The sequence below is a fragment of the Methylosinus sp. genome (assembly GCF_036560965.1).
Lineage (GTDB): Bacteria > Pseudomonadota > Alphaproteobacteria > Rhizobiales > Beijerinckiaceae > Methylosinus.
This window is the reverse complement of record NZ_DATBQF010000005.1, coordinates 110,382-153,371: the sequence shown is the minus strand read 5'-3', so window position 1 is coordinate 153,371 and position 42,990 is coordinate 110,382. Positions and strand designations below refer to the sequence as shown.

The 42,990-nt window shown below is 66.0% G+C and carries 40 protein-coding genes and 1 tRNA gene (1 of these 41 cut by a window edge); 26 read left to right on the top strand and 15 right to left on the bottom strand.

The window, feature by feature from the left end:
• From fae to VIF40_RS01370, 3 genes are all read right to left on the bottom strand, one after another.
• Positions 1–291 (bottom strand): formaldehyde-activating enzyme (fae, locus tag VIF40_RS01380; RefSeq protein ID WP_331935725.1); only part of this gene is annotated, 291 nt, incomplete at its 3' end.
• A 160-nt stretch (positions 292–451) separates the two neighbouring features.
• Positions 452–1,342, bottom strand: a complete 891-nt coding sequence (locus VIF40_RS01375) for an NAD(P)-dependent methylenetetrahydromethanopterin dehydrogenase (RefSeq protein WP_331935724.1) — start codon at positions 1,340–1,342, stop codon at positions 452–454.
• 260 nt (positions 1,343–1,602) lie between these two features.
• Complete coding sequence (locus tag VIF40_RS01370) at positions 1,603–1,851, bottom strand: hypothetical protein (protein ID WP_331935723.1); 249 nt, start codon at positions 1,849–1,851, stop codon at positions 1,603–1,605.
• 171 nt (positions 1,852–2,022) lie between these two features.
• Here VIF40_RS01370 and VIF40_RS01365 point away from each other — a divergent pair, with 171 nt between their 5' ends.
• Positions 2,023–2,424 (top strand): nuclear transport factor 2 family protein, encoded by a 402-nt coding sequence (locus tag VIF40_RS01365; RefSeq protein ID WP_331935722.1) that lies wholly within the window; start codon positions 2,023–2,025, stop codon positions 2,422–2,424.
• Positions 2,425–2,620: 196 nt separating this feature from the next.
• The gene (gene rpmB, locus VIF40_RS01360; protein ID WP_331935721.1) at positions 2,621–2,920 is read left to right on the top strand and encodes a 50S ribosomal protein L28; all 300 of its coding nucleotides are present in this window, start codon (positions 2,621–2,623) and stop codon (positions 2,918–2,920) included.
• 198 nt (positions 2,921–3,118) lie between these two features.
• Here rpmB and VIF40_RS01355 read toward each other — a convergent pair whose 3' ends face one another.
• Both VIF40_RS01355 and cobT read right to left on the bottom strand, forming a co-directional pair.
• Positions 3,119–3,268, bottom strand: coding sequence for a hypothetical protein (locus VIF40_RS01355; protein WP_331935720.1), 150 nt, complete (start codon positions 3,266–3,268; stop codon positions 3,119–3,121).
• Positions 3,269–3,509: 241 nt separating this feature from the next.
• Positions 3,510–5,423 carry a cobaltochelatase subunit CobT gene (gene cobT, locus VIF40_RS01350; protein WP_331935719.1) on the bottom strand — a complete coding sequence of 638 codons (1,914 nt, stop codon included), beginning with the start codon at positions 5,421–5,423 and terminating at the stop codon, positions 3,510–3,512.
• Between the two features lie 267 nt (positions 5,424–5,690).
• On the opposite strand from cobT, the gene VIF40_RS01345 reads away from it, so the two are divergent.
• Positions 5,691–8,174, top strand: a complete 2,484-nt coding sequence (locus tag VIF40_RS01345) for a putative bifunctional diguanylate cyclase/phosphodiesterase (protein ID WP_331935718.1) — start codon at positions 5,691–5,693, stop codon at positions 8,172–8,174.
• Between the two features lie 33 nt (positions 8,175–8,207).
• On the opposite strand, the gene VIF40_RS01340 is transcribed toward VIF40_RS01345, so the two are convergent.
• The 4 genes from VIF40_RS01340 to VIF40_RS01325 form a co-directional block, all read right to left on the bottom strand.
• Positions 8,208–8,292, bottom strand: a tRNA-Tyr gene (locus tag VIF40_RS01340).
• A gap of 149 nt (positions 8,293–8,441) precedes the next feature.
• On the bottom strand, positions 8,442–9,263 hold the full coding sequence (locus tag VIF40_RS01335; protein WP_331935717.1) for a transglutaminase family protein: 822 nt from the start codon (positions 9,261–9,263) through the stop codon (positions 8,442–8,444).
• 48 nt (positions 9,264–9,311) lie between these two features.
• Complete coding sequence (locus tag VIF40_RS01330) at positions 9,312–10,259, bottom strand: alpha-E domain-containing protein (protein ID WP_331935716.1); 948 nt, start codon at positions 10,257–10,259, stop codon at positions 9,312–9,314.
• An 87-nt stretch (positions 10,260–10,346) separates the two neighbouring features.
• Positions 10,347–11,762 carry a circularly permuted type 2 ATP-grasp protein gene (locus VIF40_RS01325; protein WP_414684732.1) on the bottom strand — a complete coding sequence of 472 codons (1,416 nt, stop codon included), beginning with the start codon at positions 11,760–11,762 and terminating at the stop codon, positions 10,347–10,349.
• Positions 11,763–12,612: 850 nt separating this feature from the next.
• Here VIF40_RS01325 and VIF40_RS01320 point away from each other — a divergent pair.
• The 22 genes from VIF40_RS01320 (at position 12,613) to VIF40_RS01215 (ending at position 34,757) form a co-directional block, all read left to right on the top strand.
• Entirely contained in the window at positions 12,613–14,901 is a 2,289-nt protein-coding gene (locus VIF40_RS01320) for a carbohydrate porin (RefSeq protein WP_331935714.1), read from the top strand.
• A 55-nt stretch (positions 14,902–14,956) separates the two neighbouring features.
• Entirely contained in the window at positions 14,957–15,973 is a 1,017-nt protein-coding gene (locus VIF40_RS01315; protein ID WP_331935713.1) for a HupU protein, read from the top strand.
• A complete protein-coding gene (locus VIF40_RS01310) occupies positions 15,970–17,412 on the top strand; it encodes a nickel-dependent hydrogenase large subunit (protein ID WP_331935712.1) in 1,443 nt (480 codons plus the stop codon). The genes VIF40_RS01315 and VIF40_RS01310 overlap by 4 nt, the downstream gene beginning before the upstream one ends.
• Positions 17,413–17,602: 190 nt before the next feature.
• Entirely contained in the window at positions 17,603–18,676 is a 1,074-nt protein-coding gene (locus VIF40_RS01305) for a hydrogenase small subunit (protein WP_331935711.1), read from the top strand.
• Positions 18,677–18,888: 212 nt separating this feature from the next.
• Entirely contained in the window at positions 18,889–20,679 is a 1,791-nt protein-coding gene (locus tag VIF40_RS01300) for a nickel-dependent hydrogenase large subunit (RefSeq protein ID WP_331935710.1), read from the top strand.
• Between the two features lie 13 nt (positions 20,680–20,692).
• Positions 20,693–21,418, top strand: coding sequence for a Ni/Fe-hydrogenase, b-type cytochrome subunit (cybH, locus tag VIF40_RS01295; RefSeq protein WP_331935709.1), 726 nt, complete (start codon positions 20,693–20,695; stop codon positions 21,416–21,418).
• A 43-nt stretch (positions 21,419–21,461) separates the two neighbouring features.
• Entirely contained in the window at positions 21,462–22,043 is a 582-nt protein-coding gene (locus tag VIF40_RS01290; protein ID WP_331935708.1) for a HyaD/HybD family hydrogenase maturation endopeptidase, read from the top strand.
• A complete protein-coding gene (locus VIF40_RS01285) occupies positions 22,040–22,261 on the top strand; it encodes a hypothetical protein (RefSeq protein WP_331935707.1) in 222 nt (73 codons plus the stop codon). Before VIF40_RS01290 ends, VIF40_RS01285 begins: the two co-directional genes overlap by 4 nt.
• Positions 22,262–22,273: 12 nt before the next feature.
• Entirely contained in the window at positions 22,274–22,567 is a 294-nt protein-coding gene (locus tag VIF40_RS01280) for a HypC/HybG/HupF family hydrogenase formation chaperone (RefSeq protein ID WP_331935706.1), read from the top strand.
• Positions 22,568–22,743: 176 nt separating this feature from the next.
• Positions 22,744–23,220, top strand: coding sequence for a hydrogenase accessory protein (locus tag VIF40_RS01275; protein ID WP_331935705.1), 477 nt, complete (start codon positions 22,744–22,746; stop codon positions 23,218–23,220).
• The gene (locus VIF40_RS01270) at positions 23,217–24,071 is read left to right on the top strand and encodes a hydrogenase expression/formation protein (RefSeq protein WP_331935704.1); all 855 of its coding nucleotides are present in this window, start codon (positions 23,217–23,219) and stop codon (positions 24,069–24,071) included. Before VIF40_RS01275 ends, VIF40_RS01270 begins: the two co-directional genes overlap by 4 nt.
• Positions 24,068–24,265, top strand: a complete 198-nt coding sequence (locus VIF40_RS01265; protein ID WP_331935703.1) for a rubredoxin — start codon at positions 24,068–24,070, stop codon at positions 24,263–24,265. The genes VIF40_RS01270 and VIF40_RS01265 overlap by 4 nt, the downstream gene beginning before the upstream one ends.
• A complete protein-coding gene (hybE, locus tag VIF40_RS01260) occupies positions 24,262–24,792 on the top strand; it encodes a [NiFe]-hydrogenase assembly chaperone HybE (RefSeq protein ID WP_331935702.1) in 531 nt (176 codons plus the stop codon). Before VIF40_RS01265 ends, hybE begins: the two co-directional genes overlap by 4 nt.
• Entirely contained in the window at positions 24,789–25,856 is a 1,068-nt protein-coding gene (locus VIF40_RS01255) for a nickel-dependent hydrogenase large subunit (RefSeq protein ID WP_331935701.1), read from the top strand. Before hybE ends, VIF40_RS01255 begins: the two co-directional genes overlap by 4 nt.
• On the top strand, positions 25,849–26,190 hold the full coding sequence (hypA, locus tag VIF40_RS01250) for a hydrogenase maturation nickel metallochaperone HypA (RefSeq protein WP_331935700.1): 342 nt from the start codon (positions 25,849–25,851) through the stop codon (positions 26,188–26,190). Before VIF40_RS01255 ends, hypA begins: the two co-directional genes overlap by 8 nt.
• On the top strand, positions 26,190–27,152 hold the full coding sequence (hypB, locus tag VIF40_RS01245) for a hydrogenase nickel incorporation protein HypB (protein ID WP_331935699.1): 963 nt from the start codon (positions 26,190–26,192) through the stop codon (positions 27,150–27,152). Before hypA ends, hypB begins: the two co-directional genes overlap by 1 nt.
• Positions 27,153–27,165: 13 nt before the next feature.
• On the top strand, positions 27,166–29,442 hold the full coding sequence (gene hypF / locus VIF40_RS01240) for a carbamoyltransferase HypF (protein ID WP_331935698.1): 2,277 nt from the start codon (positions 27,166–27,168) through the stop codon (positions 29,440–29,442).
• Between the two features lie 5 nt (positions 29,443–29,447).
• On the top strand, positions 29,448–29,678 hold the full coding sequence (locus VIF40_RS01235) for a HypC/HybG/HupF family hydrogenase formation chaperone (RefSeq protein WP_331935697.1): 231 nt from the start codon (positions 29,448–29,450) through the stop codon (positions 29,676–29,678).
• Complete coding sequence (gene hypD / locus VIF40_RS01230; RefSeq protein ID WP_331935696.1) at positions 29,675–30,817, top strand: hydrogenase formation protein HypD; 1,143 nt, start codon at positions 29,675–29,677, stop codon at positions 30,815–30,817. The genes VIF40_RS01235 and hypD overlap by 4 nt, the downstream gene beginning before the upstream one ends.
• Positions 30,814–31,863: a hydrogenase expression/formation protein HypE gene (gene hypE / locus VIF40_RS01225; RefSeq protein ID WP_331935695.1), complete on the top strand. Its 1,050-nt coding sequence runs from the start codon at positions 30,814–30,816 to the stop codon at positions 31,861–31,863. Before hypD ends, hypE begins: the two co-directional genes overlap by 4 nt.
• A gap of 13 nt (positions 31,864–31,876) precedes the next feature.
• Positions 31,877–33,379: a sigma-54 dependent transcriptional regulator gene (locus VIF40_RS01220; protein ID WP_331935694.1), complete on the top strand. Its 1,503-nt coding sequence runs from the start codon at positions 31,877–31,879 to the stop codon at positions 33,377–33,379.
• Complete coding sequence (locus tag VIF40_RS01215; RefSeq protein WP_331935693.1) at positions 33,366–34,757, top strand: sensor histidine kinase; 1,392 nt, start codon at positions 33,366–33,368, stop codon at positions 34,755–34,757. Before VIF40_RS01220 ends, VIF40_RS01215 begins: the two co-directional genes overlap by 14 nt.
• A gap of 60 nt (positions 34,758–34,817) precedes the next feature.
• On the opposite strand, the gene VIF40_RS01210 is transcribed toward VIF40_RS01215, so the two are convergent.
• Genes VIF40_RS01210 through VIF40_RS01200 form a run of 3 tightly spaced genes read right to left on the bottom strand, consistent with a single transcriptional unit; the run spans position 34,818 to position 40,767 of the window.
• Positions 34,818–37,937, bottom strand: coding sequence for an efflux RND transporter permease subunit (locus VIF40_RS01210; RefSeq protein ID WP_331935692.1), 3,120 nt, complete (start codon positions 37,935–37,937; stop codon positions 34,818–34,820).
• 15 nt (positions 37,938–37,952) lie between these two features.
• Entirely contained in the window at positions 37,953–39,134 is a 1,182-nt protein-coding gene (locus VIF40_RS01205; RefSeq protein ID WP_331935691.1) for an efflux RND transporter periplasmic adaptor subunit, read from the bottom strand.
• On the bottom strand, positions 39,124–40,767 hold the full coding sequence (locus tag VIF40_RS01200) for an efflux transporter outer membrane subunit (RefSeq protein WP_331935690.1): 1,644 nt from the start codon (positions 40,765–40,767) through the stop codon (positions 39,124–39,126). Before VIF40_RS01200 ends, VIF40_RS01205 begins: the two co-directional genes overlap by 11 nt.
• 170 nt (positions 40,768–40,937) lie before the next feature.
• Between VIF40_RS01200 and VIF40_RS01195 the strand changes: the two genes are divergently transcribed.
• Complete coding sequence (locus VIF40_RS01195; RefSeq protein WP_331935689.1) at positions 40,938–41,579, top strand: TetR/AcrR family transcriptional regulator; 642 nt, start codon at positions 40,938–40,940, stop codon at positions 41,577–41,579.
• 17 nt (positions 41,580–41,596) lie between these two features.
• Here VIF40_RS01195 and VIF40_RS01190 read toward each other — a convergent pair whose 3' ends face one another.
• The 3 genes from VIF40_RS01190 to VIF40_RS01180 all read right to left on the bottom strand — a co-directional run.
• Complete coding sequence (locus VIF40_RS01190; RefSeq protein WP_331935688.1) at positions 41,597–41,998, bottom strand: four-helix bundle copper-binding protein; 402 nt, start codon at positions 41,996–41,998, stop codon at positions 41,597–41,599.
• A 21-nt stretch (positions 41,999–42,019) separates the two neighbouring features.
• On the bottom strand, positions 42,020–42,226 hold the full coding sequence (locus VIF40_RS01185) for a DUF3008 family protein (protein WP_331935687.1): 207 nt from the start codon (positions 42,224–42,226) through the stop codon (positions 42,020–42,022).
• A gap of 138 nt (positions 42,227–42,364) precedes the next feature.
• Positions 42,365–42,990, bottom strand: partial view of a DMT family transporter gene (locus tag VIF40_RS01180; protein WP_331935686.1) — the 3' portion only. The gene runs 307 nt beyond the window's last position; 626 of the gene's 933 nt are visible here — the last part of the coding sequence; its start codon lies off the right edge, out of view; the stop codon is at positions 42,365–42,367.

The window sequence follows — 42,990 nt, the reverse complement described above, 5'->3', positions numbered from 1 at the left end:
ATCGGCGACGGCCTTGGCGACGCCGGCCTGGGCCGGTCCGAACATCTGAACGGCCTGCTTGGCGTTCTTGATGGTCACCTTGTTGAACAGGATCGTGTTCGGCTTGGCCAGCAGGTTCGGCGCAACGACGGCGAGCAGCGTCGTGAAGCCGTCCTTGTTGTTGACGAGCGCATTGGCGAAAGCGGTCTCGGCCGCGCTGCCGCGCGGTCCGATCAGCAGGTCGATGTGGGCGACTTCATTGCCTTCGCCGACGAGCGACTCGCCGATCATGAGCTTGTTGATGAGAGCCATTTTCTCTTCTTCCTTATCGACATGTCGCTTCGGATACTCCGAGCCGTTCTCGGGCGCCGCGCTGTCGAAGACGCGCCGCCGTATCAATCATTTTCGCGTGACAGCGGCAAGTCGGGAGGAAACCGTCCTGCGCTCTACTCAAAGAGAAGGCCGCGCCTGCTCAGAGAAGGCTGCGCGCCAGCGCGAAAGCGTGGCGGAAGTCCAGGCACAACGGCTTCTCGGAGGTGGTCATCTGCTTGAAGAGACCCGCTTCCGTGCCGTATTTGATGTCGCCGATCGCGAGCGCGCCGATGCCGAGCGCGCCGGAGGGAAGCTCCACGCCCTTGTCATGCAGCTTGACGCCTTCGACGCCGAGCGGCGGCACGGCGTTGACGTCGGCGGCGATGATCAGCGACTTGGCGGCCGCGAGATCGTCCTTGGAGAGCACCTGCACGCCGGCGCGCGCCGCGCAGAGCGCGATCTCGTGCTCGATCAGGAGTTCGCGGACCTGCTCCGGCTTGCTGCCGTCGGCCGGCTTCACCTTCACGCCGAAGCGCGTCTCGATCTCCTGCGCCTGGGCCGCCACGCGCTCGAGGCCGCTATAGCCGACGATCGTCACATCGGCGCCCTCGAGCGCCGCGATGACGGCGGAGGAGAAGCCCACGACGCCGGTCGCGCCATAGACGACGACCTTCGCGCCTTTCAGCTCGCGGCCCGTCTTGTCGCGCAGCACCTTCTCGACGAAGGCGACCATGGCGCCGGCCGTGGTGAAGGAGCCATAGGGATCGGCGAAGAGCGAAATTTCGAAAGGCTTCAGCAGCGCCTTTTGGGCGGCGTCCAGCATGTCGAGCGCGAGAATGGCGTCGCGGCCGGCGAAAAATATGCCGGTGCGCAGAGCGGCGGACGGCGCGCGGGAGAACATCGCGTCCTGCACCAGCGCGGCCACCTCATCCAGAGTGACATTCGTGTAGGGGACCGCCGCGTCGAAGCCCGCGTCGAGCGCCATGTTGACGTCGAACGGGCTCATATGCTTCAGCGTGCTCAACATATGAAGGATCGATTTGGCGGCCATGGGAAATTCCTAACCTTTCTGTCCGTTGTTCAGCAGTTCCGGCGCGCGAGCGCGCAGCGCCTGCGTGACGCCCAGATCGAGGAAGCTTTCGGATGAGGAAGCTTTCGGATGAGCGATACCGGACGGCGGGCGCGGGCGAAGCCCCAGTCTCGAATGGCGAGACGCATAGACCGCAGAACGGGACGAATGTCCAGCCTATTGTCCTTGGCGATGGACAGCGAGAGGCCGGATCGCCCGTTCCCGATTATCCGGCGAGGGGCTCAATAGCCGTAGGGCGACGGCGCGACGAAACCGGCGCCGGCCGGCGGATCGAAGCGATAGCCGTCGGCGCCCCAGACCGGGGCGGGGCGAGCCGGCGCGGCCGGCGCGGCATAGACGGGAGCGGCGGGCCGCGGCGCATAGGCCGGACGATAGCTCGACCGTTTCGCCTGAGCGGGGGCGGCGGCGATGAGCGCGCCGGCGAGGACGACGATCGCGACGCCGCCGATTTCGAAGCCCCCGATCGTCATGGACCCTACCCTCCATGGGCCGCCGATGCGGTCCCGCAGAAGGCAAATCGGGCGGCGCCCGGCGACGTCAAGGGTCGCGAGACGCATCGACTTCCGGCGCGGCCCGACTTTCGGCGCGGCCCCCGCATCTCTTATTGCCTTCGGCTCGACCTCGGCGCATTCTCCGCGCCCATGTCGGACGAGGCGTCTCTTCTCGCGGCCAACGCCGCCTATTATCGGGCCTTCGTCGCCGCCGATCTGGACGGGATGGCGGCGATCTGGGGCGATGAGGAAATCTGCTGCATCCATCCGGGATGGCCGCCGCTCTTCGGCCGCGAGCAAGTGCTCGCCTCCTTTCGCGACATTCTGCGCAACCCTATGCAGGACCCGGTTCTTCGCCGCAGCGAGCGCGCGCTGATCTGCGGCGCCGACGGACGCGTCGTCTGCATAGAGATGGTCGGCCAGGCGGCGCTGGTCGCCACCAATTGCTTCCGCCTCGTCGACGGCGCCTGGCGGCTGCTGCATCATCAGGCGAGCCCGCTGATGGTCCAGAGCGAGCCGCCCCCGCAGGCGTCGCCGCGCTCGCTGCACTGATCCGGTCGCCGCGCCGAACCGGGAAAGCGCGCGGGACACGACATCCCCTGTTGACCTTCTAGCGCCCGAGCCTCTATAAGAACGCCCAACCAAGGGCTCGCCTCCCGGGGCGTGGAGCCTTTGTGCGAATTTCATATCATACGGCCATCGAATGGCGCGGGCTCCCGCGCTCTGCGCCGATCGAAAGGAAAAGACCATGTCCCGCCGTTGCGAACTGACCGGCAAAGGCGTGCAGACGGGCAATCTCGTCAGCCACTCCAATCACAAGACGCGCACCCGCTTCCTGCCCAATCTGGTCAATGTGACGCTGGCCTCGGACGCGCTCGCGCGCTCCGTGCGGCTGCGCGTCTCGGCGGCGGCGCTCCGCACGGTCGAGCATCGCGGCGGGCTGGACGCCTTCCTCGTCAAGGCGCGCGACACGGAGCTCTCGGACGACGCCCGCTCGCTGAAGCGCGAGATCGTCAAGAAGCTCGCCGCCGCTGTCGCCGTCGCCTGAGACTCGATTTTAGGCAGATCGCTTTCGGCAGGTCGCTTTAGGCCGGTCGCTTCGGACTGCGAGTCTTCGGGCCCGCTCTCTTCCCGATAGAACGATAGACCCCGCGCTCGAAGCGAGCGCGGGGTCTTCCCCGTTACGGCCGCCCTTGCCGACGCGAGCCCCCCAGCCACACGCCAGCAATCGCTCTGGGCGGGCGTTTCAGCCCCAGATCGACAAAGCGACGCTGAGCAGGAGGGGAAGGGAGGCCAGCGAGAAGATCGCGGCGACGCAGAGAACCCTCTGGACGTCGAGCGGCTCGTGAGACGCCGCGGGCAATCCCGCATTTCGAACTTTGCCAAAGGAAATCATACGCAACTCCCTCGTCACTCCCGGACGGGCCGATTGCTCGGACGTCCGATCGTCACTTGAACGCGCATCCGACGGTCGCGCCGAAATATTAATGCAACAGCAGCCCTGAAGGTTCCCCGCCGACACGTTTTCGGCGTGGTTGAGCGCTGGTTGCGAAATTAACGCGGTTTAAACTTGTTCACCATTCCGGTGAATTACGAGAGGCCATTCGGGGCGTTTCCCCTCGCCCTCCGGGGACCCATCAGGGAGCGGCGGCGAGGACCCGCGGACGCGGCGCCGCGCGCTGCGGCGCAGGCGCGGCGTTCTCGCTGAACAGCTCGGCGAGCTTCTCCGTCATCGCGCCGCCCAATTCCTCCGCGTCGACGATCGTCACCGCGCGGCGATAATAGCGCGTCACATCATGGCCGATGCCGATGGCGATCAGCTCGACCGGCGATTTGGTCTCGATCTCCTGAATGACATGCCGCAAATGGCGCTCGAGATAATTGCCGGGATTGACCGAGAGTGTGGAGTCGTCCACCGGCGCGCCGTCGGAGATCATCATCAGAATGCGGCGCTGCTCCTGACGCGCCATCAGGCGGCGATGCGCCCAGTCGAGCGCCTCCCCGTCGATATTCTCCTTCAACAGGCCCTCGCGCATCATCAGGCCGAGATTGCGGCGCGCGCGCCGCCAGGGCGCGTCGGCGGCCTTGTAGATGATGTGGCGGATGTCGTTGAGGCGGCCGGGATTGGGCCGCTTGCCGTCAGCGATCCAGGTCTCGCGCGACTGGCCGCCCTTCCAGGCCTTGGTGGTGAAGCCCAAAATCTCCACCTTCACGCCGCAGCGCTCCAGCGTGCGGGCGAGAATATCGGCGCAGGTCGCCGCCACGGTGATCGGCCGGCCGCGCATGGAGCCGGAATTGTCGAGCAGCAGCGTGACCACCGTATCGCGGAAATTCGTGTCCTTCTCGCGCTTGAAGGAGAGCGGCTGCTGCGAATCGATGACGACGCGCGGCAGGCGCGCGGGATCGAGCATCCCCTCCTCGAGATCGAACTCCCAGGCGCGATTCTGCTGCGCCATCAGCCGGCGCTGCAAGCGGTTGGCGAGCCGGCCGACGACCGAGGAGAGATGCAGGAGCTGCTTGTCGAGATAGGAGCGCAGCCGGTCGAGCTCCTCGGCGTCGCAGAGCTCCTCGGCCTTCACCGTCTCGTCGAAACGGCTCGTATAGGCCCTGTATTCGCCGCCGGAGCGATCGGCCGAGGAGATTTGCGGCCGGCGCGTCTCCATCGCCTCGTCCACGTCGCCGGATTCGATCTCCTCCAGCATCTCGCTGTCGAGAATCTCCGCCGCCTCGCTCTCGCCCTTCTCCAGCGCATCCTCGGAGGCGGTGGCGGTGTCCATCTCGGAGGAGCCGGACTGTTTCTCCTCCTCGCTCTCCTCGCCCTCGGCCTCGTCGGGGTTTTGCGGCTGGTCCTCGCTCGGCTCCTCGGCGTCCTCCTCGCCGCCGGCGCTCTCGCCCTCGAGCTCGAGAGCCGCGAGCAGGCGATGCGCGAGCTGGGCGAAGCCGCGCTGATTCTCCAGCGCGCCGACGAGCTTGTCGAGATCGGCGCCGGCGCGCTCCTCGATCCAGGGCCGCCAGAGATCGACGACCTTCTGGCCATGGGGCGGCGGCGTGAGGCCGGTGAGGCGCTGGCGGGCGATGAGCGCCAGCGCGTCCTCGAGCGGCGCGTCCTCGCGCGACTCGATCTCGGCGAAGCGCGCGCGCTGATAGCGATCGTCGAGCATGGCGCCGATATTGGCGGCGACGCCGTCCATGCGGCGCGAGCCGATCGATTCGACGCGCGCCTGCTCGAGCGCGTCGAAGGCGGCGCGGGCGTCGGGAGACTGCGGCTGCACGCGGCGATGGATCGCCTCGTCATGGCAGCCGAGGCGCAGGGCGATCGCATCGGCATGGCCGCGCACGATGGCGGCGTCATGGGCGGTGAGCTTGCGCGGCGGCTCCGGCAGGCGCGCCTTGGCCTTGTCGTCGGCGCCGAGCAACGCGGCGCGCTCCGGCGAAAAGGTCACCTCCAGCTCCGCGCGCTTCGCCATGGCGCGCATCGCGCCGGCGACGGCGCGCTTGAACGGCTCCTGCGGAGCCTCCTTCGGCGTGGCTGCTTTGCGATTGGATGCCATGGGAAGTCCGTTCGATCGCTTCCGCCCGCCTCCGGGCGAACGCGCTTCTATAGCCTATTTCGAATCGACCATTATGAAAATCACGGCAAGCGAAATCGCTCGGCATTCGGCACAATCGTCAATTTTCCATTGTATATCAATCACCTCAGCTGATTTATGACGCGCCGATGACGCGGTTTCCATCTAAACTATTGAAATTTTTACTATTTTTTCAAAGCTTCCGATCAATTTCGCACGCGCCGAAGGCCAACGGAGTCGAGCCGAGCCATGCATGAGATCGCCTCCCAATATGGCGTCGTCACCGAATTTCGCGATGTGGACGACCTCTGCTTCAGATGGCAGGTCGAGGCTCCGGCGGGAGGCTTGCCGCCCTATGAGCAGATCGCGCTCGGCAGCCTCGGCCGGCTCGCCGACGATGTGGCGCTGGTCGGGCGCGACGACGATGGCGCCTTCGAGCTTCTCTATGGCGGCGGCGCCTTCGAGGCCTGGCTCGGCGCGTCGCTGCGCGGCCTGCGGCTCGACGGGCTCGAGCGCAATTACCGCGACGCCATCCGCGACGCGCTCGAAACGGCGCATGCGCGCGGAACGCCGGCGGCGACGATCGCGCGCAGCATTCGCGACGGGCTGGTGCGGACCAGCGAGGTCGTCGCCTTTCCGCTGTCGAGCCATTGGGGCGTCACGCTGTTCTTGGCCTTTGCGCGCGAGCGCGCCTCGAAGCACGATCTCGTCGACGCGATCTATCGCGCGACCGACGACGGGCTGGCGACGCTCGCCGCCGTCCATGCCGGCCGGCGCGTCGTCGATTTCGACATTGTGAGCCTCAACGCCAGCGCGAGCCGCCTCTTCGGCGGCGCGGAGCGTGATCTGCAATGGCGGCGCCTCAGCGAGATCGCCCCGGCCTGGATGATCAATGGCGCTTTCGAGCAGCTCGCGGCCATTTTCCATTCGGCGACCCACGACACATTCGAGGTCGCTCATCGCTCGGCCGAGGGCGCCGCGACACATTTGCGGCTGGCCGCCGCGCCAATGGGCGATCTCATCGGCTTGACGCTCACCGACGTCACGCCGCTCAAGGCGCGCGAGGCCTCGTTCCGACTGCTGTTCGAGAGCAATCCCATGCCCATGTGGGTGCATGATCCGCGGAGCCTGCGCATCGTCTCGGTCAATGACGCGGCGATCGCCCATTACGGCTATGAGCGCGAGCGCTTTCTCGGCTCGAGCTTGTTCGATCTCTATGCGGAGGAGGAATGGCCGGCGGTGGCGATCGCCCATGAGAATCCGGCGAGCCGACGTCCGACCGACCGCATCTGGGCGAATCGCACGGCGGACGGACGCGCCATAAAGGTGCAGAATTACGCGCGCGAGATCATTTTCGACGATCGTCCGGCGATATTGCTCGCCATCGTCGACGTCACCGAGCAGCGCGAGCAGGCGGCCCGCATCGCCCATCTCGCCCATCACGATCCGCTGACAGGATTGGCCAATCGCGTGCTGTTCCGCGCGCGGCTGACCGAAGGCCTCCAGCGTCTCGGCGGCGCCGAGGGTCGGCTCGCCGTGCTCTATCTCGATCTCGACGGCTTCAAGGATGTGAACGACGCCTTCGGCCATCCGATCGGCGACAGGCTGCTGATCGCCGTCGCCGAACGCCTGCGCGAGACTTTGCAGCCGGGGGACGTGGTGGCGCGCGTCGGCGGCGACGAATTCGCCATTGTCCAATTCGGCGCCGGCGCGCGGGAGGCGGACCGTCTCGCCGAGCGCATCGTGTCGGCGCTCGGCTTCGCCTATGAGATCGACGGCCATACGGTGGCGGTCGGCGCCAGCGTCGGCATATCGTCCGCGCCGGCCGACAGCGACGACGCCGACACGCTGCTCAAGAACGCCGACATCGCGCTCTATCGCGCCAAGGCGGACGGGCGCGGCCTGCATCGCTTCTTCGAGCCGGAGATGGCCGCCTCCATCCTCGTGCGGCGCTCGCTGGAGGCGGATCTGCGCCATGCGCTGCCCGCCGGCGAGTTCCAGATCTATTATCAGCCGCTCATCGACATAGAATCCAATCGCATCGTCGCCGCCGAGGCGCTGCTGCGCTGGTTCCATCCCCTGCGCGGCTCGGTTCCGCCCAATGATTTCATCCCACTGGCCGAGGAGACCGGCCTCATCATGCCGATCGGCGAATGGGTGCTGCGCGAGGCCTGCCGCGAGGCGGCCGGCTGGCCGGAGCCGATCGGCGTCTGCGTCAATCTCTCTCCCGCGCAATTTCGCTCGCGCGCGCTGGTCCAGTCGGTTCTGTCGGCGCTGGCGGCGAGCGGGCTCGCGCCGCAGCGGCTCGAGCTCGAGATCACCGAATCGGTGCTGCTCGCCGAAAATCACTCCAATCTCGCCGTGCTGCACCAATTGCGCAGTCTCGGCGTATGCATATCGATGGATGATTTCGGCACCGGCTATTCCAGCCTCAGCTATCTGCGCTCCTTCCCCTTCGACAAGATCAAGATCGACCGCTCCTTCGTGAAGGAGCTGCCGGAGAATCACGAATGCGGGGCGATCGTGCGCGCGGTGGCGGGGATCGGGCAATGCCTCGGCGTGGCGACCGTGGCCGAGGGCGTCGAGACGCGCGAGCAATTGGCGCGTCTGCGCGAGGAAGGCTGCACGCAGATGCAGGGCTTTTTGTTCAGCCGCCCGGCGCCGGCGACCGATTTGCGCCGCATGCTCGCCGATCCCGGCGAGCGCTGGGCGGATGTGGTGAACGCGGCGTGAGTGGGCGGCGTCTGGTTTCCCCGCCGGGGAAAATGGTGGGGGAAGTAGGACTCGAACCTACGAAGGCATAGCCAGCGGATTTACAGTCCGCCCCCTTTGCCGCTCGGGACATTCCCCCAGCTTCTCGATGGACCCTAGAGGATAGGTCCCGCGAGCGACGACCCCGTGAAGGGCCGGTGAAGCAGGGCGCATATGGGGAATTTGCTCGCCCGCTGTCAACCCGAAAATGACCCGGAGACGACCGCGGGCGTCGGCGCCCCCGCCGGCTCAGGACTGGCTCTGGAACTGGCTCTGCGCGCGGGCGACGCTCACCTTCACCTCGGTCGTCTCCTCGCCGCCGCCGGCGTGCGCGGCGCGGACCGGCGCCGCGCCGAGATGATCGAGCGCGACGGCGACGCGGATATAGGTCTCGTCAGGCGACGCCCCTGTCGTCGGGTCGAAGCCGACCCAGCCGAGCCCCTGGACATGAGCCTCCGCCCAGGCGTGGACGGCGGCGCCGGCGTCGGCGCGCAGAGCATAGCCTGAGACATAGCGCGCGGGCATCTCGAGGCAGCGCACGCAAGCGATGAAGACATGCGCCAAATTCTGCGCGGCCCCGCGACGACGCGCGAAGACGTCGGCCGCGGTCCCGGCGCCGCTCGCCGGCTCCTCCTCGACGATCACGGCCTCGTGCAGCGCGTCGACCAGAGAATGCAGCTTGGACAGCGCCGCGGCGGGGCGCGCCGTCGCCTCGCGCGCGAAATCGCAGAGCGCCGGGTCCGCCTCGGTCAGCGGCGTCTCGCGCAGATAGAGCTCCGGTGGAAACCGCTCGATCGCGCCGCGCGCCACGCCGGCCGTGTCGAAGGTCTCGACCGCGCCCTCGACCACAGTCGTCAGCGCCTCGAGCGGACCGTCGACATAGATCGTATGCACGACATTGCCGAAAGCGTCCTCGCAGGCGCGCAGACGGCAGTCGCGATCGACGTCGATCCGCCAGTCGAGCACATGCTGGCCGTCGTAGTTGCGAGGCGTCAGCGCCAGCTTCTGGATCGCCGCCTTGGCCGGCTCGGCATAACGATAGGTCGTTTCACGCCTGACTCTTATATGCATCTCGCACCGCGCAGGGAGCTTCGAGGAGTCGCTCCGACGAGCGGCACTTTAGAAAAGATACTGTTCCGACACCAGGGACCCCAGCCGTTGATTATCGGCGATGAAGCCCTCGATGAAATCATGCAGCCCATTGTGGAACACGTTCTCGATCGTCGCATGCTCGAGCTGGCCGAGCACCGTCCGCGCATGGCGCTGCGCCGACCCGTGCTTGCCATGCGACTTGCCGAGACGGTCGAGGTTCTGCACCACGCTCTCATAGCAGGCGATCAGCGAGCGCGGCATTTCCGGCCGCAGGATCAGCAGATCGGCGACGAGCCAGGGCTTCAGACTGTCGCGATAGACCCAATGATAGGCCGTATGCGCGGAGACGGCGCGCAGGATCGCCGTCCATTGGAAATAGTCGAGCGAGCCGCCGACCGCTTCCGTCTCCGGCAGCAGCACGTGATATTTCACGTCGAGCAGGCGCGCTGTGTTGTCGGCGCGCTCGAGATAGAGGCCGACGCGCGAGAACCAATAGGCGTCGTTGCGCAGCATGGTCCGATGCGCGCCGCCGTCGTACGCCGCCGACACCTGCTTCACGAAATCGAGGAAGCGCGTCAGATCCTCGGCCGAGCGGACGCCGCGCGATTGCTCGAACGCCTTGAGCTCGAGGAAGGCGCCGTTGATCGCCTCCCACATCTCCACTGTGAGCGCGGTGCGCACCGCGCGGGCGTTGACGCGCGCGAGCTCGATGCAATTGCGGATCGAGCTCGGATTATCCGGCGAGAAGGCCAGAAATTGCGTGACATTGGCCTCGTCGACCGCGAGCCCCGCGGCGTGAAAGGCGGGCGCGGCCCCGGAGGAGAGCAGCGCGCTCTCCCACTCGGTCTCCACGCCGCCATAGGCCCGCGGCAGCGTGGCGAGGCGCCGCGACGCCTGCAGTATCCGCGCGAGGAAATCCGCGCGCTCCATATATCGGGCCAGCCAGTAGAGGTTGTCGGCGGTGCGTGAGAGCATGAGATCCCGTCGTTTCGGCGCGCGGCTCTGGTCTTTCGTCGGAGCGAATTCTGATCGATCAAAAAGCGCTCTAGTCGTTCGAATTCGTCATGCGCGCGGCAGCGGCGCGTCGTCGATGATCCATGTGTCCTTGGTTCCGCCGCCCTGGCTGGAGTTCACGACGAGAGAATTCTCCGTCATGGCGACGCGCGTCAAGCCGCCCGGCACCACGCTCGCGCCATTGGGGCCATAGAGCACGAAAGGCCGCAGATCGACATGACGCGGCGCGACGCCATTCGCCACCGATACCGGGCAGGTGGAGAGCGCCAGCGTCGGCTGGGCGATGAAATTGGTGGGATTATCGGCGAGCTTCTTGGCGAATTCCTCGATCTGCGCCCGCGTCGCATGGGGGCCGACCAGCATGCCATAGCCGCCGGAGCCATTGACCTCCTTCACCACCAGCTCGTCCAAATGGGCGAGAACATAAGCGAGAGCGTCCTTCTCGCGGCAGCGCCAGGTCGGCACATTCTTCAGCAGCGGCTCCTCGCCGAGGTAGAAGCGAATCACCTCCGGCATATAGGTGTAGATCGCCTTGTCGTCGGCCACGCCCGTGCCCACTGCATTGGCGAGCGTCACATTGCCTGCATGATAGGCGCCCATCAGCCCGGCGACGCCCAGGGCGGAATCGGGGCGGAAAGCCAGAGGATCGAGGAAGTCGTCGTCGAGCCGACGGTAGATCACATCGACCCGGCGCGGCCCCTCCGTCGTGCGCATGAAGACGACATCGTCCTTGACGAAGAGATCGCGCCCCTCGACCAGCTCGATCCCCAGCTTGTCGGCCAGAAAAGAATGCTCGTAGAAGGCGGAATTATATTGGCCGGGCGTCAGCAGCACGCTCACCGGATCGGCCCCCGCCCCGCGCGGCGCGGCGGAACGCAGAGTCGCCAACAGTTGATCGGGATAATTCTCGATCGGCGCGACGCGATGGAGCGCGAAGAGATCCGGCAGCAGCCGCATCATCACCTCGCGATTCTCCAGCATATAGGAGACGCCCGACGGCGTGCGGGCGTTGTCCTCGAGCACGAAGAAGCCGTCGTCGTCGGTGCGGATGATGTCGATGCCGGCGATATGCACGAAAATATCATGCGGCACGCGCCGCCCCGCCATCTCCGGCCGGAACGACGGATTGCGATAGACGAGCTCGGACGGAACGACGCCCGCCTTCAGGATTTCGCCGGGGCCGTAGAGATCGGCCAAGAACAGATTCAGCGCTTTCACCCGCTGGATCAGGCCCTTTTCCAGCTGGGCCCATTCGGCGCGGGCGATGATGCGCGGAAGAATGTCGAAGGGGATCAGCCGCTCGGTCGCCTCTTGCGAGCCATAGACGGCGAAGGTGATGCCGATGCGCCGAAACAGCAATTCGGCCTGCGCCCGGCGCGACGCCAGAAACTCCGGCTCGACCGAGCCGAGCCATTTGGAGAGCTTTTCGTAAGGCAGGCGGATCAGTCCGTCGACGCCGCCCATTTCGTCGAATTGCGCCACCTTCGAAAGCACGTTTTCGCTCTCCCTCGGGGTTCTCGGCGAACGGCCGCTCGCACCGGACGATTCGCCTTTGCTGCAAGGCGTGGCAAGAAGCGAGCCAAATGACGAAAGCGTCGCCGATCGCTCGTCCCGCTCATCCTGTCTTGTAATCGGATAATCGTTGACAAGCCATGCGCTGCGGATCAGAAGCAAAACCGTCGGCGCGATTTTCGGGTCGCGCGACTCAAGCCATCCTTGCGAAGGACTCATGGGCAGTAGCCGCTATGGCGCCGCCGCCGCAGCTTCGTCTGCGCGCGCCGCGCCTCACTCAGAAATCCGCGGCCGCGAGGACCGCGTGAGAGGCGTCGCCCGAGCCTGAGGCTCCACGCGCCCGCTCACGCCTTCGGCCGCGACAATGGCCAGAAGGACGAGAGCGATGAACATCCTCCCCCGCCACTATCCCTCCCCGCACGCTCGGCGCGTCGCGGCGCGATCGTCGCGGTCGCCGCGCCGGCGGATCTGCGGGGCTTGCGCCTCGAGGGACGCCGCAAGCGGCCGCGCGCCGTCTGGGCGATCGACCCGGCGTCGCGCCGGCCCGTTTGCCTGTGGGACGCGCAGACGGATGCGCTCGGCCGCGCCGAGGACGAGGACGCGCAGAGTCGCCCTCGACGCTCGCGCCGTCTCGTCGCGCGCCGATCGGCGCGCGACGGCTCGCGCTTTCGGCCGAGAGCGGCCGTCATCAAAGAGTCACGCCGCTGAATTGTATAGCCACGGCTCGTACGTTTTTCGCTTTCGCGCGTACGACAAGAAACTCTGACAATATACGAATCGCCGAAGGAACGACGACGAGCCGATGAAACCCAAATATCTCGCCATGCTGGCGACGATCTGCGCGACCTCCTGCGCGAGCCCGTCGGCGGCCGCCGACAAGCCATCCGAAACCAGCGCCCCGCCCGCTTTCACCTGGGCCGGGCTGCATATCGGATTGAACTCCGGCGGCGGCGTTCCCGTCGCGAGCGGCGGAACGCTGGAGGCGGGCAGCGGCTTCGCCAGCCGCGCCTTCGATCTGCCGGCGCCGAATCGCGACCGCGCCGGCGCGAGCTTCGGCGCGCAGATCGGCTATGACTGGCAGCACGGCCCCATTGTCTATGGTCTCGAGACCGATCTCAATTTTCTCGGCCTGCGCCGCGCCTCCACCGGCGTCTTTGCGGCGCCCGTCGCCTATCGTTCGCTCGGGATCGCCGGCTATGGGCTGAGCTCGGACGAGAACGGCAATTATTTCGCCAGCATTCGCGGCCGTCTCGGCTATGCGCTCGACCGCACGCTCGTCTATGCGACCGGCGGCGTCGCCGCCGGCGGCTGGCGCGGCGCGTCCAATCTCGTCTTCTACGACGCCGGACAGCTCGGCCTGTTCTTCGCCCCGATCTCGAAGTCCTCGCGCATGAAATACGCGGTCGGAGCCGGCGTCGAATATGCGCTCTACGACCATCTGTCGGCGCGGCTCGAATATCTCTATCTGAACCAGCAATTGCAGAACCGCGTCTACGACAATAATTTCTCGTTCCAATTCGCGGCGCGCCAGCGCAGCGAGGCGCATGTGCTGCGTCTCGGCCTGAATTATCGTTTCGATCCGCAGGAGGAAGCCCGCGGAGACGACGAGCAGGGCAAGAGCGACGAAAGCAAGAGCGACGAGGACAAAAAGTCCGACGCGAACAACGGCGGCTCGAACGGCGAGCGCGCGGACCTCGACGCGGGCAAGGACGACGACAAGAAGAAGGGCAAAGATCAGAAGAAGGGCAAAGACAAGGAGAAAAAAGACAAGGAGGAAAAGGACAAAAAGGACGACAAGTCGAAGAACGACGGCGAGATCTACAGCTTTCACGGCCAGACGACCGCCGTCTTGCAGGGCTATCCCAAATACCCCGCGCTCTATTCCGGCTCGCACAGCTTCCCGCCCAAAGGGCTCGCCGACGCCGGCTCGACCAGCAATCTCTTCATGGGCCTGCGGCTGTGGCAGGGCGCCGCCGTCTATCTCAATCCCGAGGTCGACATGGGCTATGGCCTCGCCAATTCCGTCGGCGCCGCCTCTTATGTGAACGGCGCCGTCGCGAAAGTGGGACGCGCCGCGCCCTATATGCGCTTCCAGCGCTATTTCCTGCGCCAGATCATCGGCCTCAATGGCGGCAAGAAGGTCGACGATCCCGACACCGGCTCCTTCAACGAAGTGCTGGAATCGACGCAGAATCAGCTCTCGGGCAAGGTCGACAAGGATCGGCTGATCCTGACCATCGGCAAGTTCAGCGTGCCCGACATCTTCGACGACAATAAATACGCCCATGATCCGACGACGGGCTTCCTGAATTTCGGCGTCAACACGCTCGGCGCCTTCGACTACGCCGCCGATTCCTGGGGCTACACCTATGGCGCCGCGCTGGAATGGAAGCAGGATTGGTGGAGCGCGCGCGGCGGCCTGTTCCAGCTCTCCGAAATTCCCAACGGCCCCTATATCGAGCCGCAGATCGGCCGCCAATTCATGGGCGTCGCCGAATTCGAGGCGCGCTATGATCTCCTCGATCAGCCGGGCGTGATCAAATTCCTGGCCTTCGCCGACAATGGCAATCTCACCAAGGTGCAGGACGCCATCGACTTCGCTTATCTCACCGGAAGCTTTCCGCCGGATGTGAACAATCCCTGGATTCGCAAGCGTCATGTGAAGGTCGGCGGCGGAATCAATGTGCAGCAGCAGCTCTCCAAGGAAATCGGCCTCTTCCTGCGCGCCAGCATGTCCGACGGGCGCTTCGAGACCGTGGATTACACCGACATCGACCGCTCGCTGTCGATGGGCTTCACCGGCGCCGGCGCGCTGTGGGGCCGCGACAAGGACGAGATCGGCGGCGCCATGGTGTTCTCCGGCCTCGCCGGCCCGCGCGTGAGCTATTTCGGCCTCGGCGGAACCAGCGTCTATATCGGCGACGGCGGGCTCTCCTACGCCGGCGAGAAAGTGCTGGAGACCTATTACAAATATAATGTCCGCGACGGCGTCGAGCTGACGCTCGACTATCAATTCATCGGCAATCCCGCGCATAATTCCGCGCGCGGGCCGATCAATGTCTTCGGCCTGCGGCTGCACGCGCAGTTTTGACGGCCGGCGCGGGGGATTTGGGCGCCGTCGCCGATTGCTCTACAATCGCCGCACGATGACAAAGGCGCGCGACGACTTCACCCTGCTCTGGCTGCAGGCCGGCAGCTGCGGCGGCTGCACGATGGCGGCGCTGGAGCGCGGCGCTTCCGGCTGGTTCGAGGAGCTGCGCGGCTTCGGCATGCGCCTGCTCTGGCATCCGAGCGTCAGCGAGGAGACCGGCGAGGAAGCCCGCGCCATTCTCGCCCGCGTCGAGCGCGGCGAGCAGAAGCTCGGCGCGCTCTGCATAGAGGGCTCGATCCTCCACGGGCCGGAGGGCACGGGCCTCTTCAACAAGCTCTCCGGCACCGGCCGCAGCATGCTGGACTGGGCGCGCACGCTGGCCCCGCGCGCCGATTATTGCGTGGCGGTGGGCAGCTGCGCCGCTTTCGGCGGCGTGCCGGCCGGCGCGCCCGACCCCACCGACGCCAGCGGGCTGCAATATTCCGGCGTCGATATGGGCGGGGCGCTCGGGCCGGACTATCGCTCGGTCAAAGGGTTGCCGGTCGTCAATGTCTCCGGCTGCGCGCCGCATCCGGGCTGGATCATGGAGACGCTGCTCGCGCTCTCGCTCGGCCGTTTCACCCGCGCGGATATGGACGATTACGGCCGGCCGCGCATTTTCGCCGACCATCTCGCCCATCACGGCTGCAGCCGCAATGAATTCTACGAGTTCAAGGCCAGCGCCGAGGACTTCTCCGAGCGCGGCTGCCTGATGGAGCATTTGGGCTGCAAGGCCACGCAGGCGGTCGGCGACTGCAATCAGCGCGCCTGGAACGGCGGCGGCTCCTGCACCCAGGCGGGCTCGACCTGCATCGCCTGCACCTCGCCCGGCTTCGAGGCGACGCGCGGCGTCCATCGCACGCCCAAGATCGGCGGCATTCCGGTCGGCCTGCCGCTGGATATGCCGAAAGCCTGGTTCGTGGCGCTCGCCGCCCTCTCCAAATCGGCGACGCCCAAACGCGTGCGCGAGAACGCGCGCAGCGACCATATCGCCCGCGCCCCGACGCCGGGGGCGGAGAAGAAAAAAACATGAGCCGCATCGTCATCGGGCCGTTCAATCGCGTCGAGGGCGATCTCGAGGTGACGCTCGACGTCGAGAATGGCGTGGTGCGCGAGGCGCGCGTCTCGGCCTCGCTCTATCGCGGCTTCGAGCAATTGCTGCTCGGCCGCCCCGCGGCCGACGCTCTGGCGATCGCGCCGCGCATCTGCGGCATCTGCTCGGTCTCGCAATCGCTGGCCGCCGCCGCCGCGCTGCGCGCCGCTCAGCCGATCGCGCCCGCGCCCAATGGGCTGCTCGCGACCAATATCGCCCATGCGGCCGAGAATATCGCCGACCATCTGACGCATTTCTACGTGTTCTTCATGCCGGATTTCGCCCGCGCCGCCTATGCCGGGCGGCCCTGGCGCCCGGCCGCCGAGGCCCGCTTCAAGGCCGTCTCCGGCGCGGCGCTGCGCGAGGCGCTGCCGGCGCGCGCGCGACTGCTGGAGACGATGGGGCTGATCGCCGGCAAATGGCCGCACAGCCTCGCCTTCCGCGCCGGCGGCGTGACGCGGGCGCTGGCGCTCGGCGACGAGATGCGGCTCATCGCTCTCATCGGGGATTTTCGCGCCTTCGTCGAACGCGCGCTCTTCGCCGCGCCGCTCGAGACCGTGATCGCCCTCTCGACCGCCGAATCGCTCGATCGCTTTGCGGACAGCGGCGCCGGCGATTTTTCCGCCTTTCTGCGCATCGCCCGCGATCTTCGCCTCGAGGAGCTGGGCCACGGCCCCGGCCTGCTGCTCTCCGCCGGCGCCTATCTCGGGCCGGAGGGACATCGTTTCCCCGCCGGCCTGCTCGACAGCGCGACCGGCCGGCTGCGCGAGCCGCCGCTCGATCATATCCAGGAGGATGTCTCGCACGCCTATATGCGCGACACCGCCGCCGATCCCGCCCATTCGGACACGCTTCCCGATATTCACCGCGAGGGGGCCTATAGCTTCGCCAAGGCCCCGCGGCTCGAGGGGCGCGCGGTGGAGGTGGGCGCGCTGGCGCGTCAGGCGGTCGCCGGTCATCCGCTGATCCGCGACCTGCTCGCGGGCGGCGGCTCCACGGTCCTCGCCCGCATCGTCGCGCGCGTCCTCGAGATCGCGCTGCTGACCAAGGCCATGGAGGATTGGACGCGCGCGCTGCGGCCGCGCGAGCCCTATTGCGTCGCCGATGCGCCGCTCGCCGATGGCCCTGTCGTCGGCTTCGTCGAGGCGGCGCGCGGGACGCTCGGCCATTGGGCGACGTTCCGCGACGGCCAGATCGAGCGCTATCAGATCATCGCGCCGACCACCTGGAATTTCTCGCCGCGCGACGCCGCCGGCCATCCCGGCCCGTTGGAGCAGGCGCTCGTCGGCCTTGATGTCGGCGATGCGGGCGCAACGAATGTCGCGGTGCAGCATATCGTGCGCTCCTTCGATCCCTGCATGGTCTGCACGGCGCATTGACTGTCTAGCCGCTTTCCGCGACTGGAAAGCCGCTTGAGCCCGCGAGGCTCTCCGCTCGCGACGAGATTCGCTGCAATCCGCTGGCAGGCTGGAAAAATTCTCCCCTTCGCGCTCCTGGCCCACGACTTGCGGCCATTTCGGCAAGCGGCGCCGTCGCGCGAATGCCGCATTGCACAAGGGTGGGGAAAATATGGCCGCCATCGAAACCTTCTACGACGTGATTCGTCGTCAGGGCGTCACGCGCCGCAGCTTCACGAAATTCTGCTCGCTCACCGCGGCGAGCCTCGGCCTCGGCCAGACCGCCGCCACGCAAATGGCGCAGGCGCTGGAGACCAAGCCGCGCATCCCGGTGATCTGGATGCATGGGCTCGAATGCACCTGCTGCTCGGAGAGCTTCATCCGCTCGGCGCATCCGCTCGCCAAGGATGTCGTGCTGTCGATGATCTCGCTCGACTATGACGACACCATCATGGCCGCCGCCGGACATCAGGCCGAGGCGATCCTCGAGGAGACCAAGGAAAAGTACAAGGGCAAGTATATTCTGGCCGTCGAGGGCAATCCGCCGCTGAACGAGGGCGGCATGTTCTGCATCGACGGCGGCAAGCCCTTCGTCGAGAAGCTGAAATGGATGGCCGAGGACGCCATGGCGATCATCGCCTGGGGCGCCTGCGCCTCCTGGGGCTGCGTGCAGGCGGCCAAGCCCAATCCGACGCAGGCGACGCCGATCGACAAGGTCATCAAGGACAAGCCGATCATCAAGGTGCCGGGCTGCCCGCCCATCGCCGAGGTGATGACCGGCGTCGTCACCTTCGTCACCACTTTCGGCAGGCTGCCGGAGCTCGACCGGCAGGGCCGGCCGAAAATGTTCTACTCGCAGCGCATCCACGACAAATGCTATCGCCGCCCGCATTTCGACGCCGGCCAATTCGTCGAGGAATGGGACGACGAGGCGGCGCGCAAGGGCCACTGCCTCTATAAAATGGGCTGCAAGGGTCCGACCACCTACAACGCCTGCTCCACCGTGCGCTGGAACGGCGGCGTCTCCTTCCCCATCCAATCCGGCCATGGCTGCATCGGCTGCTCGGAAGAGGACTTCTGGGACAAGGGCTCCTTCTACGACCGGCTGACCAAGATCAACCATTTCGGCATAGAGCATAACGCCGATGAGGTGGGCCTCGCGGCCGCCGCCGTCGTCGGCGGCGCCGTCGCCGTCCATGCGGGCGTCACCGCGGTGAAGCGCATCACGGCCAAGCACGAAGGGTAGCAGCGAAACAGCGCAACCCTCGCCCCTCATGCTGAGGAGGCGGCGTAGCCGCCGTCTCGAAGCACGAGGGGCGAGTTCCAGAGGGCCCGCGTGACGCTTCCCTCGTCCTTCGAGACGCGGCCTGCGGCCGCTCCTCAGGATGAGGGAAGCTCCTGCGGGCCGCTCTGGACAAGAATTACACAGGCAACGGCCGATCTCGAGGAAACGCGATCATGGGCATTCAGACGCCGAACGGCTTCAATCTCGACAATTCCGGCAAGCGCATCGTCGTCGATCCGGTCACGCGCATCGAGGGTCATCTGCGCGTCGAGGTCAATGTCGACAAGAACAATGTCATTCGCAACGCCGTCTCGACCGGCACCATGTGGCGCGGCATCGAGGTCATCTTGAAGGGCCGCGATCCGCGCGACGCCTGGGCCTTCACGCAGCGCATCTGCGGCGTCTGCACCGGCACCCATGCGCTGACCTCGGTGCGCGCGGTGGAGAATGCGCTCGGCATCACCATCCCCGAGAACGCCAACTCCATCCGCAACATGATGCAGCTGGCGCTGCAAGTGCACGATCATCTCGTGCATTTCTATCATCTGCACGCGCTCGATTGGGTCGATGTGGTCTCGGCGCTCTCCGCCGATCCCAAGGCGACCTCCGTGCTGGCGCAGTCGATCTCCGATTGGCCGCTGTCCTCGCCCGGCTATTTCAAGGATCTGCAGATCCGTCTGAGGAAATTCGTCGAGTCGGGACAGCTCGGCCCGTTCAAGAACGGCTATTGGGGCCATGCGGCCTATAAGCTGCCGCCCGAGGCCAATCTGATGGCCGTCGCGCATTATCTCGAGGCGCTCGACTTCCAGAAGGAGATCGTGAAGGTCCAGACGATCTTCGGCGGCAAGAATCCGCATCCGAACTGGCTGGTCGGCGGCGTGCCCTGCGCCATCAATGTCGATGGAACCGGCGCGGTCGGCGCGATCAATATGGAGCGCCTCAATCTGGTGACCTCCATCATTCAGCAGTCGATCGAGTTCGTGGAAAAAGTCTATGTGCCGGATGTGCTCGCCATCGGCTCCTTCTACAAGGACTGGCTCTATGGCGGCGGCCTCTCCGGCAAGAATGTCATGGCCTATGGCGACATTCCCGAGCATGCCAACGACTATTCCGCCGGCAATCTCGGCCTGCCGCAAGGCGTGATCCTCAATGGCAATCTGAAGGAGATTTTCCCGGTCGATCACACCGATCCGGAGCAGATCCAGGAGTTCGTCACCCATTCCTGGTACAAATATCCGGACGAAACCAAGGGATTGCATCCCTGGGACGGCGTCACCGAGCCCCATTACAAGCTCGGCCCCAACGCCAAGGGCACGCCGACCAATATTCAGGAGCTGGACGAAGCCGGCAAATATTCCTGGATCAAGGCGCCGCGCTGGCGCGGCAACGCCGTCGAGGTGGGGCCGCTGGCCCGCTATATCGTCGGCTACGCCCAGGGCAAAGCGGAGTTCAAGGAGCCGACCGACGAGTTTTTGAAGAAGCTCGGCGTGCCGGTCACGGCGCTGTTCTCGACGCTCGGCCGCACGGCGGCGCGCGCGCTGGAGGCGCAATGGGCGGTGCGCAAGATGGAGCACTTCCAGAACAAGCTGATCGCCAACATCAAGGCCGGCGATTCCTCCACCGCCAATATCGACAAATGGAACCCGCAGGCCTGGCCGAAGGAGGCCAAGGGCTTCGGCTTCACCGAGGCGCCGCGCGGCGCGCTCGCCCATTGGATCAAGGTCAAGGACGGCAAGATCGACAATTACCAATGCGTCGTGCCGACCACATGGAACGGCAGCCCGCGCGATCCCAAGGGCAATATCGGCGCCTTCGAGGCCTCGCTGATGGACACGCCGCTGGCCGATCCGCAGAAGCCGCTGGAGATTCTGCGCACGATCCATTCCTTCGACCCCTGCCTCGCCTGCTCCACGCATGTGATGAGCGAGGACGGGCAGGAGATGACGCAGGTTACGGTGCGCTGACGGGAGGACGATCATGACCGAGGCGACGCAAGTCCATGGCGTGCTCGACGGCCACGGCGAGAAGGCCGCCGAGCTGCAGAGCGTCTATGTCTATGAGGCGCCGGTGCGGATCTGGCACTGGGTCAATGCGGCGGCGATCGTCGTGCTGGCGACGACGGGCTATTTCATCGCCTCGCCGCCGCCTTCCACGCCGGGCGAGGCGAGCGCGCAATTCCTGATGGGCTATATCCGCTTCGCGCATTTCTCGGCCGGCTATGTGCTCGCCGTGGCGCTGCTGCTGCGCATCTATTGGGCCTTCGTCGGCAATGAGCACGCGCGGCAGATTTTCTATCTGCCGGTGTGGGACCGCCAATGGCTGTCCGGCGTGCTCTATGAGGCGCGCTGGTACGCCTTTCTGGTGAAGCAGCCGAAGAAATACATCGGGCACAATCCGCTCGCCCATCTCATCATGTTCTTCTTCATGCTGCTGCTGACCTTTCTGGTGGTGACGGGCTTCGCGCTCTACTCGGAAGGGGAGGGCCGCGACAGCTGGCAATATAAGCTCTTCGGCTGGGTGTTCTGGATCTGGCCGAACAGCCAGGACGTCCACACATGGCATCATCTCGCCATGTGGGGCGTCATCGTCTTCGTCATCCTCCACATCTACACCGCGGTGCGCGAGGATATCGTGTCGCGCCAGAGCCTCATCTCCTCGATGATCTCCGGCGAGCGCGTGTTCCGCGACGAGGCCGACAAGTGAGCCGTCGCGCGGCGGTCGGGCGAGGGATAGCAGGGGAGACGCCATGCGCACTCTCATTCTCGGCATAGGCAATATACTCTGGGCGGACGAAGGCTTCGGCGTCCGCGCCGTCGAAGAGTTCCACGCGCGCTATGAGACCGGCCCGGATGTGACCGTGCTCGACGGCGGCACGCAGGGGCTCTATCTGGTGCAATTCGTCGAGGCCTGCGACCAGCTTCTGGTCTTCGACGCTATAGATTACGGGCTGGAGCCCGCGACCTTGCGCATCGTGCGCGACGCAGAGGTGCCGCGCTTCATGGGCGCGAAAAAGATGAGCCTGCATCAGACCGGCTTCCAGGAGGTGCTCTCCGCGGCCGATCTGCTCGGCCGCTATCCGTCGCGCCTCGCGCTGATCGGCTGCCAGCCGCAGGACCTCGAGGATTGGGGCGGCCCGCTGACGGCGCCGGTCGCCGCCGCGATCGAGCCGGCGCTGGCCGCGGCGGTCGAAACGCTCGTGGAATGGGGCGTCGCGCTCCATCCGCGCGCCAGAAGCGGGGAGACGCGCCCGCGCCTGCTGGCGCATGACCTCGACCATGACGCTTATGAGAGGCGCCTCGGCGGCGCCGATGAGGAGACGAGACCATGAAAGCGATCCGATTCACGGCGTCCGCCGCCGCCTGGCTGCTTCCGGCGGCCGCCATGGCGCATCCCGGCGCGCATCCGGACGATCTCGCCTTTGACATCGTCCATATTTTCACCGAGCCGGATCATCTGCTGGCGATGGCGGCAGCGCTCGCCTGGGGCGCGATGATCGTGGCCGTGGGCTATTGGTTCAAGCCCTGGCGCGCCTCCTCCTGGCGCTGAGGGATCGACGCCATGTGCATCGGCTTTCCCATGACGGTGATCGAAGGCGACGCCTTCGGCGCGCTGTGCGAGCGACGGGGCGAGCGACGTCCCGTGTCCATGGCGCTCGTGGGCGCGCAGCCGGCCGGGACGAAAGTGCTGGTGCATATCGATACGGCGGTCCGTGTCCTGGACCCGCTCGAGGCCGCGCAGATCGACGACGCGCTGGAGGCGGTGGAAAGGGCCCTCGCCGGCGAGAATGTCGATCACCTCTTCGCCGATCTCATCGACCGCGAGCCGCAGCTGCCGGAGTTCCTGAGAAAATAGCCGCCGCTGGAAAGTTCTGCCGCAAAGTGTAAAGCAGCTTTCCAGACCGCCTTGGCCGATGCGCCGGCTCCGACTGGAAAGCGTCTTTCGACTCAGTCGCCTAGCTTGGCGCCCTCGGCGCGCCGCCCATGGCATGGCGATTGCGGCCTCTTCAGAAAACAAAAAGGGAGGATCGAATGTCCGGGTCGTTGCAGCTGGCGCTGAGCGAGAAGACCGGCGTCGCTCTGCTGGACGAGACCACGATCGACGCTTTTCTCGCGCCGTCGCAAGGACGAGCCGCGCATACGCTGCTGTTCTTCGGCGGCGATCCGCAGCAGCGCAGCGAGACCCATGATGTGGCGATCATCTTTCCACAGCTGATCGAAGCCTTCGCCGGCAGGCTGCGCGCCGCCATTGTCGCGCCCGCCGCCGAGAAGGCGCTGGAGGGGCGCTTCAGCGTCTGCGTCTATCCGAGCCTCGTCGTGACCTATGGGCGCGACACGCTCGGCGTGCTGCCGAAAGTCTATGACTGGGCGGACTATCGCTCGCGGATCGAGGCGCTGCTGCAATTGCAGACGCCGCCGGCGAAGGAGCCGCGCGTGCGCATCACCTTCATGGAAGCGGAAGCGGCCACGGACGCGCAAGCGAGCACGGAAGGGGAAACGAGCGCATGAAAGCCGGATTCTGGATCGCGCCGGACGGCTCCGACGATGCGATGACGGTGATGCCGATCGGCTATGACGCCGAGGCGGAGGCCAAGCGCAGCGTCATCGCCTTTCTGGCCACGGCGAGCGGCGAGCAGGCCGTCGCCGAATGCCCGCGCACCGCCGCGCTGCTGCCGCAGCTCGCCGACGCCCTGCAAGCGCAGCGCGCCGATGCGCCCGGGCGGCTGTTCGACATTACCGACTATGAGGAGAAAGAGCGCGCGCTGATCGGCCAGGTGCTGGGCGAGGGCGAGGTGAGCGGCGTCGCCGTCCTCCCCGACGGCGTCACCGCGCAGATTCGGGAAGCCTCCATGGCCGGCCTGTGGCGCGTGCGCTTCGGCGACGCCGAAGGACGGCTCACCGCCGACTATCTCGAGATCGCCTCCATCCCGCATGTCGTCGAACGCGCCGCCACCGTCACAGCGGAGCGGATCGCGATCGGCGCGGAGCCCGAGGGCGCGATGAATGTGATGCCCATGCTCGCCGAGATCGACGCGCGCATGCGTGGGCGCGAGCCCGGCGATCCCTCTCATGTCATCAATTTCTCGCTGCTGCCGGTGTCGGAGATCGACATGGAGCATTTGCAGCAGACGCTCGGCAATGGTCCGGTGCAGCTGATCTCGCGCGGCTATGGCTCCGCCAAGATCACCGCGACCGGCGCGCGCAATGTCTGGTCGGTGCAATTCTTCAACGCCATGGGCACGATCATCCTCGACACGCTGGAGATCGGCGACACGCCCGCCGCGGCCTGCGCCGCCGACGAGGATTTCCACGATTCTGCGGAACGTCTGCGCGAAATTCACGAGGCCTATTTCACATGAGCGACGAAGCGCCTTCCGACGCCACGCCCGACACGCGCATGGAATGCGGCGTCTGCTGGCGCGTCTATGACCCTGCCGAGGGCGACCCCGTCTGGCAGGTGCCGCCCGGCGTCGCCTTCGCCGATCTCCCCGCCGACTGGCGCTGCCCCGAATGCGACGCGCCGCGCGAGAAATTCTTGAGGTGCGACAATTGAGCGACGCCGCTGCGAGAGGCGCGACGCTCGCGGATTTCTATCGCCGCGTCCATGAGACGTCGATGCGCGACTCGGGCGTCTGCAACGAGGCGCTGGAGGTGGAGGCGATCGGCTTTCGCGACTTCGGCCCTTATGCGCTCGGCGTGGTGGTCACGCCCTGGTTCGCCAATCTCGTCGTCGCCGCGCCGCGGGAGGACGCAGACGCGCCTTTTCCCGATCCCGCCACGCTGAGGTTGCGCTTTCCCGCCGGCGACGTCGATTTCAATGTGAGCGAGATCGCCGGCTTCGGGCGGATCGCCGCCTGCTCCTTGTTCTCGCCGATGGACGAATTCGCCGACCATGAAGCCGCGCGGATCGCGGCGCGGTCGGCGCTCGACGCCCTTCTCGACCCCGCTCTCCAGGAAGCGCAGAACCAGGAAGCGCAGAACCAGGACGCGCCGAAGCGCGAGGACGCGGCGGCCAGCGGACTCGATCGGCGCGCGCTGCTCGGAGGCCGGCGACGCGCCGGCGACGAGGCCGCGCCATGACCATCGGCGCCGATCTCGGAGGGCTCGGGCCAGGCGCGATCTCCATCGTCGCCGAGCTCGCCGACGATCGCGTCTGCTCGGTGCGCGTGCGATCGAGCCGGCCCATGCGTCTCACGCGCCTGTTTCTGGGCCGCCCCGCCGCGGAAATTCCGCCACTCGCCGGACGGCTCTTCTCCCTGTGCGGACTGTCGCATGCTTTCGCCGCCTCCTGCGCCCTCGCCGCGGCGCGCGGAACACAGCCGAACGTCGCGCCGCAAAACCTCGTCGCGCTCGATTGCGAGCGCCTCGCCGAGACATTGCGCGCCCTGGCCGCCATGGCGGAGGACGCCGTTCCGCCGGCCGCCTTGCGCGAGGCGCTGGCGCTGACGCGCGAGCTGGCCGCCGGACAATCCGCCGACCGCCGGGGGATCGTCGCGCGGCTGCGCGCCGAGACGGCGACGCTCGGACTGCCCCATGATCCGGCGAGCGCCGCCCCCGCGGCCGCGCCCTTCGGCGAATTGTGGCGCGCGCTGGAGCGCAGCTCCGCCATCGCCGCGACGGCGCCCGACGCGCTGCGTCCAGAGGACGACGCCCTCGTGCTCGAAGGGATAAAAACGCGGGGCGAAAGCTTCGCCGCTGCGCCGAGCATCGCCGGCCGGGCGCCGGAAACGGGCGCCTTCGCCCGCCATTGGCGCGAGACCGAATTTTCGCGCGGCGCCCTCTGCGTACGCTTTCGCGCCCGCATGATCGAACTCGCGCAGCTGTTGCAGCGGCTCGAAACTGGCCGCGCGGAAGACGCCTCCCGCAGCGCCGCTCTCGCCGCGCGCGAAGCCTATTGCGCGGTCGAAACATCGCGCGGAGACCTATATCATTGGGCGCGGCTCGCCCCGGACGACAGGATCGAAGACTATGCGATCGTCGCGCCGACCGAATGGAATTTTCATCCCGCCGGCCCTTTCGTCGCCACTCTGCTCGGCGCGCCGATTCCGCGCGCAGAAGCCACGCGGACGATCACCCGGCTCGCCGGCCTCTTCGACCCCTGCGTCGCCTTTCGCATCGAGGTCCGGGAGGCCGCCCATGCATGAGATGGCGCTGACCGAGAGCATTGTCGAGCTGATCGAGGAAGAGAGCCGCAAGCAGGGGTTTTCGCGCGTGCGCGTCGTGCGGCTCGAGATCGGCGCGCTGAGCCATGTGGAGCCGGAGGCGATCCGCTTCTGCTTCGAGGCGGTGGCGCATGGCGGAATCGTCGCAGGCGCGCGGCTGGACATTTTGCGGACTCCCGGCGAAGGCTGGTGCCTCGATTGCGCGAAAACGGTCGCCGTCGAAGAGAGATTTGGTCCTTGCCCCGAATGCGGCGGATATCATGTCCAAGTCACGGGCGGCGAGGATATGCGGGTGCAGGAACTGGAGGTCGACTAATGTGCACGGTCTGCGGCTGCGGAACATCCAGCATCGAAGGAAAGCCAGAGCACAGCCACGATCATCCGCACGATCATGCGCATGACCAGGCTCACGCTCACGATCACGATCATCATGACCATGATCACCCTCACGATCACCACCACCATGATCATGGCCATCATCACGACCATGACCATGACCATGACCACGCGCATGACCATGACCATGACCACGGCCATCGCCACGACTATGGCGCGGGCTTGGCGGGCGTCCATGTCCCCGGCCTCAGCCAGGAGCGCATCGTCCGCATAGAGCGCGACATTCTCTCCAAGAACAACGACCACGCCCGCGAGAACCGGGTGCGCTTCGAGCAGTCGGGCGTCTTCGTGCTCAACTTCGTCTCCAGCCCCGGATCGGGCAAGACGCAGCTGCTCGTGCGCACCATCTCGGATCTGAAGGACCGCTTCCAGATTTCGGTCATAGAGGGCGACCAGCAGACGTCTAATGACGCCGAGCGCATTCGCGCGACCGGCGTTGCTGCGTTGCAGATCAACACCGGCAAGGGCTGCCATCTCGACGCGCAAATGGTCTCGCATGCGCTCTCCGAGCTGCCGGTCGCGCCCTCCTCGCTGCTGTTCATCGAGAATGTCGGCAATCTCGTCTGCCCGGCCGCCTTCGATCTCGGCGAGGCGCATAAGGTCGTCGTGCTCTCGGTGACGGAGGGCGAGGACAAGCCGCTCAAATATCCGGAAATGTTCGCGGCCTCCGATCTGATGCTGCTGAACAAATCCGATCTGCTGCCGCATGTGGAGTTCGACGTCGGCCGCTGCCTCGCCAATGCGCTGAAGGTCAATCCCGATCTGCAGACATTGGTCGTCTCCGCGCGCACCGGCGATGGCATGGCCGCCTTCTATGCCTGGATCGAGGCGCGCGCCGCGCGGCTGGCGTCGCGTAACGCGCGAGCCGCCGCGGCGAAGTGAGGAGACGAAGCGGATGCCGTCGGGCGAGGCGACGAGGCTGAGGCTGCGCGTGACCGGCGCCGTACAGGGCGTCGGCTTCCGGCCCTTCGTGCATTCGCTCGCGGACCGCTATGCGCTCGGCGGCTTCGTGCGCAATGATTCGCAAGGCGTGCTGATGGAGGTGGAAGGCGCGCGCGTCGACGATTTCGTCGCCGCGCTGAGACGCGAGCCGCCGCCGCTCGCGCGCATCGACAGTCTCGAATGCGAAAGCATCACGCCGCTGCGCGACGCGACATTCTCGATCGAGCCGAGCCGCGACGGCCGCGCGCGAACGCGCATCACGCCCGACGCCGCCGTCTGCGACGATTGCCTCGACGATCTCTTCGATCCGCAGAGCCGCTTCTATCTCTATCCTTTCGTCAATTGCACCCATTGCGGACCGCGCTACACGCTGACGCGGCGCCTGCCCTATGATCGCGCGCAGACCTCCATGGCGCCGTTCGCAATGTGCGAGGATTGCGCGCGCGACTATGCCGATCCGACGAACCGGCGCTTTCACGCGCAGCCGATCGCCTGCCCGAAATGCGGGCCGCGGCTCGCGAGGCTGAAGCCTCGCGGTCCAGACGCAGCAAAGGACCACGAGCCTTCAGGCTCGCATCACGCCGCCATCGTCCAGGAGATCGTCACAGCGATCCAGAGCGGCCGCATTGTCGCGCTCAAAGGGATCGGCGGCTTTCATCTTCTCTGCGACGCGCGCAATGAAGCAGCGGTCGCGGAGCTGCGCCGCCGCAAGGGCCGCGACGCCGAGCCCTTCGCCGTGATGGTCGCCGATGCGGCCTCGGCGATGCGCGCCGGCGTGCTCGACGCAGAAGAGCTGCGCCTGCTGCAATCGATCGCGCGGCCGATCGTCATCGTGGAGAAGCGCGAGGATTTCGCGCCTTCCGTCGCGCCCGGCCTGTCGCGCATCGGCCTGCTGCTGCCCTATGCGCCGCTGCATCATCTTCTCTTCCACGCCGCCGCCGACGCGGACGCGCAGGATCTCGCGCTCGTCGCGACCAGCGCCAATCCGAGCGGCGAGCCGCTGATCGTCGACGACGCGCAGGCATGCGAAAAGCTCGCATCCATCGCCGATCTCATCATCGGACATGATCGCGCCATCGTCGCCCGCGCCGACGACAGCGTGATGTCCGTCATCGCCGGCGCGCCGGCCTTTCTGCGCCGCGCGCGCGGCTTCGTGCCGGAGCCGATCGCGCTCGCGGACGACGGGCCCGACACTCTGGCGCTCGGCGCGCATCTCAAAACCACCATCACCGTCACGCGCGGACGCGATGCCTTCGTCTCGACGCATATCGGCTCGCTCGACGATCGCGCGACCATCGATTTCTATCGCGAGACGATCGCGCGCATGCTCGATATTCTCGACGTGACGCCCGAGCGCGTCGCCTGCGATCTTCATCCCGATCTCGCTTCGACGCGTTACGCCGAAGAGACGGGGCTTCCGATCCTGCGCGTGCAGCATCACGCCGCGCATATCGCCGCTATCGCCGCCGAGCATGGAATCATCGGCCCGATCCTCGGCGCGGCGCTCGACGGCTATGGCTATGGCTATGGCGACGACGGCGGCGCCTGGGGCGGCGAGCTGATGCTGCTCGACGCAGGCCATTGGCGCCGGCTCGGCCATCTCGCGCCTCTGCCGCTGCCCGGCGGCGACCGCGCCGCGCGCGAGCCATGGCGCATGGGCGTCGCCGCGCTGGCCGCGCAGGATCGTTGCGGAGACGTCTTCGATCGCTTTCCCGGCGTCGCGCTCGCCGGCAAGGTCGCCATGCTGGCGAGCGCGCCCAATGTCGCGCGGACGACGAGTCTCGGCCGCATGTTCGACGCCGCCGCGGCGCTGCTCGGCGTGCGGCTGGTTCAGCAATATGAAGGGCTGGCCGCGATGGAGCTCGAGGCTCTGTGCGCGCGGCCGCGCGCGCTCGCCGATGGCTACAGGATCGAGAATGGCGTTGTCGATCTCACGCGGCTCTTCGCCGCGCTGCTGAAGCCCGGCCTTTCCACCGCGCATGGCGCCGAGCTGTTCCACGGAACGCTGATCGAAGCGCTCGCGCAATGGATAGGCGATGCGGCGCGCGCGCGCGGCGAAGCACGCGTCGCGCTCGGCGGCGGCTGCATGATGAACAAAATTCTCGCCGAAGGCCTCGTCGCGCGCCTTCGCGATTTGGGGATCGAAGCGCTGCTCGCCCGCAAGGCGCCGACGAACGACGGCGGACTCTCGCTGGGCCAAGCCCATATCGCGCGCCAGAGAAAGGCCTGAAACGCATGTGTCTCGCCATACCCGCTCGCGTGGAGGAGCTGCTGCCCGATCAAATGGCGCGCGTCAGCGTCGATGGCGTCGGCAAGATCATCTCGATCGCGCTGGTCGACGATCTGACGATCGGCGACTATGTCGTGCTGCATGTCGGCTACGCGCTCGCCAAGATCGACGAAGAAGAAGCGATGGCGACGCTCGCTCTGCTGCGCGAGGCCGCCGCGCTCGGAGCTGCGCCATGAAGCATGTCGACGAATATCGCGACGGCGAGCTCGCGCGCGCCATCGCGCAGCGCATAGGAGAAGAGGCGCGGAGCGATCGCCGATATCGCTTGATGGAGTTCTGCGGCGGCCATACGCATGCGATCTCGCGCTATGGCATAGAAGACCTGCTGCCTCAGAATATTCGCCTCATTCATGGTCCCGGCTGCCCCGTCTGCGTGCTGCCGATGGGGCGCATCGACGACGCCATCCGCCTCGCGGCGCGCAAAGAGGTCACGCTCTGCACCTATGCCGATCTGATGCGCGTGCCGGCCTCCGGCGGCTCCAGCCTGATGAAGGCCAAAGCCGACGGCGCCGATATTCGCATGGTCTATTCGACGCTCGACGCCATCGCCATCGCGGAGAAGGAGAAGGATCGCCAGGTCGTCTTCTTCGCCATCGGCTTCGAGACCACGACGCCGCCGACCGCGCTCGCCATTCGCCTCGCGCAGAAGAAGCGCCTCGCCAACTTCTCCGTCTTCTGCAATCACGTGCTGACGCCCGCGGCGATGCAGGCCATTCTCGATACGAAGGACGGCGTCGAGATCGAGGGTTTCATCGGCCCGGCGCATGTGTCGACCGTCATCGGCTCGGCGCCCTATCGGCGTTTTGCGACCGACTATCACAAGCCCGTCGTCATCGCCGGCTTCGAGCCGCTCGATGTGCTCCAGGCTATTTTGATGCTGGTGCGGCAGATCGACGAGGGCCGCTGCGAGATCGAGAATCAATATCGTCGCGCCGTGACCGAGACCGGCAACGCCAAGGCGATCGATGAAATGGCGGAGATTTTCGAGCTGCGCGAGTCCTTCGAATGGCGCGGCCTCGGCGAGATCCCGAAGAGCGCGCTGAAGCTGCGCGAAGCTTACGCGCAATTCGACGCCGAAAAGCGTTTTTCGATGGTGACGCAGCCGGCGCGCGACAATCCCGCCTGCGAATGCGGCGCGATCTTGCGCGGCCAGAAACGTCCGCAGGACTGCAAGCTGTTCGGCGGCGCCTGCACGCCGGAGACGCCGATGGGCTCCTGCATGGTGTCGTCGGAAGGCTCTTGCGCCGCCTATTGGGCTTATGGAAGATTCCGGCAATATGCACCCCGGCAAAATGCGACACGGAAAGCGTCATGAACAAGCACGAGCCCCTCGGCCGCAAGCTCGATCTCCGCAACGGCCGCGTCGAGCTCTCGCATGGTTCGGGCGGACGCGCCATGGCGCGGCTCATCGGCGAGATTTTTCACGCGGCCTTCGACAATGAATGGCTCGCCGCCGGCAATGATCAGGCGATTTTCGACATTCCCGCAGGGCGCATGGCGATGACGACCGACGGCTATGTCGTCTCGCCGCTGTTTTTCCCCGGCGGCGACATCGGCAAGCTCGCCGTGCATGGCACGATCAACGACATCGCCATGGCGGGCGCGCGGCCGCTGCATATGTCGGCGAGCTTCATCATCGAGGAAGGCTTTCCGCTCGCCGAGCTGAAGCGCATCGCGCAGAGCATGGGCGAGGCCTCGCGCGCCGCGGGCGTCGCCATCGTCACCGGCGACACCAAGGTCGTCGAGCGCGGCAAGGCCGATGGCGTCTTCATCTCGACGAGCTGCGTCGGCATCGTTCCGCCAGGGCTCGAGCTTTCCGGCGACAAGGCGCGGCCGGGCGATGTCGTGCTGCTCTCCGGCTCCATCGGCGATCATGGCGTCGCGGTGATGTCGAAGCGCGAGAATCTCTCCTTCGAGACGCAGGTGCTGTCCGACACGGCCGCGCTGCACGAGCTGGTGGCGCTGATGGTGGAGACGGCCGGCGCCGCCATTCGCCTGATGCGCGATCCGACGCGCGGCGGCGTCGCAGCGACGCTCAACGAGATCGCGCATCAATCGCGCATCGGCGTCCGCATAGAGGAGAAGGCGATTCCCGTGGCGCCGCAGGTCGCCGCCGCCTGCGAATTGCTGGGGCTCGATCCGCTGCATGTCGCCAATGAGGGCAAGCTGCTCGCGGTCGTCGCGCGCGAGGCGGCGGATGCGCTGCTCGCGGCGATGCGCGCGCATCCGCTGGGCGCGCAGGCGGCGCGCATCGGCGAGATCGTCGCCGACGAGCATTGCTTCGTGCAGATGACGACCGCCTTCGGCGGCGGGCGCGTCATCGACTGGCTCTCCGGCGAGCAATTGCCCCGCATCTGCTGAGTGAGGCGTCGAGATGAACAAGCACGAGGACCGCAGCGAATTGGAGAGCGACGCGAGGCCGATCTCCCGCGGCGCCACTGTGCTCATCGTCGATGATGAGAAGCGCTCGCTCGAATCGCTGCGCCGCGTGCTCGGCGGCGAGTTTCAGATCGTCTGCGCGAGCAACGCCGCCGAGGCCGAGGCCGTGCTCGCCGGCGATCTGGTGCAGGTCATTCTCTGCGATCAGCGCATGCCGGGCGAGAGCGGCGTCGAATTTTTGACGCGCGTGCGCGAGCATTGGCCGGAGCCGGTGCGCATGATCATCTCCGGCTATACGGATGCGGAAGACATCATCGCCGGCGTCAACGAGGCCGGCATTTTCCAATATGTGACCAAGCCCTGGGACCCGGACAAGCTGATCCGATCGGTGCGCGAGGCGGCGCAGCTCTACGCTTTCCAGAAGGACGGCGGCGCGGCGCCGCCGCTCGAAGCCAAGCCCTCGCATGAGAGATTGCAGCGTCTGGCCGGCGACAGACGACGCGCGGAGCGGCGCATGTTCGAGTTCGGCCGCATCGTCCATGCGCCGGAGAGCCCGATGCGCGCGGCGATCGCCCTCGCCCGCCGCGCCGCGGAATATGATATTTCCGTGTTGATCACCGGCGCATCCGGCACCGGCAAGGAGCTGCTCGCGCGCGCCATTCATCATGGCTCGGCGCGCGGAGAGAAGACGTTCGTCGTCGAAAATTGCGGCGCGCTGCCGGATGAATTGCTCGAGAGCGAGTTGTTCGGCTGCAAGAAGGGCGCGTTCACCGGCGCCTATCAGGATCGCATCGGCCTGTTCGAGGTCGCCGACGGCGGCTCGATCTTTCTCGACGAGATCGGCGAGACGTCTCCCTCCTTTCAAGTGAAGCTGCTGCGCGTGCTGCAGGAGGGCGAGATTCGCCCGCTCGGCGCGCAACGGCCGCGGCGCGTCGACGTTCGCGTCATCGCCGCCACCAATCGCAACATCGTCGCAGATGTCGAGGCGGGGCGATTTCGCCGCGACCTCTATTATCGCCTCGCGACATTTCCGATCCATCTGCCGACGCTCGGCGAGCGGCGCTGCGACATCGCCATCATAGCGGCGCGCATACTCGTCAGCGTGAACCAGACCTTCAATCGCCGCGTGCCAGGCTTCGAGCCGGAGACGCTGCGGCTGATGGAGCGCTATGCTTGGCCCGGAAACGTGCGCGAGCTGCACAATGAGATCCAGCGCATGGTGGTGCTGAGCGACGGCGACGCCAATCTTCCGCCAGATCTATTGTCGCCGCCGATCGCCGATCAAGGCCGCATCACGACGACGCCCGAGGAGCAGCAGGGCCGCTTCACGCTGAAGGAGCGCGTCGAAATGCTGGAATGCGCGCTGATCAAGGAATCGCTGGAGCGCAATGGACGCAACATCAGCCATGTCGCCGACGAGCTCGGTCTGTCGCGCGTCGGACTGCGCAGCAAGATCGCCCGCTATGACATCTCCCGCGTCGTCGATGACGAAAATTGACGCGAAATCCTACGCCAAGCATGGCGACCTCATCGCGCTGGTCGCCGGCAAGGAGGAGATCGCGCTGTCGGACGGCGGCGAATCGGTCTGGCTCGAGGTCATCAAGAAGATGGACGAGGTCTACGCGGACCTCATCGGCTATGAAGCCGATCTCGAACGCAAGAACGGCGAGCTCGAGGCGGCGCGCAATTTCATTCAGAGCGTCATCGCCTCCGTCTCGGACGTGCTGATCGTCTGCGACGAGCGCGGCGCGATATTGCAGGTCAATCCCGCTTTCGAGGAGCTCGCCGGCCGCGACGAGGCCGAGCTCAAAGGCGCGTCCGTCACGACGCTTTTCGTCGAGGAGGACGAAGCGCGCGCGGCCGCCATCATCGCCGGCCAGGCGCGCGATCCGACCAGCGTCGAGCTGCGCTTTCGCTCGCGCAAGGGCCCTTCCGATCTGATGGCGATCAATTGCTCGCCTCTGTTCGACTCGGACGGGCGACGCGCGGGCGCCGTCTTCACCGGTCGGCCGATCGGCGAATTGCGGCGCGCCTATGAGGCGCTGCATCGCGCCCATGTCGATCTGCAGCAGGCGCAGTCGCGACTGGTCGAGCAAGAAAAAATGGCGAGCCTCGGCCGGCTCGTCGCCGGCGTCGCGCATGAGCTCAATAATCCGATCAGCTTCGTCTATGGCAATATTCATACGCTCGACCGTTATCGCAAGGCGATTGCCGCCTATCTCGAGGCGATCCATGCGGGCGCGAGCGCCGAGGAGCGCGGCGCGCTTCGCCGGGCGAGCGGCATAGACGCCATTCTCGCCGATCTCGAGCCGCTGATCGACGGCACGCTGGAAGGCGCGGTGCGCATCAGCGAGATCGTGAAAAATCTGCGCCGCCTCTCCTTCGGCGCCAAGACGCCGCGCGAGGCGGTGTCGCTGTCGAAAGTGGTGGAGACGGCCGCGCAATGGGCCTCGCGCAGCAAGAAGGCCAAAGCGAAAATCGTGACCTCGCTGGAGACCGAGCTCTACGCCTCCGGACATAGTGGGCAGATTCATTCGGTGCTGGTCAATCTCATCGACAATGCGCTCGACGCCGTGCGCGAGGTCGAGGCTCCGCTCGTCACCATCGCCATGCGCGCCGAGGGCGATGCGGCGATCGTCGCCGTGGCGGACAATGGCAAGGGCGTGCCGGAGGCGTTGCGCAGCCGGATCTTCGAGCCCTTCTTCACCACCAAGGCGGTCGGCGAAGGCACGGGGCTCGGCCTGTGGATCAGCTATTCGATCGCCCATGAGCATGGCGGCTCGATCGAATATGACGCGCCACCCGAAGGCGGCGCGCGTTTCACTCTGCGGCTGCCGCGCGCGATGGAAGGCGAGATGCGCGGCCTGCGAACCTGAAGACCCGCGGCCCGAGGGGGCGGATGGGCCGCGAGTCTTCGGCTCGCAGTTGTCGTCGCCTCATGAGGCGACGACGCGAATCGTCTTCTGGGCGCGAGCGTCATGCTCGTCATCGACATCGAGAGCGCTCGCTTCACGCGTCTTCGAGTGATCGGCGGCGAGCACCAGATAGACCGCCGGCAGCACGAACAGCGTGAACAAAGTTCCGATCGAGAGGCCGGAGGCGATGACGAGGCCCATATTGTAACGCGAGGCCGCGCCGGCGCCGCTCGCGGTGATCAGCGGCATGACGCCGAGAACCATCGCCGCCGTCGTCATCAAGATCGGCCGCAGTCGGATCGCGGTCGCCTCGAGAATCGCCTCGCGCTTCGATTTGCCGGCGTGCTGCTGCTCATTGGCGAATTCGACGATGAGAATGCCGTGCTTGCTGATGAGGCCCATCAGCGTCACCAGGCCGACCTGCGTGTAGATGTTGATGCTCGCGCCGCCGAAGCCCAGCATGATGAAGACGAGCGCGCCGGCGATCGACATGGGCACGGAGACGAGGATGATGAGCGGATCGCGGAAGCTCTCGAATTGCGCCGCGAGCGCCAGGAAGATGATGATCAGCGCGAAGCCGAAGGTCGTCGCGAAGCCGCTCGACTCCTGCACGAACTGCCGCGACGCGCCGGCATAGTCGATCGTGTAGGAAGCCGGCAGCGTCTGCGCGGCGACATCCTTCAACGTCGCCAGCGCCTCGCCGGCGATGACGCCGGGCGCGGCGACGCCGGAGATGGTGAAGGAGTTGATCTGCTGGAAGTGATTGAGCGACTCCGGCACCACCATCGTCTTGAAGCTCGCGACTGTCGACAAGGGCACGGAGGAGCCGTCCGCAGTCTTGATGTAATAGTTCAGGATCTGATCCGAATTGAGCCGGAACTGCTGCGCGATCTGCGGAATCACCTTGTATGAGCGCCCGTCGAGGCCGAAATATTGCGTGTAGCCGCCGCTCAACGCCGTGGTGAGCCCGCCACCGACGTCGACCATTCGCAAGCCGAGCTGCGCCGTCTTCTCGCGATCGATGATGAGCGACATCTGCGGCTGGTCGATCTTCAGATCCGTGTCGAGGAACATGAACTTGCCCGTCGCCAGCGCCTTGGACAGGAAGTCGTGCGAGATGTCGTTGATCTTCTCGAATGTGTCGGTGCTCTGCACCACGAACTGAATCGGCAGGCCGTTCGAGCCCGGCAGAGGCTGCGGCTGGAAGGTCACGAGACGCTGTCCCGGCACCGCCTGCGCGAGCTCCTGCTGGAGCGTCTGCTGAAGCTGCTCGGCGCTGATCTTGCGCTGGTCTGCCGGCGTGAGGACGACGCCGCCGAAGATGAGGCCGGGCGTGACGATCTGGAAGGAGCTGGTCATCTCCGGATGCTTGGCGAAGGTCTTATACACCTGATCGCCATAATAGAGCTTCTGCTGCAAGGTGGCGTTGGGCGCGGAGGTCGATTGCGCGAAGACGACGCCTTGATCCTCATTGGGCGCGAGCTCGTTCTTCGAATTGGAATAGAGCCAATAGATGCTCACCAGCACCAGCGCGCCGAAAGTGAGCGTCACCGGCACGAAATGCAGGGAGCGCTCCAGCAGATGGTGATAGCGATCCTTGACCCATTCCATCTTGGCGTCGATGAAGTCGACGATCTTCGTCTCCAGCGTCTCCTCGCCGGGCTGCGGCGCTTTCAACACCAGCGCGCAGCTCACCGGCGACAGCGTCAGCGCGATGACGGCGGAGACCGTCACGGCGCCCGCCAGAGTGAAGGCGAATTCGACGAATAGCGCGCCGGTGAGCCCACCCTGAAAGCCGATCGGCACATAGACGGCGATCAGCACGATGGTCATGGCGATGATCGGCCCGGCCAGCTCGCGCGCCGCCTGCAAGGCGGCGTCGAATGGCTTCAGGCCTTCGGCGAGATGGCGATTGACGTTTTCGACGACGATGATGGCGTCATCGACCACGAGACCGATCGCCAGCACCAGCGCCAGTAGCGTCAGAAGATTGATCGAGAAGCCGAGGGCCAGCAGAATGGTGAAGGAGCCGACGAGCGACAGTGGAATCGCGATGATCGGAATCACCACCGAGCGCCACGAGCCGAGGAACATGAACACGACGCCGGTGACGATGAGAATGGCCTCGATCAGCGTGTGAATCACCTCGTCGATCGAGCTGTTCACGAAGTTGGTCGTGTCGTAGACGATATCGCTGCTGAGGCCCTGCGGCAGCGATTTGAGAATCTCGGGATAGGCGTCTTTGACGCCTTTGACGACATCGAGGAGATTGGCGTTGGGCGCGACGAGAATGCCGATATAGACCGCCTTCTTGCCGTTGAACGCCACCGACGATTCATAATCCTCCGAGCCGAGCGTCACATTGGCGACGTCGCGCAGCTTCACATTGGCGCCGTTCACCTGCTTGACGACGAGATTGCGGAACTCCTCGAGCGAATGCAGAGAGGTCGCCGCGGTGAGCGTCACCTGCACCATCTCGCCCTTGGTCGAGCCGAGGCCGGCGATATAATCATTGCCTTGCAGCGCCGCGCTGAGCTCGCTGGCGGTGAGGCCGTAGGCGGCGAGCTTGACCGGATCGAGCCACGCCCTCAAGGCGAAGGTCTTGCCGCCGATGAGCTCGGCCGTCTGCACGCCCGGCACGGATTGCAGGCGCGGCTGCACGACGCGGATGAGATAGTCGGTGACCTGGCTCGACGTCAGAATATCGCTATTGAAGCCGATATACATGGCGTCCGTGGTCTGGCCGATCTTCACGGTGATGACCGGCCGCTGCACGGCCGACGGCAGCTGATTGAGCACCGAATCGATCTTGGTGCTGATCTCGGTCAGCGCCTTGCCGGAATCATAGTTGAGCCGCAGATTGGCGATGATCGTGCTGGTGCCGACTTGGCTCGTCGAGGTGAGATAGTCGATGCCGTTCGCCTGAGCGATGGCGTTCTCCAGCGGCGTCGTGACGAAGCCGGCGACGGTCGCGGGATCGGCGCCGAAATAGGAGGTCGTCACCGTGACGACGGCGTTCTGCGTGCGCGGATATTGCAGCGTCGGCAGGGTGAAGAGCGAGCGCAGGCCCAGCACCAGGATGAACAGGCTCACCACCGAGGCGAGCACAGGACGACGCACGAAAATGTCGGTGAAACGCATGCTCGTCGTCTCCGTTCACTGATCCACGGGCTTGGGATTGGCGTCGACCGGCGGCTGCGGCGTCTCGGAAATTTTCAACGGCGAACCGTTTCGCAGCTTCACCTGGCCGGCGGTCACGACGCTCGCGCCTTCCGCGACGCCCTCCAGCACCGCGACCTCGTCGCCACGCGTCGCGCCGAGGCGCACGAAAGTCTGCTGCGCCGTGAGGCCGGAACCCGCCGGCGCATCCTTGCCACCCTCCGCGCCGCTCTTCTGCACGAGAAACACGGAATTGCCGAAAGGCGCGTAGACGATCGCCGTCTGCGGCAGAGTAATCAGACGCTCGGGCTTTCCAGTCACGATGTCGACCTGCGCGAACATGCCGGGCTTGAGCTTGTGATCGATGTTGGCGAGGCTGGCGCGCACCTGCACATTGCGGCTCGCCTGATCGACCTTGGAGTTGATCGCGACGATCTTGCCGGTGAATTTCTTGTCGGGAAACGCGTCGACGCCGGCGTCGATCGCCTGGCCGACCTCAATGCCGTTCAACGTCTGCTGCGGCAGGGTGAAATCGAGATAGATGGGATCGAGCGCCTGCAACGTCACGATGACGGAGCCGGCGCCGATATATTGGCCGAGATCGACTGCGCGAATGCCGAGACGTCCCGTGAAGGGCGCGCGCAATGTCTTCTGCGCGATCACCGCCTCCTGCTGCGCGACATCCGCCTCCGCGCTCTGGAGATTGGCGAGGTCGGTGTCGACCGTCGCCTGGCTCGCGGCATGTATCTTCAATTGCGCCTGATCGCGGCGCAGATTTATGCCGGCGAGCTCGGCGGCCGCCTTTTGCGAGGCGAGCTTGGCGAGATCGGTGTCCTTGCGCAATTCGAGCAGGAGCTGGCCTTCCTTCACCTCCTCGCCCGATTGGAAGTGAATCTTCTCGACGATGCCCGACGCCTCGAGCGAGAGATCCGCGCCATTGACGGCGCGGAACGTGCCCACGGCGGTGAGCTTGGGCCGCCATTCCTGAAAGGCCGCCGTCGTCGCCGACACGGTCTGCGGCGGATTGGCCATGGAGGCGAGGAAGCCCTTGATCATCACATTGCGGAAGGCGTTGAAGCCATAGAGTCCGCCAAAGACGAGCGCGACGATCGCGAGCATGATCGCCATCGGCTTCGCCATGGGGCCGAAACGATCCTGCAGCAAAGTTCTAGCGGGCATTTTGTGCGTCCTCCGCCTGAGATCTGATCGCCGCGGCGATCGGCGATGTGGCGATGATGTCGGTGGGCTTGGCCTCAGAGGCCGGCGTCTCGTCGATGCGGTTCCACCAGCCGCCGCCGAGCGATTGCAGCAGCGCCGCCGTATCGGCGAAGCGCGCCGCCTGCGCCTTCACGCGATTGAGCCGCGCGGTGAGCAGAGTCTGCTCGGCGTTGAGCACGATCGAATAGGTCGTCGAGCCGGCGCGATATTGCGCGCGCGCGATCTCGAGGCTCGCGGCCGCCGCCTTCTCCGCCGCGACCTGCGCGCGCAAGGTGCCGGCGTCGTATTTCACCGCCTGCAACGAATCGGCGACATTCTGGAAGGCGGAGATGACCGTCGAGCGATATTGCGCCGCGGCCTGCTCGAACGCTGCGACCTTCGCCTCGCGCGTGTGGAACAGCGAGCCGGCGTCGAAGGCTTTGGCCGAGGCCTGCGCCGCGAGCGTGTAGACCAGCGTCTGCGGCGTGAACAGCGTCGTGAAATTCGTCGCCTGGGCGCCGCCCGTGGCGCTGAGCGAGAATTGCGGCAGCATGTTCGCGGTCGCGACGCCGATCTCCGCGCTCGCCTGATGCACTTGATTCTCGGAGGCGAGAATATCCGGCCGCTGGCGCACCAGCATCGAGGACAGGCTGACCGGCAATTCGCCGGGCAGGCGCAGACCGGAGAGATCGACCGCCTCGCCCTTATCGGCGTTGGGGAAGCGGCCGAGATAGGCCATCAGCAGATTGCGCGTCTGCGCGCGCGCTTTCTCGAGCGGCGGCAGCGTCGCCTGCGCCTGCGCGAGCTGCGCGCGCTCGGAGAGCACGTCGGCCTGGCTGACGGCGCCGAGCTCGAAGCGCTTTTCCAAGAGATCGAGCTGCTGGCGATAGGCGGCGATGAGATCGCGCGTCACCTTGATCTGCGAGGCGTAGGAGGCGTCGGCGATCGCCGCCGTGACGACATTGGCGGTCAGCGCCAGATAGGTCGCCTCGAGCTGGAAGCGCTTCTGCTCGGCGGCCGCCGTGTCGCTCTCCAGCGTGCGCCAGGACTTGCCGAAGACGTCCGGCGCGAAGGAAACCGAGACATTGGCGTTGTGGAGACCATAGACGAAGCTGGAGGCCGAGCTGGAGGAGGAAGAAGACGAGGACGACGAGCCGAGGCTGCCGTATTGCGCGGTCGTCACCTGCTGCCGCGTGAAGCTGTCGCCGATCGTCGCCTGCGGCAGGAAAGTGGCCGAATCGGCCTCGATCATCTCGCGCGCCTGGCGCAGCGCCGCCTCGGCCGCTGCTATATCCGGATGATTCGCCACAGCCTCGGCGACCAGCGCCGATATCTGCTTGGAGTGGAACAGCTTCCACCATTCGCCCGGCACGTCGCGGCCATGGGCGAAGCGCTGCGACGAGCCGCCGGCGACCGCCGCGGACTCTGTGGAGGCTCCGATCTTGCCGTAGCCCGCGCCGGCTGGCGCGGGAGGCGGAATGAAATCAGGCCCGACCGCGCAAGCGGAAAGTGCGAATGCGGCAAATGTGGCGGCGCCGCGCGCGGCAGCGCTCCCTAGTCCCCGGCAAGGCGCAGTTTTCGCTTGTCGGACATGGCTTCGCGAAAATTTCGGCATGACCCTCTCGAAAACTGAACCGTTCAGTTTTAATATTAATGCAAAGGCCACGTGTCAATGCTAAAACTGAACGGTCTAGTTTTTCCCGAGGATGGATTCGGGGCATGAAGCCTGACAATAAGACCCCACAACGGGCGGAGGGACAGGATGACGCCGGTGGATCGAAAAGTATGACAGAGGGAGCGGAAGCGACCGAGCCGTGCGCGGAGCATGTCCCGAACCGAAAGGAATGTCAGATCCTTTCGGCGGCGCGGACGCAATTTCTCGAGCAGGGCTTCGCCGATACGTCCATGGACGCCATCGCGCGCGCGGCGGGCGTGTCGAAAGCAACGCTCTACGCCTATTTTCCGAGCAAAGAGGCATTGTTTCGCAATCTCATCGAGATCGAATGCGGTGAGAAATGCGCCGCCGTCCCGACGCCCGATTTCGACCTCGGCGCCGAGCAGGCGCTGCGCGAGCTCTGCGGCTATTTCGTCGCGCGTTTCTTGACCAAGGAATGGTCGGCTTTTTTTCAAGCGGTGTCGAGCGAGCGCTGGCGCTACCCAGAGCTCTGCCATCTCTATTTCAACAGCGGCAAGAAGAATGTCCTCGACTTCGTCGCCGCCTCTCTCGACGAGGCGAAGGCGCGGGGGCTGCTCGACTTCGACGACGCCAATATGGCGGCGGAGCAATTGCTGCACCTCACTGTCTCGGACCTTCCCATGCGCGTCGCGCTGGGGTTGGAGCTGCGCAGCGAAGCGGAATATGAGCGCGTGATGGAGTCGGGGCTCGCCGTGTTTTTGAAGGCCTATGGGACGGCGAGCTCCGTCTGAGCCCGCCTTCTTCGCGACTAATGCGCGGAGCCCATGGCGCGACGGCAGGCGCTCTCGCATTCCTTGCAGACTTCCGCGCAGATGCGACAATGCTCGTGATGCTTGGCGTGGCGTCGGCATTCTTTCTCGCAGGCGCGACACATATCGACGCAAGCCTGCAGAGTGGCGCGCATCGCCGTCTCATCCGTCGCGCTGCGACGCGAGGCGATGGCGCCGGTCGCGAGGCATAGGTCCGCGCAATCCTGATCGAGCCTGATGCAACGGCGCAGATCGGCGACATTCTCCTCGCAGAGGCAGGCGTCGGCGCAGGCGGCGCAGGCCTGAGCGCAATCGAAACAGGCGGTGACGCATTCGATCAGCGCGGCGTCGGCGCGCCCACGCGTCTGCGGATGGCTGGCGATGATGGCTTCGACATGCATGAGACGTCCTTTCCGATGCGTTCAAGACTTTCTGGCGTGCTCCGGCTTGCTGGCGTGCTCGGGCTTGCCCTTGCGCTTCGTCGCGGCGAATTCCTCGAGCTGCTTCTCGCTCATCGATTCGAGCATGGAGCGCGACGCTCCTTTCAGCGCGCTCGCGGAGACCTCGCCGCGCTTGGCCGCGAGCGCGGCGCCGGCGGCCATCTGCTGAGCCTTCGATTTCGCGGGCATAGGCTTCTCCCATCGTTCTTCGACGGCGACGGATAACTCCGCAGGCGCCGAGTCGTTCCAGCCGCCGCGTGATGTGGGCCGAATGCGCTTTCGCTTGCTTCGCGGCGGACGGGCTGGGCGCCGTCGCCGCGCCGGCGCTCAGCCTTTCCGCATGCGCCGCCACGCGCCCGGCAGCTTGCCGCCGCTCGCGAGATAGACGCCGAGCGAGACAGCGAGAAGCGCCGCTTGCTCGGCGAGCGTCGGGACTTCCCCGAGGATCGGAATGGCGATCAGCGCCGCCATCGGCGGCACCAGCGCCGAGAAGGCCGCGCCGGCCGAGGCACCGAGAATTTCTATGCCCTTGCCGAACAGAAACAGCGCGACGATCGAGACCATGACGCCCTGGAACAAGGCCTGGGTCACAATGTCGCGCAATGGCGCGTCCATCCCATGCAGGCCGTGAAAGGCGAGATAGACCGGCCCATAGAGAATGAGCGAGCCGGTCGAAACCAGCGCCGCGGCGTGCAGCGAATCGAGCCGAGAGGCGCGCAGCACGATCGCATAGCACGCCCAAATGAAGGCCGCGCTCAACAGCAGAATATGGCCGATCTGCGTTTCGCCGAGCGAAAAGGCGCCGGGCCCTGCGATCGTCGCGCCGCCCAGAGCGATGAGCGCATAGCCGGTCAGGCGGCTCGCGGTGAAGCGCTCTTTGGTCAACAGCCACGAGAGCAGCGCGACGAACAGCGGCATGGAGCCCGGCAGCAGCGCTCCCGCGTGAGCGACCG

What these genes read in the sequence shown, in the direction of transcription:
- VIF40_RS01375 (WP_331935724.1), bottom strand. Translation starts at nt 1,342, where the DNA reads ATGGCCGCCAAATCGATCCTTCATATGTTGAGCACGCTGAAGCATATG.
- VIF40_RS01370 (WP_331935723.1), bottom strand. Translation starts at nt 1,851, where the DNA reads ATGACGATCGGGGGCTTCGAAATCGGCGGCGTCGCGATCGTCGTCCTC.
- VIF40_RS01365 (WP_331935722.1), top strand. Translation starts at nt 2,023, where the DNA reads ATGTCGGACGAGGCGTCTCTTCTCGCGGCCAACGCCGCCTATTATCGG.
- rpmB (WP_331935721.1), top strand. Translation starts at nt 2,621, where the DNA reads ATGTCCCGCCGTTGCGAACTGACCGGCAAAGGCGTGCAGACGGGCAAT.
- VIF40_RS01355 (WP_331935720.1), bottom strand. Translation starts at nt 3,268, where the DNA reads ATGATTTCCTTTGGCAAAGTTCGAAATGCGGGATTGCCCGCGGCGTCT.
- cobT (WP_331935719.1), bottom strand. Translation starts at nt 5,423, where the DNA reads ATGGCATCCAATCGCAAAGCAGCCACGCCGAAGGAGGCTCCGCAGGAG.
- VIF40_RS01345 (WP_331935718.1), top strand. Translation starts at nt 5,691, where the DNA reads ATGCATGAGATCGCCTCCCAATATGGCGTCGTCACCGAATTTCGCGAT.
- VIF40_RS01335 (WP_331935717.1), bottom strand. Translation starts at nt 9,263, where the DNA reads ATGCATATAAGAGTCAGGCGTGAAACGACCTATCGTTATGCCGAGCCG.
- VIF40_RS01330 (WP_331935716.1), bottom strand. Translation starts at nt 10,259, where the DNA reads ATGCTCTCACGCACCGCCGACAACCTCTACTGGCTGGCCCGATATATG.
- VIF40_RS01325 (WP_414684732.1), bottom strand. Translation starts at nt 11,762, where the DNA reads ATGGGCGGCGTCGACGGACTGATCCGCCTGCCTTACGAAAAGCTCTCC.
- VIF40_RS01320 (WP_331935714.1), top strand. Translation starts at nt 12,613, where the DNA reads ATGAAACCCAAATATCTCGCCATGCTGGCGACGATCTGCGCGACCTCC.
- VIF40_RS01315 (WP_331935713.1), top strand. Translation starts at nt 14,957, where the DNA reads ATGACAAAGGCGCGCGACGACTTCACCCTGCTCTGGCTGCAGGCCGGC.
- VIF40_RS01310 (WP_331935712.1), top strand. Translation starts at nt 15,970, where the DNA reads ATGAGCCGCATCGTCATCGGGCCGTTCAATCGCGTCGAGGGCGATCTC.
- VIF40_RS01305 (WP_331935711.1), top strand. Translation starts at nt 17,603, where the DNA reads ATGGCCGCCATCGAAACCTTCTACGACGTGATTCGTCGTCAGGGCGTC.
- VIF40_RS01300 (WP_331935710.1), top strand. Translation starts at nt 18,889, where the DNA reads ATGGGCATTCAGACGCCGAACGGCTTCAATCTCGACAATTCCGGCAAG.
- cybH (WP_331935709.1), top strand. Translation starts at nt 20,693, where the DNA reads ATGACCGAGGCGACGCAAGTCCATGGCGTGCTCGACGGCCACGGCGAG.
- VIF40_RS01290 (WP_331935708.1), top strand. Translation starts at nt 21,462, where the DNA reads ATGCGCACTCTCATTCTCGGCATAGGCAATATACTCTGGGCGGACGAA.
- VIF40_RS01285 (WP_331935707.1), top strand. Translation starts at nt 22,040, where the DNA reads ATGAAAGCGATCCGATTCACGGCGTCCGCCGCCGCCTGGCTGCTTCCG.
- VIF40_RS01280 (WP_331935706.1), top strand. Translation starts at nt 22,274, where the DNA reads ATGTGCATCGGCTTTCCCATGACGGTGATCGAAGGCGACGCCTTCGGC.
- VIF40_RS01275 (WP_331935705.1), top strand. Translation starts at nt 22,744, where the DNA reads ATGTCCGGGTCGTTGCAGCTGGCGCTGAGCGAGAAGACCGGCGTCGCT.
- VIF40_RS01270 (WP_331935704.1), top strand. Translation starts at nt 23,217, where the DNA reads ATGAAAGCCGGATTCTGGATCGCGCCGGACGGCTCCGACGATGCGATG.
- VIF40_RS01265 (WP_331935703.1), top strand. Translation starts at nt 24,068, where the DNA reads ATGAGCGACGAAGCGCCTTCCGACGCCACGCCCGACACGCGCATGGAA.
- VIF40_RS01255 (WP_331935701.1), top strand. Translation starts at nt 24,789, where the DNA reads ATGACCATCGGCGCCGATCTCGGAGGGCTCGGGCCAGGCGCGATCTCC.
- hypA (WP_331935700.1), top strand. Translation starts at nt 25,849, where the DNA reads ATGCATGAGATGGCGCTGACCGAGAGCATTGTCGAGCTGATCGAGGAA.
- hypB (WP_331935699.1), top strand. Translation starts at nt 26,190, where the DNA reads ATGTGCACGGTCTGCGGCTGCGGAACATCCAGCATCGAAGGAAAGCCA.
- hypF (WP_331935698.1), top strand. Translation starts at nt 27,166, where the DNA reads ATGCCGTCGGGCGAGGCGACGAGGCTGAGGCTGCGCGTGACCGGCGCC.
- VIF40_RS01235 (WP_331935697.1), top strand. Translation starts at nt 29,448, where the DNA reads ATGTGTCTCGCCATACCCGCTCGCGTGGAGGAGCTGCTGCCCGATCAA.
- hypD (WP_331935696.1), top strand. Translation starts at nt 29,675, where the DNA reads ATGAAGCATGTCGACGAATATCGCGACGGCGAGCTCGCGCGCGCCATC.
- hypE (WP_331935695.1), top strand. Translation starts at nt 30,814, where the DNA reads ATGAACAAGCACGAGCCCCTCGGCCGCAAGCTCGATCTCCGCAACGGC.
- VIF40_RS01220 (WP_331935694.1), top strand. Translation starts at nt 31,877, where the DNA reads ATGAACAAGCACGAGGACCGCAGCGAATTGGAGAGCGACGCGAGGCCG.
- VIF40_RS01215 (WP_331935693.1), top strand. Translation starts at nt 33,366, where the DNA reads ATGACGAAAATTGACGCGAAATCCTACGCCAAGCATGGCGACCTCATC.
- VIF40_RS01210 (WP_331935692.1), bottom strand. Translation starts at nt 37,937, where the DNA reads ATGCGTTTCACCGACATTTTCGTGCGTCGTCCTGTGCTCGCCTCGGTG.
- VIF40_RS01205 (WP_331935691.1), bottom strand. Translation starts at nt 39,134, where the DNA reads ATGCCCGCTAGAACTTTGCTGCAGGATCGTTTCGGCCCCATGGCGAAG.
- VIF40_RS01200 (WP_331935690.1), bottom strand. Translation starts at nt 40,767, where the DNA reads ATGCCGAAATTTTCGCGAAGCCATGTCCGACAAGCGAAAACTGCGCCT.
- VIF40_RS01195 (WP_331935689.1), top strand. Translation starts at nt 40,938, where the DNA reads ATGACAGAGGGAGCGGAAGCGACCGAGCCGTGCGCGGAGCATGTCCCG.
- VIF40_RS01190 (WP_331935688.1), bottom strand. Translation starts at nt 41,998, where the DNA reads ATGCATGTCGAAGCCATCATCGCCAGCCATCCGCAGACGCGTGGGCGC.
- VIF40_RS01185 (WP_331935687.1), bottom strand. Translation starts at nt 42,226, where the DNA reads ATGCCCGCGAAATCGAAGGCTCAGCAGATGGCCGCCGGCGCCGCGCTC.